The organism is Acinetobacter nosocomialis NIPH 2119 (assembly GCF_000368085.1).
GTDB classification, from domain to species: Bacteria; Pseudomonadota; Gammaproteobacteria; order Pseudomonadales; family Moraxellaceae; genus Acinetobacter; species Acinetobacter nosocomialis.
This window is the reverse complement of the sequence record NZ_KB849239.1, coordinates 381,227-438,897: the sequence shown is the minus strand read 5'-3', so window position 1 is coordinate 438,897 and position 57,671 is coordinate 381,227. Positions and strand designations below refer to the sequence as shown.

At 38.5% G+C, this 57,671-nt stretch carries 59 protein-coding genes (2 of these 59 running past the window's edge); 24 read left to right on the top strand and 35 right to left on the bottom strand.

Going from position 1 to position 57,671, the window contains the following annotated elements; all coding sequences use genetic code 11:
- Positions 1 to 56, top strand: partial view of a DUF6670 family protein gene (locus tag F984_RS06180; RefSeq protein ID WP_004707896.1) — the 3' end only. 1,048 nt of this gene lie to the left of the window's left edge; only the last 56 of its 1,104 coding nucleotides appear in the window; its start codon lies beyond the left edge, outside the window; the stop codon is at positions 54 to 56.
- A gap of 2 nt (positions 57 to 58) precedes the next feature.
- On the opposite strand, the gene tsaD is transcribed toward F984_RS06180, so the two are convergent.
- Entirely contained in the window at positions 59 to 1,069 is a 1,011-nt protein-coding gene (tsaD, locus tag F984_RS06175; protein WP_004707894.1) for a tRNA (adenosine(37)-N6)-threonylcarbamoyltransferase complex transferase subunit TsaD, read from the bottom strand.
- A gap of 145 nt (positions 1,070 to 1,214) precedes the next feature.
- Between tsaD and rpsU the strand changes: the two genes are divergently transcribed.
- Both rpsU and F984_RS06165 read left to right on the top strand, forming a co-directional pair.
- Positions 1,215 to 1,430 (top strand): 30S ribosomal protein S21, encoded by a 216-nt coding sequence (gene rpsU, locus F984_RS06170; protein WP_001136722.1) that lies wholly within the window; start codon positions 1,215 to 1,217, stop codon positions 1,428 to 1,430.
- Positions 1,431 to 1,456: 26 nt separating this feature from the next.
- On the top strand, positions 1,457 to 1,903 hold the full coding sequence (locus F984_RS06165; protein WP_004700591.1) for a GatB/YqeY domain-containing protein: 447 nt from the start codon (positions 1,457 to 1,459) through the stop codon (positions 1,901 to 1,903).
- Positions 1,904 to 2,002: 99 nt separating this feature from the next.
- On the opposite strand, the gene F984_RS06160 is transcribed toward F984_RS06165, so the two are convergent.
- From F984_RS06160 to F984_RS06105, 12 genes are all read right to left on the bottom strand, one after another.
- Positions 2,003 to 3,430 carry a M48 family metalloprotease gene (locus F984_RS06160; protein WP_080631601.1) on the bottom strand — a complete coding sequence of 476 codons (1,428 nt, stop codon included), beginning with the start codon at positions 3,428 to 3,430 and terminating at the stop codon, positions 2,003 to 2,005.
- Between the two features lie 144 nt (positions 3,431 to 3,574).
- Positions 3,575 to 4,540, bottom strand: coding sequence for a 2-hydroxyacid dehydrogenase (locus tag F984_RS06155; protein WP_004707888.1), 966 nt, complete (start codon positions 4,538 to 4,540; stop codon positions 3,575 to 3,577).
- 11 nt (positions 4,541 to 4,551) lie between these two features.
- Entirely contained in the window at positions 4,552 to 5,205 is a 654-nt protein-coding gene (locus F984_RS06150) for a hypothetical protein (RefSeq protein WP_004707887.1), read from the bottom strand.
- Positions 5,206 to 5,305: 100 nt separating this feature from the next.
- Entirely contained in the window at positions 5,306 to 7,195 is a 1,890-nt protein-coding gene (locus tag F984_RS06145; RefSeq protein WP_004707885.1) for a M48 family metalloprotease, read from the bottom strand.
- A 78-nt stretch (positions 7,196 to 7,273) separates the two neighbouring features.
- The gene (purF, locus tag F984_RS06140) at positions 7,274 to 8,815 is read right to left on the bottom strand and encodes an amidophosphoribosyltransferase (protein ID WP_004707883.1); all 1,542 of its coding nucleotides are present in this window, start codon (positions 8,813 to 8,815) and stop codon (positions 7,274 to 7,276) included.
- A gap of 25 nt (positions 8,816 to 8,840) precedes the next feature.
- Complete coding sequence (locus F984_RS06135; RefSeq protein WP_004707881.1) at positions 8,841 to 9,428, bottom strand: CvpA family protein; 588 nt, start codon at positions 9,426 to 9,428, stop codon at positions 8,841 to 8,843.
- 6 nt (positions 9,429 to 9,434) lie between these two features.
- A complete protein-coding gene (locus F984_RS06130) occupies positions 9,435 to 10,439 on the bottom strand; it encodes a quinone-dependent dihydroorotate dehydrogenase (protein ID WP_004707879.1) in 1,005 nt (334 codons plus the stop codon).
- An 89-nt stretch (positions 10,440 to 10,528) separates the two neighbouring features.
- Positions 10,529 to 11,008, bottom strand: a complete 480-nt coding sequence (gene gspM / locus F984_RS06125; RefSeq protein WP_004707877.1) for a type II secretion system protein GspM — start codon at positions 11,006 to 11,008, stop codon at positions 10,529 to 10,531.
- Positions 11,008 to 12,147, bottom strand: coding sequence for a type II secretion system protein GspL (gspL, locus tag F984_RS06120; protein WP_004707874.1), 1,140 nt, complete (start codon positions 12,145 to 12,147; stop codon positions 11,008 to 11,010). The genes gspM and gspL overlap by 1 nt, the downstream gene beginning before the upstream one ends.
- Before the next feature lie 22 nt (positions 12,148 to 12,169).
- Entirely contained in the window at positions 12,170 to 12,625 is a 456-nt protein-coding gene (locus F984_RS06115) for a SixA phosphatase family protein (protein WP_002049122.1), read from the bottom strand.
- 55 nt (positions 12,626 to 12,680) lie between these two features.
- Complete coding sequence (locus tag F984_RS06110) at positions 12,681 to 13,754, bottom strand: NAD(P)H-dependent glycerol-3-phosphate dehydrogenase (protein WP_004707872.1); 1,074 nt, start codon at positions 13,752 to 13,754, stop codon at positions 12,681 to 12,683.
- A 34-nt stretch (positions 13,755 to 13,788) separates the two neighbouring features.
- Positions 13,789 to 14,364: a nitroreductase family protein gene (locus tag F984_RS06105; RefSeq protein ID WP_004707870.1), complete on the bottom strand. Its 576-nt coding sequence runs from the start codon at positions 14,362 to 14,364 to the stop codon at positions 13,789 to 13,791.
- A gap of 203 nt (positions 14,365 to 14,567) precedes the next feature.
- Between F984_RS06105 and F984_RS06100 the strand changes: the two genes are divergently transcribed.
- Complete coding sequence (locus F984_RS06100; RefSeq protein WP_004707868.1) at positions 14,568 to 14,948, top strand: hypothetical protein; 381 nt, start codon at positions 14,568 to 14,570, stop codon at positions 14,946 to 14,948.
- 38 nt (positions 14,949 to 14,986) lie between these two features.
- Here the strand turns inward: F984_RS06100 and rhlB are convergent, their stop codons facing one another.
- Positions 14,987 to 16,138 carry an ATP-dependent RNA helicase RhlB gene (rhlB, locus tag F984_RS06095; RefSeq protein ID WP_002049290.1) on the bottom strand — a complete coding sequence of 384 codons (1,152 nt, stop codon included), beginning with the start codon at positions 16,136 to 16,138 and terminating at the stop codon, positions 14,987 to 14,989.
- Positions 16,139 to 16,247: 109 nt separating this feature from the next.
- Positions 16,248 to 16,460 carry a cold-shock protein gene (locus F984_RS06090; protein WP_000126912.1) on the bottom strand — a complete coding sequence of 71 codons (213 nt, stop codon included), beginning with the start codon at positions 16,458 to 16,460 and terminating at the stop codon, positions 16,248 to 16,250.
- 374 nt (positions 16,461 to 16,834) lie between these two features.
- Between F984_RS06090 and F984_RS06085 the strand changes: the two genes are divergently transcribed.
- The 5 genes from F984_RS06085 to F984_RS06065 all read left to right on the top strand — a co-directional run bounded on the left by F984_RS06085 (position 16,835) and on the right by F984_RS06065 (position 19,565).
- Entirely contained in the window at positions 16,835 to 17,080 is a 246-nt protein-coding gene (locus F984_RS06085) for a sulfurtransferase TusA family protein (RefSeq protein ID WP_004707866.1), read from the top strand.
- A gap of 133 nt (positions 17,081 to 17,213) precedes the next feature.
- On the top strand, positions 17,214 to 18,080 hold the full coding sequence (gene rpoH, locus F984_RS06080; RefSeq protein ID WP_002049311.1) for an RNA polymerase sigma factor RpoH: 867 nt from the start codon (positions 17,214 to 17,216) through the stop codon (positions 18,078 to 18,080).
- A gap of 109 nt (positions 18,081 to 18,189) precedes the next feature.
- Entirely contained in the window at positions 18,190 to 18,555 is a 366-nt protein-coding gene (locus F984_RS06075; protein ID WP_002049118.1) for a DUF423 domain-containing protein, read from the top strand.
- 13 nt (positions 18,556 to 18,568) lie between these two features.
- Positions 18,569 to 18,766 (top strand): sulfur carrier protein ThiS, encoded by a 198-nt coding sequence (gene thiS, locus F984_RS06070; protein ID WP_001167820.1) that lies wholly within the window; start codon positions 18,569 to 18,571, stop codon positions 18,764 to 18,766.
- A gap of 13 nt (positions 18,767 to 18,779) precedes the next feature.
- Entirely contained in the window at positions 18,780 to 19,565 is a 786-nt protein-coding gene (locus F984_RS06065; protein WP_001154366.1) for a thiazole synthase, read from the top strand.
- 217 nt (positions 19,566 to 19,782) lie between these two features.
- Here the strand turns inward: F984_RS06065 and yaaA are convergent, their stop codons facing one another.
- Complete coding sequence (yaaA, locus tag F984_RS06060) at positions 19,783 to 20,562, bottom strand: peroxide stress protein YaaA (RefSeq protein WP_004707862.1); 780 nt, start codon at positions 20,560 to 20,562, stop codon at positions 19,783 to 19,785.
- 125 nt (positions 20,563 to 20,687) lie between these two features.
- Between yaaA and F984_RS06055 the strand changes: the two genes are divergently transcribed.
- Together F984_RS06055 and F984_RS06050 are read left to right on the top strand one after the other, a co-directional pair.
- The gene (locus F984_RS06055; RefSeq protein WP_025469280.1) at positions 20,688 to 21,320 is read left to right on the top strand and encodes an alpha/beta hydrolase; all 633 of its coding nucleotides are present in this window, start codon (positions 20,688 to 20,690) and stop codon (positions 21,318 to 21,320) included.
- A gap of 194 nt (positions 21,321 to 21,514) precedes the next feature.
- Positions 21,515 to 22,471 (top strand): ribonuclease Z, encoded by a 957-nt coding sequence (locus F984_RS06050; RefSeq protein ID WP_004707858.1) that lies wholly within the window; start codon positions 21,515 to 21,517, stop codon positions 22,469 to 22,471.
- 94 nt (positions 22,472 to 22,565) lie between these two features.
- Here the strand turns inward: F984_RS06050 and F984_RS06045 are convergent, their stop codons facing one another.
- The 5 genes from F984_RS06045 to pheA all read right to left on the bottom strand — a co-directional run bounded on the left by F984_RS06045 (position 22,566) and on the right by pheA (position 29,814).
- A complete protein-coding gene (locus F984_RS06045) occupies positions 22,566 to 24,026 on the bottom strand; it encodes an aminoacyl-histidine dipeptidase (RefSeq protein WP_004707856.1) in 1,461 nt (486 codons plus the stop codon).
- A gap of 148 nt (positions 24,027 to 24,174) precedes the next feature.
- Complete coding sequence (locus tag F984_RS06040) at positions 24,175 to 25,605, bottom strand: formylglycine-generating enzyme family protein (RefSeq protein WP_004707854.1); 1,431 nt, start codon at positions 25,603 to 25,605, stop codon at positions 24,175 to 24,177.
- Positions 25,606 to 25,838: 233 nt separating this feature from the next.
- Positions 25,839 to 26,222, bottom strand: a complete 384-nt coding sequence (locus F984_RS06035; protein ID WP_002049301.1) for a hypothetical protein — start codon at positions 26,220 to 26,222, stop codon at positions 25,839 to 25,841.
- Positions 26,223 to 26,349: 127 nt separating this feature from the next.
- On the bottom strand, positions 26,350 to 28,596 hold the full coding sequence (locus F984_RS06030; RefSeq protein ID WP_004707851.1) for a bifunctional prephenate dehydrogenase/3-phosphoshikimate 1-carboxyvinyltransferase: 2,247 nt from the start codon (positions 28,594 to 28,596) through the stop codon (positions 26,350 to 26,352).
- Positions 28,597 to 28,704: 108 nt separating this feature from the next.
- The gene (pheA, locus tag F984_RS06025; protein WP_002049199.1) at positions 28,705 to 29,814 is read right to left on the bottom strand and encodes a prephenate dehydratase; all 1,110 of its coding nucleotides are present in this window, start codon (positions 29,812 to 29,814) and stop codon (positions 28,705 to 28,707) included.
- Positions 29,815 to 29,999: 185 nt separating this feature from the next.
- On the opposite strand from pheA, the gene F984_RS06020 reads away from it, so the two are divergent.
- The 3 genes from F984_RS06020 to F984_RS06010 all read left to right on the top strand — a co-directional run bounded on the left by F984_RS06020 (position 30,000) and on the right by F984_RS06010 (position 33,166).
- On the top strand, positions 30,000 to 30,944 hold the full coding sequence (locus F984_RS06020; protein WP_004707849.1) for an alpha/beta hydrolase: 945 nt from the start codon (positions 30,000 to 30,002) through the stop codon (positions 30,942 to 30,944).
- 223 nt (positions 30,945 to 31,167) lie between these two features.
- Positions 31,168 to 32,493, top strand: a complete 1,326-nt coding sequence (locus F984_RS06015) for an ISNCY family transposase (protein WP_016805832.1) — start codon at positions 31,168 to 31,170, stop codon at positions 32,491 to 32,493.
- Positions 32,494 to 32,653: 160 nt separating this feature from the next.
- Positions 32,654 to 33,166 (top strand): hypothetical protein, encoded by a 513-nt coding sequence (locus F984_RS06010; protein WP_004707845.1) that lies wholly within the window; start codon positions 32,654 to 32,656, stop codon positions 33,164 to 33,166.
- A gap of 56 nt (positions 33,167 to 33,222) precedes the next feature.
- Here F984_RS06010 and F984_RS06005 read toward each other — a convergent pair whose 3' ends face one another.
- Positions 33,223 to 34,368 (bottom strand): acyl-CoA dehydrogenase family protein, encoded by a 1,146-nt coding sequence (locus tag F984_RS06005; protein WP_004707843.1) that lies wholly within the window; start codon positions 34,366 to 34,368, stop codon positions 33,223 to 33,225.
- A 159-nt stretch (positions 34,369 to 34,527) separates the two neighbouring features.
- Positions 34,528 to 35,883 carry a dicarboxylate/amino acid:cation symporter gene (locus tag F984_RS06000; RefSeq protein WP_004707841.1) on the bottom strand — a complete coding sequence of 452 codons (1,356 nt, stop codon included), beginning with the start codon at positions 35,881 to 35,883 and terminating at the stop codon, positions 34,528 to 34,530.
- Positions 35,884 to 36,381: 498 nt separating this feature from the next.
- On the opposite strand from F984_RS06000, the gene F984_RS05995 reads away from it, so the two are divergent.
- Positions 36,382 to 37,386, top strand: a complete 1,005-nt coding sequence (locus F984_RS05995; protein ID WP_004707840.1) for a glycosyl transferase family protein — start codon at positions 36,382 to 36,384, stop codon at positions 37,384 to 37,386.
- Between the two features lie 211 nt (positions 37,387 to 37,597).
- On the opposite strand, the gene F984_RS05990 is transcribed toward F984_RS05995, so the two are convergent.
- Entirely contained in the window at positions 37,598 to 37,870 is a 273-nt protein-coding gene (locus F984_RS05990) for a YeaC family protein (RefSeq protein ID WP_003650690.1), read from the bottom strand.
- On the bottom strand, positions 37,867 to 38,775 hold the full coding sequence (locus F984_RS05985; RefSeq protein ID WP_004707838.1) for an NAD(+) kinase: 909 nt from the start codon (positions 38,773 to 38,775) through the stop codon (positions 37,867 to 37,869). The genes F984_RS05990 and F984_RS05985 overlap by 4 nt, the downstream gene beginning before the upstream one ends.
- A gap of 185 nt (positions 38,776 to 38,960) precedes the next feature.
- On the opposite strand from F984_RS05985, the gene mrcB reads away from it, so the two are divergent.
- Both mrcB and F984_RS05975 read left to right on the top strand, forming a co-directional pair.
- Positions 38,961 to 41,357, top strand: a complete 2,397-nt coding sequence (gene mrcB / locus F984_RS05980; protein ID WP_004707836.1) for a penicillin-binding protein 1B — start codon at positions 38,961 to 38,963, stop codon at positions 41,355 to 41,357.
- Between the two features lie 20 nt (positions 41,358 to 41,377).
- Positions 41,378 to 41,929 carry a tetratricopeptide repeat protein gene (locus F984_RS05975; protein ID WP_004707833.1) on the top strand — a complete coding sequence of 184 codons (552 nt, stop codon included), beginning with the start codon at positions 41,378 to 41,380 and terminating at the stop codon, positions 41,927 to 41,929.
- A gap of 22 nt (positions 41,930 to 41,951) precedes the next feature.
- Here F984_RS05975 and F984_RS05970 read toward each other — a convergent pair whose 3' ends face one another.
- Positions 41,952 to 42,854 carry an NUDIX domain-containing protein gene (locus F984_RS05970; RefSeq protein ID WP_004707831.1) on the bottom strand — a complete coding sequence of 301 codons (903 nt, stop codon included), beginning with the start codon at positions 42,852 to 42,854 and terminating at the stop codon, positions 41,952 to 41,954.
- Between the two features lie 136 nt (positions 42,855 to 42,990).
- Between F984_RS05970 and hemP the strand changes: the two genes are divergently transcribed.
- Positions 42,991 to 43,161 carry a hemin uptake protein HemP gene (gene hemP / locus F984_RS05965; protein ID WP_000993415.1) on the top strand — a complete coding sequence of 57 codons (171 nt, stop codon included), beginning with the start codon at positions 42,991 to 42,993 and terminating at the stop codon, positions 43,159 to 43,161.
- Between the two features lie 65 nt (positions 43,162 to 43,226).
- On the opposite strand, the gene F984_RS05960 is transcribed toward hemP, so the two are convergent.
- The 4 genes from F984_RS05960 to F984_RS05945 form a co-directional block, all read right to left on the bottom strand.
- The gene (locus F984_RS05960) at positions 43,227 to 44,585 is read right to left on the bottom strand and encodes a sensor histidine kinase (protein ID WP_004707829.1); all 1,359 of its coding nucleotides are present in this window, start codon (positions 44,583 to 44,585) and stop codon (positions 43,227 to 43,229) included.
- On the bottom strand, positions 44,582 to 45,244 hold the full coding sequence (locus F984_RS05955; protein WP_004707827.1) for a response regulator transcription factor: 663 nt from the start codon (positions 45,242 to 45,244) through the stop codon (positions 44,582 to 44,584). The genes F984_RS05960 and F984_RS05955 overlap by 4 nt, the downstream gene beginning before the upstream one ends.
- 104 nt (positions 45,245 to 45,348) lie before the next feature.
- Positions 45,349 to 45,699: a NirD/YgiW/YdeI family stress tolerance protein gene (locus F984_RS05950; protein WP_004707825.1), complete on the bottom strand. Its 351-nt coding sequence runs from the start codon at positions 45,697 to 45,699 to the stop codon at positions 45,349 to 45,351.
- 75 nt (positions 45,700 to 45,774) lie between these two features.
- Positions 45,775 to 47,532: a type IV pilus assembly ATPase TfpB gene (locus F984_RS05945; protein ID WP_004707823.1), complete on the bottom strand. Its 1,758-nt coding sequence runs from the start codon at positions 47,530 to 47,532 to the stop codon at positions 45,775 to 45,777.
- 288 nt (positions 47,533 to 47,820) lie between these two features.
- On the opposite strand from F984_RS05945, the gene F984_RS05940 reads away from it, so the two are divergent.
- A complete protein-coding gene (locus F984_RS05940; protein WP_004707821.1) occupies positions 47,821 to 49,089 on the top strand; it encodes an MgtC/SapB family protein in 1,269 nt (422 codons plus the stop codon).
- 10 nt (positions 49,090 to 49,099) lie between these two features.
- On the opposite strand, the gene tsaA is transcribed toward F984_RS05940, so the two are convergent.
- Complete coding sequence (gene tsaA, locus F984_RS05935; RefSeq protein WP_004707819.1) at positions 49,100 to 49,828, bottom strand: tRNA (N6-threonylcarbamoyladenosine(37)-N6)-methyltransferase TrmO; 729 nt, start codon at positions 49,826 to 49,828, stop codon at positions 49,100 to 49,102.
- A 104-nt stretch (positions 49,829 to 49,932) separates the two neighbouring features.
- On the opposite strand from tsaA, the gene F984_RS05930 reads away from it, so the two are divergent.
- Positions 49,933 to 50,712, top strand: a complete 780-nt coding sequence (locus tag F984_RS05930) for a ferredoxin--NADP reductase (RefSeq protein ID WP_002049093.1) — start codon at positions 49,933 to 49,935, stop codon at positions 50,710 to 50,712.
- Between the two features lie 52 nt (positions 50,713 to 50,764).
- Here F984_RS05930 and F984_RS05925 read toward each other — a convergent pair whose 3' ends face one another.
- On the bottom strand, positions 50,765 to 51,634 hold the full coding sequence (locus F984_RS05925) for a PhzF family phenazine biosynthesis protein (protein WP_004707816.1): 870 nt from the start codon (positions 51,632 to 51,634) through the stop codon (positions 50,765 to 50,767).
- A gap of 229 nt (positions 51,635 to 51,863) precedes the next feature.
- Between F984_RS05925 and F984_RS05920 the strand changes: the two genes are divergently transcribed.
- From F984_RS05920 to abeS, 4 genes are all read left to right on the top strand, one after another.
- Entirely contained in the window at positions 51,864 to 53,330 is a 1,467-nt protein-coding gene (locus tag F984_RS05920; protein ID WP_080631530.1) for an aminotransferase-like domain-containing protein, read from the top strand.
- 56 nt (positions 53,331 to 53,386) lie between these two features.
- Positions 53,387 to 54,757: a prephenate-dependent tRNA uridine(34) hydroxylase TrhP gene (gene trhP / locus F984_RS05915; protein WP_004707812.1), complete on the top strand. Its 1,371-nt coding sequence runs from the start codon at positions 53,387 to 53,389 to the stop codon at positions 54,755 to 54,757.
- Between the two features lie 2 nt (positions 54,758 to 54,759).
- A complete protein-coding gene (locus F984_RS05910; RefSeq protein WP_004707811.1) occupies positions 54,760 to 55,023 on the top strand; it encodes a YfhL family 4Fe-4S dicluster ferredoxin in 264 nt (87 codons plus the stop codon).
- Between the two features lie 234 nt (positions 55,024 to 55,257).
- On the top strand, positions 55,258 to 55,587 hold the full coding sequence (gene abeS, locus F984_RS05905) for a multidrug efflux SMR transporter AbeS (RefSeq protein WP_000121131.1): 330 nt from the start codon (positions 55,258 to 55,260) through the stop codon (positions 55,585 to 55,587).
- Between the two features lie 70 nt (positions 55,588 to 55,657).
- Here the strand turns inward: abeS and F984_RS05900 are convergent, their stop codons facing one another.
- The 3 genes in view from F984_RS05900 to F984_RS05890 are tightly spaced (at most 9 nt apart) and all read right to left on the bottom strand, a layout consistent with a single transcriptional unit that may run on beyond the window.
- Positions 55,658 to 56,434 (bottom strand): ABC transporter ATP-binding protein, encoded by a 777-nt coding sequence (locus F984_RS05900; RefSeq protein WP_000438610.1) that lies wholly within the window; start codon positions 56,432 to 56,434, stop codon positions 55,658 to 55,660.
- 9 nt (positions 56,435 to 56,443) lie between these two features.
- Positions 56,444 to 57,157 (bottom strand): ABC transporter permease, encoded by a 714-nt coding sequence (locus F984_RS05895; protein WP_000569982.1) that lies wholly within the window; start codon positions 57,155 to 57,157, stop codon positions 56,444 to 56,446.
- Positions 57,154 to 57,671: the 3' portion of an ABC transporter permease gene (locus F984_RS05890; RefSeq protein WP_000010370.1), read on the bottom strand. Its footprint extends 172 nt past the window's final position; the window shows 518 of its 690 coding nt (coding positions 173-690); the start codon falls outside the window, past its right edge — the gene reads right to left on this strand; its stop codon occupies positions 57,154 to 57,156. The genes F984_RS05895 and F984_RS05890 overlap by 4 nt, the downstream gene beginning before the upstream one ends.

Here is a 57,671-nt window from a genome sequence, read left to right as displayed (position 1 = left end):
GTGGTTATATCGAATATATAGATATTGAAAACCAACAAACCTTTGCAGATGAATAATTTTATTTAGGAATAGACAATTCTGTCATTGGCCAACGCGGTGTAGTCATGACAGCCAAGCCATCGTGTTGGCCCGCTTTTAAGCGCTGATAACCTGCAAAAGCAATCATTGCCCCATTATCAGTACATAAGGCAGGTTCAGCATAGTAAACTTGCGCTTTAATTTTGGCCAATGAAGTTTCCAACTGTTCGCGTAATCGTAAATTTGCACTCACCCCACCAGCAATCACTAAACGCTTAAGTCCAGTTTGCTTTAAAGCTTTTACCGATTTTTTTACTAAGGTGTCTACAATAGCTTCTTGGAATGAAGCAGCAATGTCAGCATCACGGTTTTCACCATTCAATTTTTTCAGTTGAACAGAAACTGCCGTTTTTAAGCCACTAAAAGAAAAATCTAGACCTTGATGAAGCATTGGACGTGGAAACTCAAATGCTAAAGGATCACCAGATAGTGCCAGTTTTGCGATATTTGGCCCACCCGGATATGGCAGATTCATCATTTTTGCAACTTTATCGAAAGCTTCACCGGCTGCGTCATCAATTGATTCACCCAATAACTCATATTGACCAATCGCATGAGCCGCCATCAATTGTGTATGTCCACCTGAAACAAGTAATGCTACAAATGGAAATTCAGGCGGTTGGCTTGAGAGCAATGGAGCTAACATGTGTCCTTCCATATGGTGAACACCGATGGCAGGCTTATTTAAAGAAAAAGCTAAAGTTCTTCCAAATAATGCGCCTGTCATTAATGCTCCCATTAAACCTGGGCCACGTGTATAAGCGACTGCATCAATTTCCTGTTTCTTAACACCACTTTGTTCAAGCAGCTGATTCATTAAAGGAATAAGCTTACGAACATGGTCACGAGAAGCTAACTCCGGAACCACACCACCATATTCGGCATGAAGTTTTATCTGGCTATAAAGAACCTGCCCCCGTAAGCCGAGTTCGCTATCATAAAGTGCCAACCCTGTTTCATCACAAGAAGTTTCCAAGCCTAAAACAATCATCAAAACTGCCTTTTATATGAGTCAAAATATTGCAATCGCTATTATAGACTTGTGATATGAGTTGTAAATGAGTAAAATACTGACCTTCACTTGTGATCCGGCGCAATGGTGTGCCTGATCTTATCCATAATCTAGAGGATTTTACATGCCACAAGTTAAGTTGAAAGAAGGCGAACCAGTTGACGTAGCTATCCGTCGTTTCAAACGTTCATGCGAAAAAGCTGGTGTTTTAGCTGACGTTCGTAAGCGCGAATTCTACGAAAAACCAACTCAAGAACGTAAGCGCAAAAAAGCTGCTGCAGTTAAACGCTACCAAAAGAAATTGGCTCGCGAATCTGTACGTACTACTCGCCTTTACTAATTAATTTGTGATTGACTGCTGAAATTATGACTACTTTAAAAGACCAAATTACTGATGCATTAAAAACTTCTATGCGTGCCAAAGATATGGCAACAGTGACGGTTTTGCGTAGTCTACAAGCAGCAATTAAGCAAATCGAAGTTGATGAGCGCATAGAGCTTGGCGACGCTCAGGTTCTTGCGGTCATTGAAAAGCAAATTAAACAACGTAAAGAATCGATCAAAGCCTTTGAAGGTGCTGGTCGTGATGATTTAGCTAGTAAAGAACAAGCCGAAGCTGAGATTATTTCCCAGTTTCTACCAGAAGCTATGACTGAGGAAGAGCTTGATTCTATCATTGAGCAAACGATTGCTGCTCAAGAAGCAACTAGCATGAAAGATATGGGTAAGGTGATGAATTCTCTACGTCCGATCATAGCCGGGCGTGCCGATCCTGCTCAAGTTTCAGCAAAAATTAAAGCTAAATTAGCTTAATCCCCTCCTCTCTTTATATACTCTTAGACTAAACTTTCATTTACTTGTCAGTTTAAGTATATCAGTGTGTTTGAAAAGCATAAGCTCAAACTACAAGCTCTAAATTTTCATTCGTCGCTCATCTTGCATTTGCTTTAATCGACCATCAATTTTAGCTGACATAGCTTGATTGCCTTTCGCTAGTCTTTGTGCATGTAGCATAGATTTAATCGCATTTTCTTCACTACCAGACCAATACTGTGCTTCTGCACGATATCGCAACACATTCACCGCTCTTAATGGTGACTCTTTATCTAAATTAGCGGCTTGCTGTAATAGTTGCCAGCCTTGAATATCTCTAGCATTTTTATTAATAAAACGCTGAACAAGTGTCTGTACTTGCGTATATTTGCCCTGACGCAACAACACCTCAGCCAACTTATAGCTAAACGCTTTATTTTCAGGCATAGTCATTTGCAATGGCGCAATCGAATTATAGGCCTGATCAAGTTTATTTTGACCCAAATAAATATCTGTTTGAATTAAAGAAACAAGTGGCTTACCACTAGATTTTACTTGATCTAAGGTTGTTTGAGCTTGGGCATAATCTCCTTGTTTAAGATAAAAAGCAGATAAAGCCAGTAACCCTGCGAGATTTTTTTGCGATGCCAGACTTTGCAATTGGTTTTCAGTCGCCTCTCCCGCAACCACCATGGTGTACCATTTTAAAATTTCAAAATCGACATCATATATTCGACTTTTAACTTTAGGCATCTGGTTTGCTCTTAAACGGGCCTCGCTCATACGTTCAGTCGTTAAAGGATGCGTAAGCCAAAAATCCGGCAGGAAACTTACATGACTTGTTGCTCTGTGCATCGTTTCAAAATAATCTGCCATACTTTGCGGGTTATAACCTGCAGCATACATATATTGCATTCCAATACGGTCAGCTTCACGCTCTTGATTACGACTATAAGTGAGCTGTTTATCCAGAAGTGCAGCTTGCGTACCCAACATGACTGCAGCTCCAGCATCCCCGCCTGCCTGAGCAGCCAAAGCCACACCTGCTAGCAAACCAGCCAAGCTTAAAAGAGTTTGTCCTTTAAAAGCCTCTTCTGAACGACTAAAGTGCCTTTGCGAAACGTGAGCAATCTCATGCGCCATCACTCCAGCAATCTCATCAATATTTCGAGCCGAGGAAATAAGACCTGTATTTAATGCAAATAAACCACCAGGAACAGCAAAGGCATTAATTTGTGGGTCTTTAATGACCACAAGCCCAATAGGTTGTCCAAGCTGTGTTTCAGCCAAGATATTAGAGAAAACTTGAAAAAACTGATCTTCCAACCATACATCCTGTATGACTGGCATTTGTTTATGCACTTCACGGAAAACTTTTTCACCGATAAATTTTTCTTTTTGTTGATCAAGTAATCCTATTCCACTACCAATATTCGGAATTTCAACCTGCCCAGAAGCTGGTTTTGAGTCAAAAGGATCAGCGTAAGAGGCATTTGTTATAAAAGCCAAACTTAAAATAACTGGCAAAAATTTCAAAAGTTCTTCTCTATTAAAAATTAAACTAACAAAAAAGCCCATTCATATAATGCTTGAGTTTCTTACATCATATGAGCAGGCTTTCACTATAACATTGAAAATAGACTATATTTGCAATGAAGTGTTATTCAATATTTATACGAAATTAGGGTTCACCAAATACCTTGGTGTTTTATCTTCTAATGCTTCTACTAAGTTTTTATAAGCTAAATTTGCCATTTTTTTGCGTGTTTCAGCTGTAGCAGACCCCACATGAGGCAAAGTAACAACATTTGGTAATTTAAAAAGTGCCGAATCTTGCAAAGGCTCTTTTTCATATACATCTAAGCCAGCAGCAAAAATAACTTCCTGCTGTAAAGCTTCAATAAGTGCCTGCTCATCAACCACTGAACCGCGCGCAATATTGATAAAGATAGCGTGCTTTTGCATCAGCTCAAATTGAGCTTTGCCCATTAAGGCTTTAGATTCTGCATTTAAATCAACTGCTGTGACTACAAAATCAGACTGTTGTAGCAACTCATCCAAACCTAGATATCGAGCATTCAATGGCTCGGCCAATTCAGGCTTTTCGCGTCGATTATGGTAAACAATATTCATGTTAAAACCATAAAAACCACGACGCGCAATTGCAGCACCAATATTACCAAGTCCAATAATACCAAGTGTTTTACCAAAAACATCCAGACCAAACTGCTGTGGCCCTACTGTTCTTTTCCATTCGCCTTGTTTAGTCCAGTGGTCTAAAAATGGTACTTTTCTAGCTGCGCTTAACAATAGAGTAAAGGCAAGATCCGCAGTAGTTTCTGTCAAAACATGAGGTGTGTTTGATAACCAGATTTTCTTTTGGTTCAAATAAGCAACATCATAATTATCATAACCAACAGTCACAGATGAAATAATTTTTAATTTTTGTGCTGGAGCAAGGTTACTTTCATTAAGTAAGCGTCCCGCGCCAATCATTCCATCAGCATCTACCACTTCTTGTCGTATCTGTTCATTGATATCACCCAGTTTAGGCTTTAATACGACAACATGATAATCCTGCTGCAACCGTGACAAAATCTCTTCATCAATTTGACTAAAAACTACAACCTTTTTCATGTATATCCCTACTACTCATTGTTATCTTGCATAAGTTGCCACAATCTTTTCTTAAGGAGAGGCTTATCTAACATTTCTTTTAAACTAGCTAAATGAATAAGATTTGCATGTTGAATATACGCACATTTACCTAAACACAAAATCTTTTTTTCTGCAGCTACAGCATCTAAGAAACCCTGAATATATGAACCCACACCGCGTTGATCTTGATATGCCGCTAAGGGAAAAGGCCATTTTAATTCAGCATAGTGACCCACTTTAGCCTTTTGTATATTTGTCCAAAGTTGTTTCTCTTCTTTTTCTAGTGCTGTCACATCAACAAAGATTACACACTTTTCAAGGCAATAAGCCTGCAACTCGAATGGAGCAATCGCCTCTTGCTCAACAGCAATCACAGGTTTTTCAATAACCCTTTCAGACTGCGGAACATCTCTAATTGCTATTGAAGGTTGCTCTACAACTTTAGGTGCTTCAGGCAACAAAGGCTTAGATGGCTTTTGTCCAAAAGCAGGAACATCTATTGTAGGTGTGATAATTGGTGTATGAGATTCAACAATCTGATCTCGCCATACAGCATGGGCATTATTTTTTTGGCACGCTTGTGTTCTAGGAATCCATATATCAATTCCTAAAGTTGCCAGTATATTTCTTTGCTGCCCAATCATGTTTAAATCAGTACCTCTAATCTACACACATTCTAACGGGCTTCTGACTTTTTTTCAGCGTTTTCTTTTAATGATCGCTAGTGGAAATCACATATGTCTCTTAAATAATCATAACGCTATTTTTCTTCTGCATTTGCTCTACAATTTCATCGGACTCAAAACCAAATCGCCAGTAGAGTAACTCCAGCACATCAAGTTCATCTTGAGTAATAATGCGGTCACTCCATAAACACATCTCAGCAATTGCCAAAATACTTAGACGGTCACGAAGTAAAAGGCCAGCAATGTCATTTAAAATTTCAGCCAAGTCTAAAGGCTCATCCGAAATTTCATCATAAATATGCATTTCATCTGGGTTAAGTAAAGAACGCAAAATACGCTCACGGACTTCCAACTGGTTTGGACTATTAATTTGCTGCACATGAAGTAACGCATCAATTAAACGAACTATTTGAGGTTTCACTTCTTCAAATGCTGTTGGCAAATGAAGTGGCATCAAGTTCAATTCATATTTGACCCGCTCTAATAGTAGCGCATCAAGCAGTCCGATCTCTCCATCTTCCTGAATAATAAGTGCTAGTTTTGTCAAAAATTGACGCGCAATACTTGCAGGCATATGGCCAATATTTTTACATGCGTCGTGAAATATCTGAATATGAATACGACCATCCAAATTAAGCAAAGCATCGACTATCGAATGACTTACAGGAGCTTCTTGCGGAATAAATTCTCGATATTGACGAATCATTAAAATCGCAACCATCACCTCACGTGAACCAGTGGCTGTTTGCAATGCACGCTGAATAAGTTCAGGGCGTTTTTTATTACGTCGGATATCACTACTTAAAGGCTTGATTGCATCATTTAATGCGAAGCTGATTGGAGAAAGACGTAATAATGGCAAAGGTTGTGGTGATGACCATGGAATATAGATTTCCGTCTCAGATTCTTCTAAAGAACGGAAAAGGCTAAATAAAGGCCTATTACGAAGTTTCTTTAAATTTTCTAATTGTAAATCTTGCAGTAAAGTGGGATTGAGTTCGTAAATACGCTCACGAATGCTCGGGTGAATATTCATCCAGCTTTGAGGGCTAAGTGAATTTGCAAAACACATATGTGCGATTGATTCAGAATAAGCACTATGAATTTGTGATCCTGAATGGTGAACATAAATACGTAATAATGTTTGGGTATTCGTACTATTTTTTAGCAACCGCATAGTTTTTTGGTCATTGCGAAATGTGCGGCCACTTAATGTTAAATATTTAATAAAGCGAGTGATTAAAACACCTAAACTTCCCGCTAACCAAATCACTCCACCAACAGCTACAAACACAGTCTCAAACTTATGCTTATAACCCGGACTGTAGCGCTTAAAACCTTGTTTTGCGAGCTTACTACCCCATTGACTGAAAGTCGTTAAACCGCTGTATAAAATTTTTAATTTAGTATTTTCTACAGCCTCACCAGATAAAATTTGGTTAAATTCATGACCCAGTAAACCATACAGCTCTAGTTCATCTAGATTCTGTAAAGCTCCCCAAGTCAAAATAATGACAATATCATTTGAGTGAAAACCAGCTGTTAATGCATTTACACCCACTTCATCAGGCAAAACATAAAGAGTTGGAACGTTAAGAGAAAATGTTTGCGCCAAATGTTCTGTAATTTTTAATGCCGCATGTTCTTCTGGTGTACTCTCGCCTTTTACCAAACGACGCGCTTTAAGCTGTTTAGCAAGGGAATGACCACCTTTACGTAAAATATAAAGCTCGGTCACCACCGACCAAACCATAATAAAAAGCAAAAGAGCAATAAAATAGGGACTTAAGGCATGCCACCAAATCGGTTGGCTATAATCAAAAAAATGAACAAGTAAACCTAAAATGAGATTTAAAATAAAAATAGTCAAAAGCACAGCGACCAAACACATAGTGATGGACCATGCCATATTTTTATTTTCGATTAAATAGTGGCTTACTTCTTTCAATGTAAATATTCCCAATTACATTGTTAAGTTTCATCATAAAAGAAAAAAGCGGGAAACACCCGCTTTTTTCGGCTATTTCTATTCTTCTTTAATACCCGTCAAATCTACTGACGCTGCATCAATATTGACATCAATATAACCATCTTTTTTCTTTTTCGCAGAATCATTACGCTTCTGTTCCAAATTATTCAGATAGTCTGCATCAATTCCACCAGTTACATAGATACCATCAAAAACAGAGCAATCAAACTCAGTCAATGTAGGGACCTTACTTGTACGTACAGCGTTCTTTAAGTCTTCCAAATCTTGGAATACTAAACGATCAGCACCAATAATTTCTTGAATTTCTTCTACACTGCGTTCTGAAGCAATAAGCTCAGTTTTAGCAGGCATATCGATACCATATACGTTTGGATACATCACTTTTGGTGCTGCTGAAGCAAAGTATACTTTTTTCGCACCTGAGTCACGCGCCATTTGAATAATCTCATTACACGTAGTACCACGTACAATAGAGTCATCAACCAATAGAACGTTCTTGCCTTTAAACTCTAACTCAACAGGGTTTAATTTCTGACGTACAGATTTTTTACGCTGTTGCTGACCCGGCATAATGAAGGTACGACCGATATAACGGTTTTTCATAAACCCTTCACGGAACTTCACACCAAGAATATTTGCAAGTTCTAATGCAGAAGTACGGCTTGTATCTGGAATTGGAATAACCACATCAATATCATGGTCTTCACCCCAGTCACGCAAAATCTTATGCGCTAATTTTTCACCCATTTTTAAGCGGGCTTTATAAACTGAAATACCATCAATAATTGCATCTGGGCGAGCAAAATAAACATATTCAAAAATACATGGGCGATATTTTGGATTAGCCGCACATTGTTTAGTGAATAACTGACCTTCAGCATTAATGAAAATTGCCTCACCTGGTGCGATATCACGTTCGATTTTAAAACCAAGAGCAGTAATCGCCACAGACTCAGATGCAATGATATATTCCATCTCACCTTGTTCAGTCATACGCGAACCATAAATCAATGGACGAATACCATTTGGATCGCGGAAACCAACCAAACCATGACCAGTGATCATAGCAACTACGCCATAAGCACCTTGGCAGCGCTCATGAACACGAGAAACCGTATGAAAAATATCTTCAGCTGTAGGATTTAACGTTCCTTTCTTTTGCAACTCATGTGCAAAAACGTTTAAAAGAACTTCTGAATCAGAATCAGTGTTCATGTGACGCAAATCTGTTTTAAACAGGTCATCATGAATTTCTTCTGCATTGGTCAAATTACCATTATGCGCAAGTGTAATACCGTAAGGTGAGTTCACATAAAATGGTTGAGCTTCAGCACTACTAGCAGAGCCCGCAGTTGGGTAGCGCACATGACCAATACCGTAATTACCAAGTAATGCTCTCATATGACGAGTATGAAAAACATCACGCACCATACCGTTATCCTTACGAAGGAAAAGACGGCCTTCATGGCAGGTTACTATTCCAGCTGCATCTTGCCCACGATGTTGCAACATCGTTAATGCATCAAACAACATTTGGTTCACTGGCGATTTACCGGCTATACCAACAACTCCACACATAGCAACCTCGCAGACAAGCTAGGAATTAATAAAAAGGATTCTTTGTTGAATGGTCGGGCCGGATTTCTGGTTCTTCCGGCTCGTCCATTGGTTTTGGAGAAGTGCGAGATACACCGCCTCCAGATGTTATCTGATGAAAAGCCTCACTTGCTGCCCCTTTAGAAAGCTCCGTGGCTAAAGGTGCGTAAGGCAATAAAAACTGGATAAATTTGGATTGCTTCCAATGAGGTGAACTTTCTACCCAAGGTCCAACACCTTGCATAGTAATAAGAACAACCAATAAACCCTTCAACGAACCAAAAGCACCACCTGCTAAACGATTTAATGGCCCCAATTTTAAACTTTTCAAGAGGCCATTTAAAAATGCGGTGACGATCCAAGTTAAAACAATAATAATGAGTGCAATAAATGCAAAAGCTGCAATCTTTTGAACCACCGGATCCTGACTTAAACCCGACATTGACGGAGCTAGAAGAACAGCATATTTTGCACCCATAATTAATGCAAAAATCCATCCTACCAAGTTCGCAAAGGCTTTTATAAATCCTTGTCGCAAACCGTTTAGCCCCCCAATGAGCAAAAGTATTAGAATGATGATATCAATAGTGTTCATGTTCAATTAGGTCATAGCTTCAACACATTGCTTTACAAGCGTTGGTCCCGTATAGATTAGACCACTATAAATTTGAACAAGTGTTGCTCCAGCTTGTTGTTTTGCTAAAGCTTGCTCACCAGACAAAATACCACCCACACCGATTAAAGGAATTTGTCCTTTCAATGATTGAGCAAATAAACGTAAACACTCTGTACTTTTTTCAAATACAGGTGCGCCTGACAAACCGCCTGACTCATTACCGTAAGGCAGGTTTTCCACCCCTTCTCTCGACAAAGTGGTATTGGTCACAATAAGACCATCAATTTTAAAATCTAATAATTGAGCAGAGATAAACTCAACATCTTCAGCTGTTAAATCCGGAGCAACTTTAAGTACTAGAGGAACATAATGGTTATATTGCTCAGCCAACTCAAGTTGACGCGCTTTTAAGGTTTGCAGTAATTCAGTTAACGCATCACCACTTTGTAAACTACGTAAGTTTTTAGTATTCGGTGATGAAATATTGACAGTAATATATGAAGCGTAGTTATAAACTTTCTCAAGACAAATTAAGTAATCATCAACTGCTTTTTCGACAGGCGTATCGGCATTTTTACCAATATTGATTCCTAAAATGCCTCTAAACTTTGAAGCTTTAACATTTTCAATAAGTTTATCAACACCATCATTATTAAAACCCATACGGTTAATAATGGCTTTAGCTTCAGGAATACGAAATAAACGTGGTTTCGGATTACCCGATTGCGGACGAGGTGTAATTGTACCAATTTCAATGAAACCGAAACCTAATCCAGCTAATGCATCAATATGAGCACCATTTTTATCTAGACCAGCTGCCAAACCTACCGGATTAGGAAACTCGATTCCCATACATGTAGTAGGTTTTGCTTCTACGGCCTGACGCATCATGCCTAGCTTATGCGCTTTATCAAGCATGGATAATGTTAATTCATGGGCACGCTCTGGTGCTAAACTAAACAACATCGGGCGAGCAAGTGAATATAACATACCAATCACAGTCTACTGATTTTAGGTACGCATATTATAGGCACAGGCAGCACAAAACACCATGCTTGACATAAGCATATTTTGATATGTTATTGAACTGTCGCTGTTAATTTAATCTGACCTTCGCTTGAAACCATTTCCATCTTCTGAATACTAAGACCCATCTGTGCAAGTTGTGTTAAAAAGTTAGCTAAAATTGCATAATTCTGATGCGTTACAACAATTTGTAACTGCTCTCCATTTTGCTGAGAAGTCACAGTTAAACCTTGCTGTTGAGCCACCCTTTGTATTTTTCCAGACTTATCAAGTTCAAGCTCATTTGCAGGCTTCATAGTAACTGCATTACTTTGCATCCACACCATCAGATCTTTTAAATCATTTAAGCGTTTTTGCTGTTGTTCTGCCAAGGAATGCATTTTCCAAAGTGAAGACCCAACAATAGCCACTACCACAAAAATTGTAGTAAAGACCACCATAACGCGTTCACGGACAGTTAAACGATCTAGGTATTGAACAACTTTTTCAATCCACTGATCAAAACGATTCTGCAATTGAGCTAACATTTTCATTATTGTATTTTCACCACCCCAATTGCCCCACCACCATTTGCTTGGACATTACCTAGCTCAGCTTTAAATCCTTGCTGATTTAATTGTTGTGTCAAAGCTTGTAAATCATCTGCCGATTTTGCTTTTAATGCCATCGTTAAAATTGAAGCATCATAATTAAGTTGCTGAGCCAAAATCTGTCTTTGCATTAAAATAGGTCCAACACGGCTTAACAAAGAAAGTGCTTGTGTATCACCTTGCTGACTCATTCTTAAATGACTTTCAAATTGACCTTTTATATTTTGTTCAGTCACACGACTAGATGGTCCAAACCAGTATTTATATTGTTCAATTGTCTGGTCAGCAGTTAGATTTGCTACTTTTTTCAATTTGACCCAACGCAATAAATCATAGCTAAACTGAACTACAATAATTGCTAAAATAACGGCAGCACATGCCTTCCAATAACCAGAAAAAGTACGCTCCTGACCTTTTGATTTTGGTAAAACATTAAAAGGATGCTGCTTAGTTTTATCTAATGGTTGAAATTGATAAACGAACTCAGAACGTTGTTCTGCACTTGAAGCGGCCTCTAAACTTTCCAGTTGCTCTGGTGTTAAACCACTATATTGATAATGTTTTTCAGCTGACTGAAATTCTAAAAAAAGACCCAAATCATCAATTGAATTACCCAACCATTTATTTTCACGCACCAAAAGTTGGTGATGAATATTACACAGAATAACTTGCTCGGTTTGCGGCTCTGGCAATATTAGAAAATCTGGTAGCAAGGAAACAAGTTTGGTTGGCAATAAAGCCAAAGAATGTTGCCATGTCTCAACCATTCCTTGAGCAACGCCCAAGACAATTAACTGATCGGCATGAAAATGGTGAACCACTTTCATATGATCAATCGGTAAAGTCACAAACTCTTCAAGTAGATATTTAACCCCATCAGCCCCCAGTTGTTTATAGTGGGACTTCGCCATAGTTTGCTGAAGCATTTGTGCATGACGACTCGGAAAAAAAACCGTAGCTTCTTTTCCCTGATGTATTTGCAAGTCTTGTATTAATTGATCGAGACTCGCAGCCTGCAACCAGCTCTCTCCGTTAGACCAATGCCATATTCCATTGGTTTCAGGCATCCATATATACAGCATGTTGGCGAAATAACCTTTTTAATTATATTGTGGGTATAAAACTATTTTTTTGTGTTGATAAACCATTTGCAATAACAGCTTGATCATAAATTCTAGCTTCAGCAAGCGCAAATGGATTGAAATTTTCATGAGTAAGTAACTCTGCAATATGACCTATTACATTCATATGGCAAACCACTACAATCGACTCATAAGGAATTTGAGACAACCATTCAACTGCTTCTTTTGCATCATCATCTGGCTTAATCTTATCGCATAACAGCACTGGCACATCTTTAAAATAAGTCTGGATATGCGCCAATGTTTCTTGAGCACGCAACAAAGGACTAACAACAAAAATATCCGGTTTTACAATGTCTTTTAAAAATGTTGCTGTTTGCTCAGCCTGTGCATGTCCACGCGCAGTAAGGGGACGTTTAATATCATTACCATTAACTGGTGGAGCAGCTTCCCCATGACGAACTAATGTCAGTTGCATAAAATTTCCTTGTTAATAATTCTGCATTATAACCACAATTTATGACATTTATTCGTCAGACTTCATGATGAGGTAAAACAAACTCCACATCACTACGATGACCATTTTTCATAAGAGAAAGTGCAATATTTAATGGTGGAGCACCTTCAAAAATGACTTCATATAAAGCATTGGTAATTGGCATATATACATCTAGTTCTTGTGCTTTACCACGCACTTGGACAATTGTATTAATACCTTCAGCAGTTTGCCCCAATTCTTTACTTGCTTGATCAAGTGTCTTGCCAGAACCTAATGCATATCCGATTTGATAATTACGGCTCAATGGACTATTACATGTCGCAAATAAATCACCCACACCAGACAAACCTAAAAATGTAAGCGGGTTTGCGCCCTGCTTTACCGCGAAACGGCTCATTTCAGCCAAAGCACGCGTTAAAATCATACTTTTGGTATTTTCACCAATTTTATATGCAGCCCCAATTCCCATCGCGACTGCATAAATATTCTTAAGTGCACCGCCCAACTCAACTCCATGCACATCATCGCTACCAAAAACACGGAATAACGCACTATGAAGCGCATGCTGCACGGCATAACGGACGAGATCAGAATCACTAGCAATCACTGTACCAGATGGCATACCTGCCATAATTTCTTTGGCAAGGTTTGGACCTGACAATACACCATAGGGAACTTCTGGTAGTTCTTCACGAATAATATCGCTCATAAAACTAAATGTTTTAGCTTCAACACCTTTGGTTAAAGATACAACTGCTTGTGCAGTAATATAAGGAGCAATTTGTTTTAAGACATCGCGGAAAGAATGGCTAGGAATTGCAACTAAAATAATATCTCGGTCACATACCGCTTGCTCAAGATCAGACACAGCACGTAGTGAAGATTCTAAAGTGAAGTCTGGTAAATAACGTTTATTAATATGGGTTTTATTAATTTCTTCTGCTGTTTCGGCATCACGAATCCAGATCATGGTATCGCAGCCATTACGAGCAGCTAAATTCGCCATGGCTGTACCAAAGCTACCGCCCCCTAAAACGGTAATACGTAGTGCCGTTTTTTTATCGACCGCAACAGGTTCCACCAAATCTGTAAACTTAAATTCAGCCATGCTTTATTATCCTATTTCTTACTTTTACAGACGCTTAAGCCTGCCAAACTTTTACGAATTCTTTACTTTCAATATCTGCACGCGGTGCAATTGCTTTAGCTGCTGTGCCAACGTAAATAATACCTGAAATTAAATCATGCGGTTGCAGACCTAAATGCTGTTTTAACCAAGTTGATTCAACAACAGCACCACTACGCCACATAGTTGAAAACCCCTGAGCTTGCAAAGACAACAAAAGATTTTGTACTGCCGCACCAGTACTTAAGATTTGCTCAAAATGTGGCACTTTTGGATGATCTTGTAACTGTGTAAGAGCTAAAATCAGTAGCGGAGCACGAAAAGGATGTTGCTTAACACGTTCCAGCTGAGCGGGGTCAGATTCTCCTAAATCAACCAATGCTTTTGCTAGAACCTCACCAAAAGCAGCACGTTGTTCACCAGAAATAACGACAAAGCGTGTTGGCTTAAGCCTATGATGATCTGGAGCAGTTAAAGCAGCCTGAAAAGCCAACTCTAATTGATCTGAGTTTGGAGCTGGCTCAACTAATTGGCCAATAGACTGACGCTGATGAATATTTTGGTGAATTATTTGTATTACTGAATCCGTCATTAATATTGATCTAACTCAAAAATTCGAAATAGATTAGCATAATCTACCGTTAATCCACCATGGAATCTAGCCTATAAACTTAGTGAACTTATAGTTTGACATTTTTTAATACAAAACTTCAAAACTCATACAACGTATTCAAAATCAAATAGAAAACTTATGTTCAAATAGCTATGTCTTTTAGCGATTAACTTAGGTGAATCATGAAAAAAATAATTTTAGCGAGCGCAATGAGCGGCGTTGTTCTATTACTTGGTGCTTGTGCTACCGCTCCTAAAAATACTTTAGCAATTCAAAAAGAAAATAATCAATTTGAAGTGACTGGTATTGGCAAAACTAATTTAATTGCAAAGAATAATGCAGTTACTGCCGCACAAAAAACGTGCTCTAAGAATACAACTCCTGTTATTGTTGATGAAAAAACCACTTATCATGGTGTATTAAAAGATGTAGTAAGTGAAAAGACGGGTCAAATGGTAGAAGCCGCTGCAGGTGTTATTGGTACTTTAACTGGTAAAAATGCATCTTTAGCAAAAGATGACGACTATCAAACCACTCTTACCTTCTATTGTAAAATTAATTAATTGAAAAAAATCCCAATCAATTGATTGGGATTTTTTTATTAGCAATACCCCTCTAATCGGGTAAGTGGTAGTTTTTTACCAATTGCTTTTTCAATTTCTGGTAAATAGAAAGCATCATCTTCAGACAAGAAACTAATACTTACACCTTGTGCACCTGCACGACCTGTACGCCCAATACGGTGAACATAGTCATCAGACTGCTCAGGTAAAGTGAAGTTGATAACATGCGACACGCCATCTACATGAATACCACGACCTGCAACATCCGTTGCAATCATGATGTTATGCTTCCCTTGCTTAAACTGCTCTAGCATTTTCAAACGCTTATCTTGAGCAATCTCACCAGATAGCATTCCTACTTTATATCCATCTTTTTTCAAATGGTCATAAAGACGGCGCACTTGATCACGGCGGTTGGCAAAGATCATGACTTTATCAATTGGTTCTTCGCGTAAAATATCTTGTAAAAGACGATATTTATCTTGTTTAGCTACAACATAAACACGTTGTTCTACATCGTTATTGGTCTTTTGTTCAGGCTCAATTTCAACTGTTACAGGCTCAAACAACCACTGTCTTGCTAAATTTAAGACGTCGTAACTAAAAGTCGCCGAGAACATCAGGGTTTGACGTTGTTCCTTACGTGGTGAATAACGAACAATACGTTTTACCGAAGGAATAAAGCCCATATCTAATAAACGGTCAGCTTCATCAATTACCAAAAATTCAATTTGATCGAGCCAGACTTCTTTTTGTTCTACAAAATCGATTAACCGTCCTGGTGTAGCAACCATGATATCGACAAAATTAGCATCAAGTTGCTTCTTCTGCTTATCAAAATCAACACCACCCAATAGGGTCACTAAATGTAAATTAGAGAATTTTGTGAGAAACTTTGCATCGCTTTCAATTTGCAAGGCCAACTCACGAGTAGGTGCCAAGATTAAAGCACGAGGTTCGCCACGGAAACGTTGTTCTTTAACCGGATTATTGAGTAAATCATTAATTACACTAATCAGAAAGGCAGCTGTCTTACCTGTTCCTGTCTGTGCTCGCCCAATTGCATCGTGCCCGGCTAATGTATATTTTAAAACCTTTTGCTGAATTGGGGTCATTTGAGTAAACCCTAAAGCATCAATCGCCTTTTTAAGTTGCGGATGTAAATTCAAGGTTTCAAAACCAGATGTCATAAATACGCGCTCTAACAAACAATCTCTCGAATGAGAAGATCATTATAAACAAAAACGCCCCAATTCAAAAATTGGAGCGTCCATGATTCATCAAAAAGATGAATTAGTCTTAGTCTAAAGGCTGAACGTTTTCAGCTTGAAAACCTTTTTGACCTTGTACAACGCTAAATTCTACACGTTGACCGTCACGTAGAGAACGGTGACCGTCACCTACGATTGCACGGAAGTGAACGAATACATCGTCGCCGCCGTTACGTTGAATAAAACCAAAGCCTTTAGTGTCATTAAACCACTTTACTACGCCTTGTTCACGAGCTGTCATAAGTCAATCCTCAGATGATGAAAAAAGGACCTTCCGGTGTTGCAAACAGCAGAGCAAACAAGGTTTTAAAATTTTTATAATCTTAAAGCTTGTAATCATTCTGTAAAACTATCAACAATTTCCGGTTACATCCATTTGTTATAGGTTATTAAAACAATTTAACTGTGTGGTAATTCCTAAAACGGTTCGAGCTTAACACGGGTTTATGACAATTAATAGAATTTTTTTCAAATATTTCCCCTATTTTTAGCTCTTTTTTTAAACAGCTTATTACAATAATTTTTATGTATTCCTTTAGCTCTTAATTTTTATAAAACACCTAGAGTTCGTAAAAAAATTTGTTAAAATATTTTTTTTAGTTGTTTTTAAAATGAATGAGCACTACTTCTTCTGCTGTAGCACCTATTGAAATTAATGCCCTTGGTCAACCATGTCCAATGCCTTTATTAATGTTAAAACGTGAACTTAAGAAAGTATCAGGAAAGCAGCTATTTTTATTGAAATCATCTGACCCGCATAGTGAAATTGATGTAACGCGTTACTGCACTTTACATCATTTTATGTGTCAAACCACGCAGATTTCAGAAAGAGAATTTCACTATTTAATTGAAACTCAATGATTCTTTGTTAAAATATAAGATTAGAAACTGCATAAAATTTTACATTTTTCTACCCAATTTTCCTTAATTATGAAGCCAATTCAAATTAAGATGAATTTATTGGTTAATCCATCCTATCCTATAAGGAGAACTCATGAGTGACAGCAGCAATCAATTGATGCCCCTGTCATTGTCTGCGCCCGGTGTAAACCTTGGTGCATATATCAGTACTGTCAATCAGATTCCTATTTTAACGGCCGAGCAAGAAAAAGAACTTGCTGAACGTTATTATTATGACCAAGATCTTGATGCCGCAAAAATGCTGGTAATGTCGCATTTACGTTTTGTCGTTCATATTGCGCGCAGCTATGCAGGTTATGGCCTCCCTCAAGGCGACCTTATTCAAGAAGGTAACTTAGGCTTAATGAAAGCCGTAAAACGTTTTGATCCAAATATGGGCGTACGTCTCGTATCTTTTGCCGTCCACTGGATTAAGGCAGAGATTCATGAATACGTTATTCGTAACTGGCGTATTGTAAAAATTGCAACAACTAAAGCTCAACGTAAACTTTTCTTTAACTTACGTAGTTTGAAAAAATCGAGTAAAAAATTAACACTCGAAGAAGCACAATCTATTGCTAACGACTTAAATGTAACTCCAGAACAAGTTTTGGAAATGGAAGGTCGTTTAACTGCTTATGATGCTGCTTTTGAAGCGCAAGGCGATGATGACGACGATACTCCACATACAGCACCTGCGTTGTATCTTGAAGATAACCGTTACGACCCTGCTCGTTTAGTTGAAAATGAAGACTGGGAAGAGCAAAGTACATCTGCTTTACATGATGCAATGGACCAGTTAGATGATCGTTCGCGTAATATTTTGCAGCGCCGTTGGTTAGATGATGATAAATCTACCCTACATGAGCTTGCTGCTGAATATAATGTATCAGCAGAACGTATTCGTCAGCTTGAAAAAAATGCGATGGAAAAAATTAAAGTCGCTATGTCAGCAAGCTAAAGTAAATAAAAAATAAAAGGGCGATCAGCCCTTTTGTTTTATCTGGCTATGTTTAGCCAACCTATTCTATGGTAACGTTGCCTTTCATTATTCAGTTGCGTTTTTTGTTATGTGGATTGCCATTTCAGCCCTTAATCTTGCTTTTGCAGTCATGTTGGGTGCTTTTGGAGCACATGGTCTTAAAGCTCACGCGAGCCCTGAACAAATTGCTTGGTGGCAGACTGCAACCGACTACTTTTTTTATCATGCACTTGGGCTATTAGCCCTTGGTATTCTAAGTAAGGTTCTTCCCCATTTCCCAATCAAGTTATCTTTCTTGCTTATTCAGATTGGCATTCTGTTCTTTTGTGGTTCGCTTTATATCATGGCATTAGGTTTACCACGCATATTAGGCGCAATTACGCCAATCGGTGGAGCCTTAATGATTGCTGGATGGCTAGTTTTGGCTTGGAATGCTTTCAAATACGCAAAATAATCGGAATGTGATCATGCAAATTTATTTAAATGGCGAATTAACGGACACGCCTAGCCAAAACCTTTTGCAACTCATTCAGGAGTTGGCACTTGAAGGAAAACGTTTTGCTGTTGAACACAATCAGCAAATCGTACCTAAAAGCAAATTAGAGCAAATTACGATTGCTCAACATGACCGTATCGAAATTATTCACGCTGTTGGCGGCGGCTAAGTCGGAGTTATCCATGCAAGACACCCCTCTCATTATTGGTTCACGTTCTTTTCAATCTCGTTTATTGGTAGGAACTGGCAAATATAAAGACTTAAATGAAACGGATTTAGCCATTCAAGCCAGTGGTGCAGAAATCGTAACTGTCGCAATCCGCCGTGTGAATATTGGACAAAATCCAGATCAACCGAATTTACTTTCAGTTATTCCACCAGAAAAATATACTATCTTGCCAAATACCGCAGGTTGTTTTGATGCTGACAGCGCAGTACGTACATGCATGTTAGCCCGAGAATTACTGGATGGTCATAACCTAGTAAAGCTTGAAGTGTTGGGTGATGAAAAAACCTTATATCCAAATGTAACCGAGACTTTAAAAGCCGCTCGTACTTTAATTGATGACGGTTTTGAGATTATGGTCTACACCTCGGATGACCCAATCATTGCGCAAGAACTTGAAAGTATGGGTTGTGTTGCGATTATGCCTTTAGGTAGTTTGATTGGTTCAGGTTTAGGTATTTTAAACCCGCACACTATTTCAATTATTAAAGAAAATGCGAAAGTACCAGTTTTAGTAGATGCAGGTGTTGGTACAGCAAGTGATGCAGCTATTGCGATGGAACTTGGTTGTGATGGCGTACTGATGAATACTGCCATTGCAGCTGCTCAAAATCCTATTTTGATGGCTTCTGCAATGAAAAAAGCTGTTGAAGCGGGTCGTGAAGCATTTTTAGCGGGTCGCATGCCACGTAAGCGTATGGCAAACGCAAGCTCGCCAGAAACAGGTTATTTCTTTAAATAATTATTAATTTTGCCTAAATTTTAAAGCACGGTAACAAAAGCTATCGTGCCGAGTGGCATGGATGCCACTGTTGAACAGGGGCCACATGGATGTGCCCTCTGTTCAACAAAGGTTTTTGTTACTTTTGACCTTTCAAAAGTAAAGCATAGCCAATATAGAGCTTAATAAATTAAACATGAGACCAAAGGTCGCATATCACGTAAAATTATTAATTTAATTAAGCCACTTGCTCATCGCGCTTAAATACCAACTCTTTTGCAGATGAGTTATCAGCATCAAAGTAGTAACCCTCAGTATTAAATGCTTTGATATCTTCAGCTTTATTTAATTGGTTTTCAATAATAAAACGAGCCATTAAACCGCGTGCTTTTTTCGCATAGAAACTAATGACTTTATATTTGCCATTTTTCTGGTCAAGGAAAACAGGCTTCACAATATCAGCCTTAATTTTCTTTTCATTGACAGACTTGTAATATTCATCCGAAGCTAGATTTACCAGCAATTCAGATTTAATTGCTGCCAAGTCTTCATTAATCTGGTTAGTGATGATGTCACCCCAAAATTCATACAAATTGTGACCGCGCGTATTTTTTAATTTAGTACCCATCTCTAAACGATAAGGCATCATTAAATCTAAAGGACGCAATAAACCATATAGACCAGAGAGCATACGCAAATGCTGCTGTGCAAAATCAATATCTTTGTCTTTTAAATGGTACGCATCTAAACCAGTATACACATCACCTTTAAATGCATAGATTGCTTGGCGAGCATTTGAGAAATTAAATTCGGGATTCCAATCTCTAAAACGGTCTGCATTAAGTGTGGCAATTTTTTCACTAACACTCATTAAAGTCGCAATTTCCGAAGCGGAAAGTTTGCGGCAAACATCAATTAATTGTGCTGAGTTTTCTAATAAGCGCGGCTGAGTAAACTCATCTGTAGGTAACGCTGTTTCATAATCTAAAGTTTTTGCAGGAGAAATTAAAGCAAGCATAGACAACCTGAAAAAATTATTCTTAATACCAACTATAACAGTAGATATTTTTTAATGCTAACTCGTGTTTTCAATGACGACTATCGGTAAAATAGGAATACGTATTGTTATTTATCGATTCTTATATGTCTGAGCAAATTTTCATTCAGGGTCCAGTAGGTAAAATTGAACTTTTTGTAGACCGCCCTGAAGGTGAAATCAAAGGCTTTGCGGTTGTTTGCCATCCGCACCCATTGCAAGGTGGAACTCCTCAACATAAAGTCCCTGCTCTTTTAACCCAAATCTTTAATGAATATGGTTGTATTGTTTACCGTCCTAGTTTCCGTGGTTTAGGTGGCAGTGAAGGTGTTCATGATGAAGGCCATGGCGAAACCGAAGATATTTTAGCTGTGATTGAACACGTTCGTAAGCTTCATGAAGGCTTACCATTCTATGCAGGCGGTTTTAGCTTCGGCTCACATGTTTTGGCAAAATGTCATGCGCAGCTTAGCCCTGAATTACAGCCTGTACAATTAATTTTGTGTGGTTTACCAACAGCTACTGTTGTGGGATTACGTCACTATAAAACCCCTGAAATTCAAGGTGATATTCTACTCATTCATGGTGAGCAAGATGATATTACTTTACTTTCAGATGCAATTGCATGGGCAAAACCGCAGAAGCATCCAATTACGATTTTACCGGGCGCTAACCACTTCTTTACAGGTTATTTAAAACAGCTTCGTCAAATCATTACACGCTTTATTATCATCAAATAAAGTGTATTTGATGGGGCATAACTTGAGAGTATGCCCATCATTTTCAAGTATGTCCTTATTGAAAATTATTCCAACTTAACCTAGAACGTGCCAAATATTTTTTACTCGGTCGCTATCATTTACTATAATTTTTATAAAATTCTAATAAGCGTCTATAATATAAATTACGCATTTGATTAAAAAATTCCAAGAATATGCTTCATTTTACCTTTTTAGGCACATCATCAGGTGTACCCACACTTTCCCGTAATGTTTCAGGATTAGCGGTTCGTAATAGCAAAAATAAGGACTGGATTTTAGTTGATGCCGGCGAAGGTACACAGCACCGCATTCAACAAGCTAAACTTTCCTTGCAAAACCTAGTTGCCATTTGTATTACACATGTTCACGGCGATCATTGTTATGGTCTAGTTGGTTTATTGGCAAGTGCAGGAATGAATGCTCGTAGCAAACCCTTAACCGTGATTGCTCCGAAAGAAATTCAGCAATGGTTTGAGATCACGGCCCAACTCACAGACTTACACTTACCCTATTCACTACAATTTATTGATGTGAATGATGCAATACAGCCACAACAGATTACTGATGAATTTATTGTTCAAGCACACCCTCTAAGCCATCGTGTTCCAAGTTTTGCTTTTAGTATTTATATTAAATCTATTCAGAAGAAGTTAGATACCCAAGCTCTCACACAGCTAGGCGTGCCTCAAGGCGATATGTGGGGCCAATTAAAGCGTGGCTACAATGTTGAATTTGTGGGACAAACTTTAAAAGCTCAAGACTTTATCAAAATTCAAAATCAACAAGTTCATGCAATTATAGGTGGTGATAATGACCAACCAGAGCTATTAGCTAACGCTTGCAAAGATGCTCAACTCCTTATTCACGAATCAACATACTTGCAAACGGTTTTAGATAAAGTCGGCAAAGGTCCAATGCATAGCTCAGCAAAAATGGTGGCTGAATTTGCAGAACAGCAATCTTTGGGTAATTTAATTCTGACGCATTTTAGCCCTAGACATCAGGATAAATCTGGCCAGCAAGCTATTTCCGAAGAAGTTCGCCAGTTTTATAAAGGTCATTTTTATTTAGCAAATGATTTTGATGAATTTACTTTAAATGAAACAGGACAACTTTTAAAAATCGAGTAAAAAATTATATTTATTGAGAGATCGAATTAACTATACATCATTTCCATGTAAAAGTTTAAGAAGCTCATAACTGAGCTTCTTATTTCTTAAAAAATTACTCTACAGATGCCAAAGCGGTTACCAGTAGCTTCCAGCATTTCTCTACAGTATCTACTTTTACTCGTTCACCTGGTGCATGCGCCCCTTGAATATCAGGCCCAAACGAAACCATCTGTAAATGTGGGTAATGTTCAGCAATAATCCCACATTCTAAACCCGCATGAATTACTTTTAGATTTGGTTCAATATTAAACGCATTTTGATAGGCTTGTTGTAAGCACTTTAGTGCGGCTGAGTCAGGATTTGGTGTCCAACCTGAAACTAATGGCGTGAGTATAGAGGCGATATTAAATTGACTAAAATGTGCCTGAATTTTTTCGGCAAAATCTTGAGCTTCTTGGTTCACCATTGAGCGAACCATTAAAACAGCTTTTCCGCCTTCTCTATTTAGTCTCACCACTCCAATGTTATTTGAAGTTTCAACCACATCTGGTAAAGCTTGACTCATACTTGCAACGCCATAAGGACTTGTTGCTAAAGCTTGTAACCACTCGTTTTGCTGTTGTTGAGTAATCACTTCTTTCACTTCAGCACCAGTGGGTTGAATACTTAATTGGAAATTGTCATCAATACCCTGTAGCTGTTTTTTCCATGCCGTTTGATATTCAGCAAGTAACTTTTCTAGATTTGATAACTGATTAGGCGAAATTGCAATAGTGGCGCGTGCTTCTCGCGGCAAAGCATTACGGGCCGTACCACCTGTAAACTCAATAAGATGCCCACTAAGTGAGCCTAAATATTGATTTAAAAAACGAGCCAAAATAACATTTGCATTGCCGCGTCCTAAATGGATATCTATGCCAGAGTGTCCGCCTTTAAGACCAGCCACCTGAATATTCACAATATTTAAATCTTTAGAAATTGGTTCATAGCTAAGCGGCTCCTCTACCTCAACATCAATACTACCAGCACACCCTAGATACAACTCCCCCCATTCTTCTGTATCAATATTAAATAACCATTTTCCTTTTAATATACCGGCTTCTAAAAGTCGTGCACCGCTCATACCTGCTTCTTCATCGACTGTTAAAAGAACTTCTATTGGTCCATGAGCAATATCATTTGAATCTAATACTGCCAACGACAAAGCTACCCCTATGCCATTGTCTGCACCTAAAGTAGTATCTTTGGCAATTAACCAGCCATCTTCGAGGACTGGACAAATCGGGTCTTTAAAGAAATCATGTACCGTGCCAGTGTTAGCTTGTGTGACCATATCTAAGTGGCCTTGAAGAATAACGCCAGATACATGTTCTTTACCCGTAGTTGCATCCTTTCGGATAATTAAATTACCAACTTCATCTACGTAAGTTTCTAAATTTCGACTTTCGGCCCAGTTTTTTAGATACTCACGAAGCTGTTGTTCATGCTTTGAGGGACGCGGAATCGTACAAAGTGTTTGAAAATGCTGCCAAACAATTTGAGGAGATAAGTTTGAAAAATCAAATGGCACCATATATTTATACTCTCACAAATATTCTTAATAAACTTAGGTTTATTCAAAGATAAGAATTTATCAGCGCAGTTTTAGCCTTTATTAAAATCGACGCTGATAAATTAAAAATGACTCTAAATGTAGAATAGATTAGATATAAAAATCAAAGCTAAATTTCACGAACCAAACGGAAACCCCACATGATTGAACGGGCTTGTGAAGTTACATAAGCATTACGATAGGCAGTTCGTACGTTATAAGTGTTATATATCCATGCTCCCCCACGTAAAACTGGGAAGTTACACTGCCCATTATTTTCCTCACCCCAACGACGATTTACACTAGGAGCATTTTCATAATTTGCATGCCAGCAATCATCGACCCATTCTCGGGCATTGGCACTCATATCATATAAACCGAAATTGTTTGGTAAAAACTTCCCTACTGGTGACGTAAAAGGATAACCATCTGTGCAATTAAATAAACTCCAACCACTGGTTTGTGGTAGTGCTACAACTGTTGCTGGATCTAATACATTTGCATATTTACAAGCTTGGTCAAGATTAAGGTCATCTCCCCAATAATAGGCTGTTGTCGTTCCAGCACGAGCCGCATATTCCCACTCAACCTCTGTTGGTAAACGGTAAGTCTGGCCCGTTTTTTTAGATAACCATTTCGCGAATGCTCTTCCATCTTCACGGCGTACACATACAACAGGATCCTGAGGTGTTTGATTCATACCCGAATTATTTGGATTTAAATCATCTCGATACCACATATTGAAAACACCATTTCGCGTTTCCCAATTACGGCATCCTTCGACTTCCCAGCCAGTTTCCTTTTGGAAAGCCTGAAACTCAGCAATTGTTGTTTCATAAGTTGACATTGCGAATGGTTTTTCGACTTGTACTAAATGTTGAGGTAATTCATATGGCCGAGATTGAGCAGGTACATTTTGTTGCTCTTGCTCATTTATATTTCCGCCCATTAAAAAACTACCAGCTGGAATAACCGTCATTTCTGGACAAAAACTGTCTGAACAATCTTTAAATTTAGATTTTGCTGCCGTTAATTGATTAATATTGATATTGGTTAATGAAGCTAATTTAATTTCAGGATTCATATTAGGAGGGTTATTTATTTGACGAATTAATAAATTAATTGTTCCTTTCCACTCACTTAACATTTCTCTAAGCATAGCAGGCCGCTCAATACTTACTCCAGTTCCATCATAGTCAGGAGCATTACATCTCGCTCTTAATACTGTCGACTCATCAGTAAGCTGAGCTAGTTTGGGAATAATTTGATTATCAAGAAAGACTCCTAAATTATTTGAACTCGCGATATTGGCTCTTAGTTCTGCCGCTGATTTTTGAGCAATTGTCGCATCACCGATAACTTTAGAATAGACACTATCACATTGATTTTCTTGCCATACCAAAGTTTGTTTAAGATTCTCCAAGGAAGTAATTGTTTCTTCTAACAACTTCTGATTCTTTGAATTTATGGTTACATCTTTATCATCATTATTACAAGCTGATAATAAGGAGATAATCAATATACCAAAGCCTTTTGAATAATTACTAGAAATTATGTTCATGTTAATTCTCTGTAAAATAATATAAATAAAAAGAGGAAATTGATTAGTTGTTTGTTAAAAAGCATTTTTAAATTAATAGAAATTTAGATCAAAATTCAAACAATATTATTTTTTTGTTTGTTAATTTTTATTAAATAATGTCACTACAAAAATAAATAATTCTTATCAATATTAATCAATCAAAAGGGTGAACAAATATGTTCACCCTTTCTTCACAAAATATGCTTAATTGGTCAAGACTTCCAAACAAATTCGGAGAAACTCTGATCGGCTTTCAAACTATTTTCAACAGCCTGCGCAAGCTGACGAATAATGCTTTGTGTTTCGATTTTTTCAAACCAGTCTTGTTCTTCATCTGGATTGGCAGAAATTTCACACATCAAGTGTCCATCATGGTCTGTTTTCTGGCAAGTAATAGACAACGGCAAAAGATGATTATCAATGCTTACTTCTACTTTTTCATGCTCATGTACAATATGCTGTGCATCAAAACCATAATGCCCCAATTGTTTAAATAATAAGGCCGCTACATATTCTTGAGTGATATGGCATTCATTTGGTGGATGATCAAGCACCCCATGTTCTGGGCAACTGGCAATAAATTGTAATTTTTTCATCCTTTGTCCTAACACTATTATCATTATCTGCACTTAGCATAAGCAATAAACAAACAGCAGCCAAGCCTTTAGCTCGCTGCTGCCGTTGCTATTGTGTTAGCAATTATAAAATGTATTAGGTCAAAAGTTATTGGCTAACTTCAATCGTTAAACCTGCACGATTCGCCAACTCAGTAAATGTTGGGAAACTTGTAGCAACAGTTTCAGTACCATGAATTGTAATCGGACCAGAAGTACGAAGACCTGCCATACTAAAACTCATAGCAATACGATGGTCATGATGCGATTCGATTTCACCGCCAGCAAAGATTGGTGACCAATCGCCAGATTTGCCTTTTCCTTCGATAATGATGCCATCTTCAGTTGGTGTGCAGTCAATACCCATGATTTTTAAACCATCTGCCATAACTTGAATACGGTCAGATTCTTTCACACGAAGCTCTGCCGCACCTGTAAGTACTGTTTGCCCTTCAGCACAAGCCGCTGCAATAAATAATGCTGGGAATTCATCAATTGCCAAAGGTACTTGATCTTCAGGCATATGAATACCTTTAAGGGTACGTGAACCTTTAATATGAATATCAGCAATAGGTTCGCCACCAGCAATACGTTCATTTTCAACAGTCAGGTCAGCACCCATCTGTTTTAAAATTTCAATTACACCTGTACGTGTTGGGTTAATGCCTACCGCTTCAAGCACAACGTCTGCGCCTTCAGTGATTGCAGCACCCACCATAAAGAAAGCAGCAGATGAAATATCAGATGGTACTTGAATATTAGTACCCACTAACTTACCGCCGCCCACCAGGGAAATTTTATTACCTTCAGTTTTAACATCATAACCAAATGCACGAAGCATACGCTCTGTATGGTCACGTGTTGGTTCCGGCTCAGTTACCGAAGTTTCACCTTCAGCCCATAAACCGGCAAGTAAAATACCGGACTTCACTTGAGCAGATGCCATAGGTAAATCGTATTGAATACCTTTTAATTGCTGACCACCAGTAATGCTTACAGGTGGTGTACCTTTCTCACCTGTTGTCTGGATTTGCGCACCCATTAAACGTAATGGCTTAGCAATACGCTCCATTGGACGTTTAGAAAGTGACGCATCACCTGTCATAACAGAATCAAACTTTTGGGCAGAAAGCATACCTGAAAGCAAACGCATGCTTGTTCCAGAGTTACCCATATACAACGCACTTGCTGGTGCTTTTAAGCCATACATACCCACGCCATGAATGATCACTTCACCATTTTTAGGGCCTTCAATGCTTACACCCATATCACGGAAAGCTTGTAAAGTTGCTAAAGCATCTTCACCTTCAAGGAAGCCAGTTACATGCGTAGTGCCTTCTGCAATAGCACCAAACATAATGGAGCGATGTGACACAGATTTGTCACCCGGTACGGTAAATTTACCTTTAAAAGTCTTATTTCCCGGTAAGATACTGAATTGCTGTGTCACCTTATTTTTCTCCATTAAAGGTTTTTTGGCTAACATATGATTGAAATGTTGACGTGCTGCCTGAGCATGGCCGAGTAAACCCATTAATGCATGAGAATCTTCGTTTTCAATCAATTTTCTAAGTACGGTAAGTTGCTTTTCGAAGCCATCTACAGCATTTAAGATAGCGGTTTTGTTGGCAAAGAAAATGTCATGCCACATTTGAGGATCACTTGCTGCAATTCGTGAAAAGTCACGGAAACCACCAGCTGCATAACGGAAAATATCCAAGTTATCTTCACGGTTTGCAAGTTGCTCAACTAGATTAAATGCCATTAAATGTGGTAAATGACTTGTATGTGCCAAAACCTCATCATGCTTGGCAACATCCATACAAATAACTTCAGCTTTAGCAGCTGACCAAAGTTGAATCAGTTTATCAACAGCCCATTCTGCACTTGTTGGTAACGGCGTTAAAATCACTTTATGATTTGCAAAGAGATCGACCTTACCTGCATGAACACCCGTGTGTTCACTACCTGCAATAGGATGCCCCGGTACAAAACCTGTTGGTAAATTTTCACCAAATACAGCTTTTGCTGCATCAACCACATTACCTTTTGTACTTCCCACATCGGTCACAATTGTGGTTTCTGACAAATAAGGCTTAATTTGCTCAAGCACTTTTTGTGTAGCACGTACAGGTAAGGCTAAAACAATTAAATCCGCCCCTCTCACGGCCTCTACAGGATCGGAAAATCCTTCTTGTATTAAACCAAGTGATTTTGCATCTTCTAAAGTTTTCTGTGAACGTGTAGATGCCACAATAGTTGTCGCCAACTTTTCGGCAACGATAACGCGAGCCAAACTCGACCCAATGAGTCCTAAACCAATAAATGCAACTTTTTTAAATAGGGGTTGTGACATAACTTCAACTTTGCTTTTGCTCAAAGTTATTTAAATCTTTGAGCAATTTGTTTTTTAAGCTTAATGACATATTCCTTTGGATATATGTCATTATTCCAACGTAAGTAATTAAAGAACAGCAGCAGGATAAGAACCTAAAATACGAAGCTCTTTTACCATTGGACGGATATCATTGATTGCAGCAGCAACGTTTTCTTGATCAATATGACCTTCTAAATCGATAAAGAATACATATGCCCATTTTTCAGGTAATGCTGGACGGGTCTCAATACTCGTTAAGCTAATATTATGTTTTGCAAATGGCGCTAAAATTTCTAATAAAGCACCTGCACGATCATGTGCTGAAATTAATAACGATGTTTTGTCATTGCCACTTTGTGGAATTTTTTCACGGCCAATCACTAAGAAACGAGTGGTATTTTCCGGATTATCTTCAATATTGCTATGCAAGATTTCAAGATTATACATACCTGCTGCAATATCAGATGCAATTGCTGCTGAGTGCCATTCGTTGCGAATACGGCGTGCAGCTTCTGCATTTGAGTTTAAGGCAACACGTTCAACACCTGGATAATGCGCGTCTAACCACTGACGGCATTGCGCCAAAGTTTGCTGGTGCGCATAAATCTGTTTAATGCTGTCTTTACGCGTATTTTCAGAAACCAAGAATTGATGATGAATACGCAATTCAACTTCACCAATCACATTTAAATTCGATGTTTTAAAGCAATCTAGTGTGTGGTTCACAATACCTTCAGATGAGTTTTCAACTGGAACTACACCATAATGTGCACTACCCGCTTCTACTTCACGGAACACTTCATCAATAGTTGGTAATGGACGTACAACTGCATCTTTACCAAAATGTTTAAGCACAGCAGATTGCGTAAAAGTACCTTCAGGTCCTAAGAATGCAATGCTTTGCGGAGCTTCTAAAGCAAGGCAAGCAGACATAATTTCACGGAACAGACGCGCCATGGTTACATCAGATAAAGGTCCCTGATTGCGTTCCATAACTTTGCGTAATACTTGTGCTTCACGTTCAGGACGATAAAACAAAGGATTCTCTTCGGAAGCAAATTTAGCTTTAGCAACAGCTTCAGCAAGGCTTGCGCGGCGATTTAATAACTCTTGAATCTGTTGATCTACGCTATCAATATCTTCGCGAATTTGTTCTAAACTAAGAGAAGTCGTTTTGTTTTGATCATCGTTGATCATTGGAATGCAGCCTCAGAAAAATCATCTTTTAAACGAGAGTATAACAATAGTCGGCTTTGATTTGTTAGGCAATATCGATGTACCGGCTTTTTTCGTTAATCACTCTCAAACCTGTCAATAAGATTACTTTATTTGATAATGATTTTCATTTATTATTTTACTTATAACATTTTCTTAACTTTATTATGCTTAAACCATTTTTCTTTTTATCTTGTAGTTTTCTCTTGGGAACTTTAATAAGTACGCCTGTTTTGGCTCAACCTTCAATAAAAGATCAATCAAAAATCGTTTTTCAAAATAATCAGGCACAATTCCAAATCAAATCTAAAAATACAGGTCATGAATATCTAATTCAAATTTATAAACCGCCTGTGGCCCCGCCCCAACATGGTTACCCTGTACTTTATATATTAGATGGAAATGCAACTTTCCCTAGTGCTGCCAATATTGCTCAGTCAATTGGAGCAGGTTCGACTAAATTAGGTTTAGATCCGCTCATGATTGTAGCTGTTGGTTATCCACATCAAAAAACCTTTGATGTGCAAAAGCGTGCTTATGATTACACACCAGAACCTTCTGCCCAATTTCAAGCACACGGTAAATATAAATATGGTGGTGCTGATCAGTTCATTGCCTTTTTAAATAACGAACTCAAACCTGAAATTGCAAAACAGTTTCCGGTTAACAGCCAGCAACAAAGCCTCTATGGGCACTCTTTTGGAGGCTTGTTTGTGCTTTATCATTTTTTTCAAAAGCCAAATGCATTTCAGCGTTACTTCGCTGCAAGTCCTTCTTTGTGGTTTGATCAAGGCATGTTATTTCAACAGTTAGAACATTGGCAAAGTCAAAAACTAAATCATTTCCCTTTACTCATGACCACAGTCGGTACACATGAACAAGGTGGCCCTCTTACTCAACTGAATAATACGCTTAATGAAGCAGACTTTTTTAAAGCTTTAGAAAATAAACGTTCAAACGAATTTAGTTATTGGCATTTTTATAACCCTGCCGAACAACACATAACAAATTTGTATGCGAGCTTACCTAAAGCACTTATGTTTGCTTCTTGTCAAAATTTAGAAAGCTGTAAATCTTTATTTGATAGACCATTACATCAGCCAGCCAAGTAAAAACATAATTACATTTAAAGCTGATTATTTCGTTGTTCTTAAAGATAGTCCTCTTAATGCATGGATTGGTTATACTGACCCAATATGTCATAACAACAGTAAAATAGAATGAATAATGTAAGCCCAAAATAGAAATGTCCGGTTTCTCCAAAGTAAAAATGTCCGCTTTTAGAATATGCACTTTTGCAATTTCCTTAGCGGACGGTTTGATATGTTGGTGTCTATGTCGGATAAAGAACTTAAACGATTGTCGGTCTTGCAGGAAATCTGTGATCAACGCATAACCCAGTCCCAAGCTGCTCAGCTACTTCATATTTCAGAGCGTCAGATCAGGCGTTTATTGCAAAAATACAAAGCTCAAGGCCCAGCTGCATTAGCCCATGCCGGTCGTGGTCAAATCAGCAATTCCAGGCTTCCTGAAGAGCTCAGACTCAAGTGCCTCAATATTGTTTCTGATCAACTGCATGGTTTCGGACCCACTTTAGCGCATGAAAAGCTCACCACCGTTCATGGCTTTGATATTTCAGTGGAAACACTGCGTTCCTGGATGATTGCAGCCGATTTATGGACTCCTCGTGCCAAGCGTCTGAAACGCCCGTATCAGCCTCGTTATAACCGGGACTGTTATGGTGAACTGATCCAAATCGATGGCTCACACCATGACTGGTTTGAAGGTCGAGCCCCTAAATGCTGTCTGCTGGTATTTATCGATGATGCCACAGGCAAATTACAGCATTTACGCTTCTGTAAGTCAGAATCAACCTTTGACTATATGATTTCAACACGTTTGTATGTTGAGCAGCATGGTAAGCCTTTAGCCTTCTACAGCGATAAACATTCAGTCTTCAGGGTGAATCAAAGCAGTAAGAAAGACACCAAGATTACCCAGTTTGGGCGCGTACTCAGCACCCTGAATATCGATATTATCTTCGCTAATTCACCACAGGCCAAAGGCCGTGTAGAACGAGCCAATAGAACGCTTCAGGACCGTCTGATCAAAGAAATGCGTCTGGAAGGCATCAGTTCGATTGCCGAAGCCAATGCCTGGCTACCCTGCTTCATTGAGCAGTTCAATCAGAAGTTTGCCAAGATGGCCTTTAATCCCAAGGATCTACACCGGACTGTCACTGAAACAGCCGAAGAATTAGATGATATTTTTACCTGGCGTGAACCCCGCAGAGTCACGAATAGCCTGACGATCACTTATGATAAGTGCGTATATCTCTTGGAAAACACGGAAGAAAACCAAAGATTGATTGGCAAGTATCTTGAGTTTCTGGAATACCCGAATAGTACAGTCGCGATTGAATATCAGGGAAGAAAAATCAATTACAGCATCTTCGATAAATTAAGTCAGCTCAACCAGCGAGAGATTGTTGAAAATAAACGTTTGGGTTCTGTATTAGCCCATATTCAACAGCAGCATGAAGAACTAGAACAACAAAATAAACGCAATCGTTCTCAAAAGATGCCAAGCAGACGTGCACAGAAAACAGTAATCAAAGAACGAAATCTGAATCCTGTGCTTGACTTGGAAATGTCGGTATAGGACATTTCTATTTGGTTTTAAGGTAGGACATTTCTACTTAGGAATAACAAATAAAATTATTGTTTTAAGCCTATTGGGTTTTACAACTTTTAGTTTAACGGCTTGCGGCGGTTGTCCAATAATTGCAGGTTGCAATGGTACTGATAATTCTCCGTACTATATGACAACTACCAGCAATCAAGTTCGTGGTATTCCAGTCCCAGCAAAAACTAAACTGACCTATCAGTCGCAAAATTTCAGACAGAAATTTGAGCAAACACATGCTTTAAAAGAAAAAAATTTATCAGGCATTGCATTACCAGAAAATACAGCAATCATTTGGGGAGGTATGCCAGTAGATATGTTTATACAATTTTCTAATTCCGAAATGAAAGGCTTCTCGGTCTATCCAGCACGAAGATTTAAAACAGAATTATCAAATGAGTTTTTACATTTATGGAAAAGCTGTGAAAGTGATTTAGACATTAACTTAAAGAATCCAAATGACTGGTCATTTAATCCTGAAAATATGGAAATAACGGGTTGTGGCATCAATCAAAAACGTAGCAAATATACCGAAGACTCTTTTCGTCAAGATGAAGCCGATGCATTTTTAATAAAGATCAATCAGGCCTTACACAAGTTACCCAAGCAACAAGACTATCCTGTCATTTATCGAACTAACAAGAACTAACAAATAAGTAATATAAAAAAGCCTACTCAAAGGTAGGCTTTTTTATATCCATTTACTTAAGCTTTACCAATTAAGCCACGCGCTACGATTTCTTTCATAATTTCGTTTGTACCACCGTAAATACGCTGAATACGAGCATCTACAAAGAAGCGTGAAATTGGATATTCAGTCATATAGCCATAACCACCAAAAAGTTGCAGCAAGTTGTCAGCTACTTTCATTTGCATATCTGTACTAAAACTTTTCAGTGCTGCAGCTGTTTCCACATCTAGCTTACCTTCTTGATATAGAGCAACGTTTCTCTCATAAAAAGCAGCAGTAGCAAGCTCATCAATTTTTGCTTGAGCTAAAACAAAACGCGTATTTTGGAATTGAGAAATAGGCTGGCCAAATGCATGACGTTCTTTTACATAAGCCGTTGCTAAATCAATTGCACCACGAATAGCTCCAATTGCGGTAGATGCAATAGCGGTACGTTCACGTGGTAACTCTTGCATTAAATAAGCAAAACCTTGTCCAGCTTGACCGAGTAACTGGTTTTTAGGAACCTTAACATTGTCAAAAAATAGCTCAGAAGTATCTTGAGAATGTAAACCGATTTTGTCGAGGTTGGTACCTTTCTTAAAGCCATCCAAATGTGTATCTGCCAATAATAACGATACCCCTTTCGCACGCGCTTGAGGATCGGTTTTTACTGCAAGCACCACAAGGTCAGCATGTTGACCATTTGAAATAAATGTTTTTGATCCATTTAGTAAATAATGGTCATCTTGCAAAATGGCGCTCGTACGCATTGATTGTAAGTCTGAACCAGCACCCGGTTCAGTCATACCAATTGCCCCCACTACTTCACCAGTTACCATTTTCGGCAACCAATATTGTTTTTGCTCTTCTGTACCAATATGTAAAATATAAGGTGCAGCAATTTCAGAGTGACATGAAATAGCAGTTGATAATGCACAAAAACCAGCTCGAGCAGACTCTTCAACTAACATTAATGAATAGTAAGTTGGAACCCCATAACCGCCATATTCTTCTGGGACATCCACACATAAAAAGCCATTTTCGCCCAGTTGATTCCACACTGAACGCGGCATAATTCCTTCACGTTCCCATTGGTCGTAATGTGGAGCAATATGTTCATTCATAAAACGTTTAAAATTATCACGGAATAATTCTAAATCTGCATCATATGCCAACATAATATTTTCCTTCGGCTTTATTGTTTTATCGAATCTCATTGCTGTGCATGCTAATCATTTTTTTAGTTACTGTCATGGCATAGCTGCTCATTTAAACTGTACTTTTCAGTCAGCCAATAAAAAAGGAAGCTTAGCCTCCTTTTTTATTACGATAAATGATTAGTGAGATGCCTCAGCAATTACACTTTTTTGCTCAAGCATTTTTCTATCTACTTCATCGGGATTATTCAGTGCATCATTTAGTTTATCTTTATCTAATGCACCAACCCATTTCGCAACCACAATCGTTGCTAAAGAGTTACCAACAAGGTTCGTTAAAGCACGTGCTTCTGACATGAAACGGTCAATACCTAAAATCAATGCCAAACCTGCAACTGGTATATGACCAACAGCAGATAAAGTTGCAGCCATAACAATAAAGCCAGAACCCGTTACACCCGCCGCCCCTTTAGATGAAATTAAAAGTACCAATAGCAAAGTAATTTGATGCTGGATATCAAGCTGTGTATTTGTTGCCTGAGCAATAAAAATTGCAGCCATCGTCAAATAAATTGAAGTACCATCGAGGTTAAATGAATAACCTGTTGGGATGACTAAACCAACCACAGACTTTTCACAACCTGCGATTTCAAGCTTACGTAGCATACGTGGTAGAACTGACTCAGAAGAAGATGTACCAAGTACAATTAAAAGTTCTTCACGAATCAAACGCACCATTTTAAGAATGCTAAATCCACTCAAACGGCTGATGGTTCCTAATACCAAGAAAATAAATAATAAACAGGTAATATAGAAACAGAGGATGAGCTGGCCCAACTGTACCAGTGAACCCACACCATATTTACCGATAGTAAACGCCATTGCCCCGAATGCACCTAATGGAGCAAGCTTCATGATCATATTTACAATGTTAAAGAACACATGAGCAATTTGATCAATTAACTTTAAAACTGGACGTCCTGCATCACCTAGCTTATGCAGTGCAAAGCCAAATAGAATGGCAAAAAGAAGGACCTGTAAGATTTCACCATTTGCAAATGCACCCACTACTGTATCTGGGATGATATGCATTAAGAAATCAACGGTAGATTGTGACTCACCAGAAGTGACGTATTTTTGGATACCTGAAGTGTCCAGAGTCGTAGGATCAATATTCATTCCTACGCCTGGCTTTGCAATGTTAATCACCACAAGGCCAATCAGAAGTGCGATTGTTGAAACGATCTCGAAGTATAACAACGCAACACCGCCAGTTTTACCCACTGACTTCATACTTTCCATACCAGCGATACCACTGACCACTGTACAGAAAATAACAGGTGCGATGATCATTTTAATCAAACGAATAAAAGCATCACCTAATGGCTTGAGTTGCTCACCTAAACCTGGAATATGGTGTTCAACACCATTCACTATTTGCGTTGTACTTGGTGAGAAATGCCCAACCAGAACACCCGCAATAATCGCAATAATCACTTGAAAATAAAGTGATTTATAAATCGGTTTTTTAGCCATAACTTTACTTCAATCTATATTTCCAAGTCCGTTGGAAATATCAAAATGAAACGTCTATTCTTTACGAATACACAGCCCTAACCTTTCACATAAACACCGCAAAAGGGAAACGGTTTTTTGGGAACAAAAAACCTTCCTACTACCTCAATGAAAACGAAATACAGTTTTCTAAAACAGGAGAATACCTGAAGTTTCCAACCACTTTGAGTAGCCAGAAATAACCTCTTACTTTTCCAATAAAAAGCTGAAGATATAGGAGAATCACATAAAATTATGATATGAGTGCTCAAAAAAGCACGTGAAAGTTTACTCGAATTAAATAGCAATTCGGTTAAAATTTTGGCTAATACGCACAAAAAACACTCATGCAGCCTTAAGACTTTAGTATGAGAAACACTTTTGATATTTTTTCAGCAGTTTTTTATGTCATATTGATAAGTCCTTGTAGACATTTCATTTTGAGCTGTCTCCCCCTTATTTTTACTGTTTTGAATTGCCATGAATACTAAACGTAATATCTATAAAGATGCTGAACATCCCTTTGCTCAATATGTCCGTATTTTAGGTAAGGGGAAAACCGGCTCTCGCTCACTAAGTTATGAAGAGGCCTATCAGGCTTTTACCATGATTTTAAAAGGTGAAGTTCTTGATGTTCAGTTGGGTGCTTTTTTAATGCTGCTACGTGTTAAAGAAGAGTCCATTGATGAGCTTGCAGGCTTTGTACAAGCCACCAAAGACCAACTTAATTTTCAACCTTTAGATGTGGACTTGGACTGGTCATCTTATGCAGGCAAGCGGAAACATTACCCTTGGTTTTTATTAGCAGCTCTTACTCTTGCTCACCACGGCTATAAAATCGTCATGCATGGCGCTTCTGGACATACGATTAACCGGGTCTATACCGAACAAGTTTTGCAATATTTAGATTATAAAATTTGCCATTCTGAACAAGAAGTCCGCACACAATTGGCCGAACAGAATTTTGCTTACTTACCATTAGATGTAATTTCACCTGTTTTAAGCGATTTAATTTCTTTGAGAAATGTGATGGGTTTACGCTCACCTATTCACACTTTGGCTCGTCTCATTAACCCATTTAATGCGAAAGCCACCTTACAAGCGATATTCCATCCCGCGTATAGAACCTCTCATCAACATAGTGCGCTTCGCTTAGGCTATCAAAATAGTGCAGTCATTAAAGGTGAAGGCGGTGAATTTGAACGAAACCCCGATGCTAAAACTCTCATTTGCGGTATTAAAAATGGTGAACTCTATGAGCATGAGTTGCCAAAGCTTACGCCTGAACGTAGTCCAATTGAAGAAGAGTTAGACTTAGCAACCTTTAAAGCGGTCTGGCTTGGAAAGCAAAATCATGAATATGGGGAAATGGCCGTAACAGAAACTATGGGTATTGCGTTATATACCATGGGCGTTGTTTCTAATTTTGAGGAAGCAATGCAAAAAGCAAAAGTGTTATGGGAAACACGTAATTCAAGCCAATAAAACTAATATAAGACCATACAGCCTTCTATAGCATGTTTTTCTTATATTGCTACATATAGGCAATACTTACTTTTCAAAGATGAAAAGTAACAAAAAGCTTTTGTTGAGCAAACAGTACTTCCATGTACTGTTGCTCAACTGGCGACATCCATGTCGCCGACGCGATAGCAAATGCTAACTAGGATTTATTCTTTTGTTTTAAAATACGGTTTTAAACAAAACGAATCGGTTTAAATTCAGGCTCATGCTTGTGATGATCATCTTCACAAACCTCACCCTCTTCTTTTGTACCACGGTCAATATAACCGCTACGCTGTTCTTCTGGTAAGTTCTTTAACTCCCAAGCAATCACAGCTTGCATACATGTTTCGCGCTGCTCTTTCGTTAAAACAACACCATTTGGCCATTTACCAATTTCTACTGCTGTTTTTAAACGCTCTACAATTTCAGGGTTTAAAACAGATAGCATTTGTTCAATATTCATGATTCATCTCTTTGAAAAGATTCAAAATCTTGGTTCCAACCCAGTTTGGTACGACAAGCCATATAGAAATCATAACCTGGTGGGTGTAATAAACTTAATTTAAATGGGTGTTTGCGGATGTGCAAACTGTCACCAATATTGAGCGATACACTATGTTGCCCATCTGCACTCACCATCGGTAATACCCGATTTTCGCGAATGACGATTTTAATTTCACTTTGCCCACCAACTACGATTGGGCGTGAAGATAATGTATGGGGGTGCATAGGGACTAATGCAATAGCATCCATACTCGGATGTAAAATTGGACCACCACCTGACAATGCATAAGCAGTTGATCCTGTCGGGGTCGAAACAATTAAACCATCACTATGCTGACGGTAAACATATTGACCATCAATATTAAGTTCAAAGTCGATCATATGTACCGACTTACCTGAGTGTAGTACAACGTCATTTAAAGCAATTGCATCATAAATGACTTCACCATTGGTCCGTACTTCCATTTCAAGCAAGAAACGGCGATCAAGTTGGAAATGACCTTGTAATACCTGATCAAGTTTAAAAATAGCTTCCGCAGGCTTAATATCGGTTAAAAATCCTAAACGCCCACGGTTAATTCCAATGACAGGTGTATTGTAGCGAACTAAAGCTCTAGCTGCATGAAGTAAAGAACCATCTCCACCTACTACAATCACCAGATCAGCAACTTCACCTAATAAGTGACGACTAACAACTTGTGCATGATCATAGGGCACTAATTCGGCAGTTTCCTGATCAAAAATGGGGTTTAGGCCTAAACTTAGCAAATGGTCATGAATTAAACATAGTGTTTCTACAACTGATGATTTATCCGGTCGACCAATTAACCCGACGTTTCTGAAGGACTTATGTGAAATTTGCACGAATGAGTAAGCTCCGCTGCGATTCTACGCTATCATAACATTAACCTGATTAATTTAAAAAAACATAACAACAAGATGCTGTAAAATTCAATCTAAGTTTTCCATTTATTCACAGTTTTATCATTGCAAATTGATGACAAGCTATCGCATCATTAACGTATTGTTTAGGGTTTTATCTCATTTATATGAAGTTTGAACGTGGTATCGGTTTCTTCGCGCTAATTTTTTCCATATTGGTGATTGGTGCTTTTATTGCTCTTAGTATCTATCTGATTCGTTTAGATAATATTATCCGTGAAAAATTTGAAGGACAGCGCTGGGACATTCCTGCCAAAGTGTTCGCTCGGCCTCTGGAAATTTATAATAATGCACCCATTACTCAAGCAAATTTTACCCAAGAATTAAAATTATTAGGTTACAAAACTTCAAGTAATTATGACAAGTCTGGAACCTTCGTTGCTCAAGGCAGCAACATGTATGTACATACACGCGGTTTTGACTATGGTGATAGCGTAGAACCGGAACAAGTTTTAGAACTTAGCTTTACAAACGACCAAGTTGCAGAGGTACGCAGTACAAAACCTTCTTCAACAGGTGTGGCTCGTTTAGAACCTTTACTGATTGGTGGGATCTATCCTCAGCATAATGAAGACCGTGTTCTGATCAAACTCAATAATGTTCCTAAACCACTCATTGAAGCTTTAATTTCTACAGAAGACCGTAATTTCTACCATCACCACGGTATTTCAATTCGTGGTACAGCACGTGCTTTAGTAAGTAATGTCACTGGAGGACGTCGCCAAGGTGGTTCAACCCTGACACAACAGTTAGTCAAAAATTTCTATCTAACCCCTGAACGTACATTAAAGCGTAAAGTTAATGAAGCATTAATGGCTTTACTTATTGAGCTTCATTACAGCAAAGATGAAATTTTAGAAGCTTATTTAAATGAAGTAAATTTAGGCCAAAATGGTAACTATTCAATTAATGGTTATGGCTTGGCTTCGCAGTTTTATTTTGGTTTACCACTTCGTGAACTTAATGTCGCGCAACAAGCTTATTTAGTCGGTTTAGTTCAAGGGCCATCTTTATATAACCCTTGGAAAAACCCTGAAGGAGCAAAAAATCGTCGCGATACAGTATTGAATAACATGCGTGTAATGGGTTATTTAACTCAAGCCGAATATGAAACTGAAATTGCACGTCCTTTAGGTGTTCTCAGCAAGCCAAGCTTAGGTCCTGCAAAATTCCCTGATTTCCTAGATATTGTGCGCCGTCAGTTACGTACCGAATATCAGGAAAGCGATTTAACTAATCAAGGATTACGTATTTTTACGACCTTGGACCCAATTGCACAAACTCAGGTTCAAGATGCATTTAAAGCATCTGTAGAACGTCTTACTCAAAGTAACCCTGCCCGCTTGAAAAACTTGCAAGGTGCGGTACTGATTGCACATCCTGAAAATGGTGAGTTGATTGCAGCCGTTGGCTCAACTCAAGATTTTACTGGCTTTAACCGTGCTTTAGATGCAAAACGTCAAGTCGGTTCTTTATTGAAGCCAGTTATTTATTTAAGTGCAATTGAGTCTGGACGTTATAACTGGGCAAGTAAGATCGAAGATGCTCCTATTAGCATTCCTGTAGATGGCGGTAAAAGCTGGACACCGAAAAACTATAGTGGCGGTGGTCATGGCGTTGTAAGTTTAAGTGAAGCCTTAGCAAACTCTTACAACCTATCTGCAGTTCGTCTAGGTCAAGAATTTGGGTTATCTACTTTTACCAACAACTTAAGAAAATTTGGTGTTGAATCACCAATTCCAGCCTACCCTTCTATTTTCCTTGGTGCAGTTAATATGTCACCAATGGAAGTACTCGGTATTTATGAAAACTTCGCTACAGGTGGTTTCAAATATCCAACTCGTGCGATTCGTTCTGTGGTAGATGCAAATGGCCGTTTACTTGATCGTTATGGTTTAAACGTACAACAAACCATTGACCCTTCGGTTGGCTATATCATGAACTATGGCCTACAACAGGTCATGTCATCAGGTACGGGCCGCGCAGCGTATAACAGCTTACCTCCTACTTTAAAATTGGCTGGTAAATCAGGTACAACTAACGATACACGTGACTCATGGTTTGCCGGTTATTCCGGGAACCATGTCGCTGTAGTATGGTTAGGTCTAGATGACAACAAAGTAACTGGCTTAACAGGTTCATCTGGTGCATTACCAGTGTGGATTAATGTGATGAAACAATTACGTCAAACACCAGTAAATCTACGTCAGCCAGACACGGTACAGTGGCAATGGATTGACCATGCAACAGGTGATTTATCAGCACAAGCTTGTGCTGGCGCGATGTATATCCCTATGCTGACACATACGGTTCCGCATCGTGCTACGCCATGTGGAGCACCGTATTATCAAGTTGATCCAACATACGCACCACAAAGTGATAACACAGCACCAGCTTCTCAACCGGATAATAGCGATAGCTATATTCGTGAGAGTGAAAGCCAGATGGAACAAGATCTGTCGAATAACACACGAGTGATTTCTAGTGGTAGTTATAACAACTAAGCATTAACAGGAAACAGGATATGTTAAAGAAAGGTGTTTTTTATATTGGTGCTGTACTTATGGTCGGCTGTACAACTTTACCGGATCATTCAGCTCCAAAAGAGAAAACACCACCTGTTACTGAGAAAAAGAATGCTGAGACACCATCTGGTGTAAAAATTACACCCTATGATCATCCAGATATTCAACGTAAAAGTTTACAGGTGATTGTTCCTCAGCAGAAAAAGCCCCAACGCTTTAATGATGATGGAAGCCAGTTACCAGCTTTTAAAACTTTAATGCAAAAAACTGAGCAAGCTTACAAAAACCAGCAATGGTCAGATGCAGAGCGCTACGCCCTTCAAGCCCAGCGTTTAGCTCCACAGGCTGCCGAGACTTATTTATTTCTTGCACTGACTGCAAATCATAAACAGCAATATGCTAATGCTGAGTCTCTTGCAAGACGTGGTTTAAGCTTTGCTCAGAGCCAAGCGATGAAAAAACAGCTTTGGCTAACCATTTTAAAAGCGGGTCAACAACGTAATAACCCAAAAACTGTTCAGGAAGCTCAGCAAGCATTAAAAGCGCTCTAGCTTTTAATGCTTTTATGTCTTTTTAAAAATTACGAATACCAGCCAAGCCATACGCATCATATTGCTGTGCTGTGGCTAAATCATCAGGACTCATGCCCCCTAAAGCAAAGACGGGAATCTGGCATTTGTCAATTAAGTCAGCAAAACGATCCCACCCTAATGCGCTAGCGTCAGGATGGGTCTCTGTTACTTTGACAGGGCTTACAAAAACAGCATCACAACCAATTTGCTGAGCATGCTGTAAAGAAACCGCATCGTGGCAAGCAGCAATAAAGCGTACTCCCACTTCTAAGTCGCCTTTATGCAAACTCATTAATTGCGACTGTTTAAGATGTACTGTTTTTATACGGCTTTTTAAATCAGGTTTTAGTTTGTGCCAAGTATCGACATTCACAATTAATTTTGAAAGCTGATTTGTATCTAAAAGAGCTAATTTTTCTAGATCATCCTCACTAACATTATCTTTTTCACTGCGCCAATACACTAAAGTTTTATCATTTTCGGGTAGTGTGAGCGTAGCGCTAATTTTAATAAAATGTGGCCAATACAATCTTTTAATAATATCTTTATTGGCTTTCGGGAAGTTTAAGTTAACTAGCTGATCACGCGTATACCATGTCCAAGGCTGATGAATAAGATTTAATAATTCATCAGGTACATAGCTATGGAACAAATGAAGGTTGACGATAATGTCATCATATTCATGGTGAATATAATCAAACTGATGCCAATCTTTTAAACCAATACCGACTTCTTCATAAATTTCACGGCGGCATGCTTCTTCAAGCGTTTCACCCTGCTCAACCTTTCCTCCTGGAAACTCATGCTTTCCACCTTGATGCTGCTGTTCACCACGCCATCCAACTAATATTTTTCCGCGATGAATTAAGATAGCTATTGCGACATCGACTATCGGTTTAGGCATTTTTCTACTCACTCAAATTTTTCCCAAGTGTAAGCAAATTTTATCAATTTATAAATTCTTTAAAATCTCATTGACAGATCTATTCGATAATGATTATCATTTAAATCGTTCAAGAATATACCACGGAGCACAACAAATGAACGCACCTTTTAGCTTATTTACTCGTAACACTGACTCAGCTCATGCCTTACCAATGCTGCATTCTAACAACCTATTTGCATTAGGTCGTGAAATTCGAATTATGCATGCTGGCGAGGAATACCGCCTACGCCTTACTCGTAATAACCGTCTCATTTTAACTAAATAAGAACTACCCTCGCGTTTCAATAATATTCGTGGGAAAACAAAAAATGGATAGCATGGGCAACCATGCTATTTTTGTATTTCATGATTAAAAGGCAATGTCACCTCAACTTTTAAACCACCTTGGTTTGCATGCATAAATTGCAGTTCCCCACCATGGAGTTGAATAATTTTTTTAGTAATTGATAGTCCTAATCCTGAGCCTTGTTGCTGCGTACCTAATACACGAAAAAAACGCTGTCCTAGACGTCTTAAAACTTCATCATCTACGCCATTTCCAGTGTCTTCTATAGAAATTTTTAATTGTTGCTGATCATGACTGAGCTCAACATGAATAAAACCCAACATAGGACTATAGCGAATCGCATTATCAAACAGATTTCTAAAAGCAATGAAAAGTAATTCTTCATTTGCAAATATTTTGGTTTCATTTGACAAAATATTTGTCTCAATCATCATTTGTTTGGCTTGTGCATCCATGCTTACAGTTTCAATTACTCGAGCCAATAGATGGTTTAAATCAATCACACTCTTAAAGAGTTCTGGTTGTTCTATTTCATTAGGTTCCAAACGAGCAAGAAGCAGTAAATTTTCAAGAATTTTGGTACTTCTTGAAACGTCTTCTTGGATGCGTTCAAAGTCTTGATCAAGCTCTGGAATATGCTGATATTTACGTTGTAAAACTTGCAGACGCATTTGTATGGCAGATAAAGGTGAACGTAATTCATGTGATGCATCTGCGGTAAATCGCTGTTCAGCAACGAGTGCCCTTTGGAGCCTTGCAAGTAACTGGTTTAATGCATCTATGACGGGTTGAATTTCTGTAATGACATCTGGGTCTTGAATCGGTTCTAAATTTGATGCGGTTTTTTGAGCAATACGTTTAGAGAGTAGATTGAGAGCCGCCAATTGTTGTTCGGTACGCCAACTTACAATGACCCATTGTAGTAGCCAGAACAAAACCATAAGACCACTATATCCAGCGAGTGCTTTGAGTACCTCTTCAACACGAGTACTCATGGGTTGAAAAACCTCAACTTGCAGCTCTGAATCTTTTTGTTGTGCGGCCAGACTACGCCATAATTGACCATCAAACCAAAAATATGAAAAACCTTTTGATAAATTACCTTGTTCGAAAAGTTCATGTTGGTAGGTATGAGAATGAGTAAGCAATTGACCAGAATTTAATAATTCATATTGAATATCAAACTCATCACTGAGCTCGTCAAATTGTCTCATAGAATGTTTAGAGAGATCAGAAACCAATAACGTATCTGAAATTTCATCCATGATTTCATCTTGCACTGACATGTTGTGATAAATCGAAAATATGGTAAGCAAGCTTAAAGCGAGCAGTCCCACTACGATACTGCTCCACATAGTGGTTTTAACCAGTTGAGACTGCAAAGAGGAGCGATTCGTTTTCATTTTAAATCTCCCATACGGTAGCCTAGTCCCCGTATGGTTTTAATACTGCTACTGCCGATTTTTTTTCGAAGTTGATAGATAAAAACCTCTATTGCATTACTTTCAATCTCGTCACCCCATGCATAGAGCGCTTCTTCTAATTGATCCCGAGTAACAATATGTTCAGGATGAACCATGAGCTTACGTAAAATTTGGAACTCTTTCGCTGTTAAATCAATGGAATTTCCGGCCAACGATACAACTTTTGCTTGAGTATCGAGATGTAAATCTCCCCATATTAAAATCGATTGCTGACTTAAAGTTTGATTACGTAATTGAGCACGGATTCGGGCAGATAACTCTTCTAGGCTAAAAGGTTTAATCAAGTAGTCATTTGCGCCTAAATCTAGTCCCTCTACCCGGTCATGAATGCTGTCACGCGCTGTAATAAAAATGACAGGTACATTTTTTTGTTTATAACGGATTGTTGTTAAGACTTTTTCACCTGCCAGTTGAGGTAAACCTCGATCAAGTAAAATACAATCATAGTCATGCTGTTCAATCGCAGTAAGGGCATAATCACCTCTTTCGACCCAATCGACTTGATAGCCATCTAACTCTAACCAAGATTGAATACTTTCCGCTTGAGAGCGATCATCTTCTGCAAGCAAAATTCTCATCTATTTTTCCTATTATATTCTGTCTTGATCTTGCCAAGCCTTTATTAAAAAAGCAAAGCCGCATCATCAGTGCGGCTATAAATATTATAAGTAAAGTCCAGTGCTTAAAACTGGATTTGTTCTACATCAATTTCTACATGTTTTGAGGGTTTAAAGTCTATATCTACTTCACCAACTAAACCAATATTAGTTGTTGGGGAAATAGGATGACCTTGCCAAAGCTCATCATCTACATTAATAGTGATAGTACCTGTTTTATCTCGGAACTGATATTTCTCATCTCCAATAGATTTCACGACTTGTCCATGTAGTTTTACAGGCGTATCGTCTTTTGCCGTTAATGCTTGCTTAACAGTAGTGACCGTTGCAGATATAGCCGCTGCTTGACTCATAGATATAGGAGCTAGCGCTATACCAGTAAACGCTGTCATCAAGATCACTTTAAATGCTTTCATAAAATCACCTATTTGATTACATCTTGGAATGACATCAGTAAAACAAGCATAAATGAGGTGAATCTTAAGAAAAGTTTAGTTTAATGGAACAACTCTTAATACCTCTTCTAAAGTGGTAAGCCCTTCAATGACTTTATGTGCTCCCGCAATTCTCAAAGGCTCTACACTTTCTTTTTTGGTTTGGCTTCGTAGTTCATTTAATGTCGCATGGCTGCTAATAAGATGCTTAAGCTCAAGACTAACTGGCATAAACTCATAAATACCAACTCGACCTTTATAGCCCGTATGTCGGCATTGTTCACACCCTACTGCTTGATAAACTTTTTCGGGCATTTCCATAATATAGTCAAATGTTAGGTGCTGCCATTCTTCCTCATTTATATGAGTTTCTTGTTTACAGTGTGGGCAAAGTCGTCGCACTAAACGCTGAGCCAATACCCCTAAAATAGTCGCTGCTGTTAAAAAAGGTTGCACACCCAAATCATGTAAACGAGTCAAACTAGACGGCGCATCATTGGTATGTAAAGTTGACAGTACCAAATGCCCTGTGAGTGCCGCCTGAATGGCCATATTCGCAGTGTCTTGGTCACGAATTTCCCCAATCATAATAATGTCTGGATCTTGACGCATAAGCGCACGTACTCCATCTGCAAAGCCTAACTCAATTGCATTATTGACCTGCATTTGGTTAAAACTAGGCTCTAGCATTTCTATCGGGTCTTCAATGGTACAGACATTAACCTGCTCGGTTGCAAGCTGCTTTAAAGAAGAATATAGCGTTGTGGTTTTACCAGAACCTGTTGGACCAGTAACCAAAATAATGCCGTGACTATTTTGTGTTATGCGTTGCCACTGTTGTAATAAAGACTGATCAAAACCCAATTGCTGAAAAGAACGTACCAATACATCTGGGTCAAAAATACGCATAACCAGTTTTTCACCAAACGCTGTTGGTAAGGTAGATAAACGGAGTTCGGTTTCTTGCCCTTTCGGTGTGCGTGTTTTTAACCGACCATCTTGCGGTTTACGTTTTTCCGCTACATTTAATCGCCCTAAAATTTTAATTCGGGAAATCACGGCAGTCAGTGTATTTGAGGGCATGTTATAAATGGTATGTAAAACGCCATCAATACGAAACCGAACTTTACCATTGTCTTTGCGTGGTTCCATGTGAATATCACTGGCGCTTTGTTCAAATGCAAACTGTAAAATCCAGTCGACCAATTTCACAATGTGTTGATCATTGGCATCAGGGTTTTGGCTATCACCAAGCTGTAAAAGTGCTTCTACTCCCTTGTTATCACGGTCATGCGCAGCATCTTTCTGAGCTGAATTTACCGCACGGCTAACCTGATAATATTCTCGTAAATAACGTTGCAACTGTTCGGGATTAAGCAATACCCGTTCAATTTTCTTCGGTGCCAGGCTTCTTTCCAAATTGTTTAACCAATCTGTTTTAAAAGGCTGGTCTGTACCAATCACAATTCGGTCTGCATGGACTTCTACAGCTAAAATATGGTTTCGAATTGCAAACTCTTGTGACATGACTTGAGTTAAAGCGCTTACATCTGCTTTTAAAGGATCAATCACAAATAATGGTAATTGCGCTCGATCGGCAAACCATTGGCACAGGCGGTTTAGACTTAAATGTGCTTGTACGTGCTGTTGGTCTTTTAAATTAAAATGTGCAATCCACTGTAATGGATGCCATTTCAATTGATCTTTTTGTCTATTTGTCGTTTGTACCAGTAATTTGTCCCGTTCAGTAATGCGGCCTTCTTGTAATAATTGTTCTAGGCACCAATGTGCGTCTATTTCTACATGTGCATTCATGTGTTATCCCCAATATATTTTTATAATATAGCAGAGATGTTTTAGTTTTAGCTGGTCTAGAAATCTTCAAATTTAGCTTTTAAATATCTTTTAACTTCAATTAATTAAACCAATTCTCAACTTAGATTTTTTTTGTGTCATAGATCATATTTATAAAGATATTTATTATGATAGTTTGATTAAAAAAGAGACTAGGCTCAATACAATAAAAAGCATAAACTGGAGATGAATATATGATTTAAAAATAACTGACATCTACATATAACAATAAACCCAAGAGGAAGTATTATGAATCTTCCAATGACAATGTCATTACAAACTGCATCATTTGAAGAATTTATCACTATCATTGCTGCTGCATTAGGCTGCGGGTTATTAATTGGTCTGGAGCGCGAAAGAAGTAAGTTAAAACACGAATATAAAACTTTCGCGGGTTTTCGATCTTTTGCAATTAGCTCCCTACTCGGAGCAATATGCTTTTTATTCGGTACTGAAATTGGAATTGTAGGTGCTCTACTTATAGGAGCGATCAGTATTGTCTCTCTTAAAAATCAGCCTAATGATCCTGGTGTCACCACAGAACTTGCCTTTATTATGACTTACTTCATCGGGGCGCTTTGTATTTGGAATATTTCGCTGGCTGCAGGACTTGCCGTCATCATAACGATTATCTTATTGGCAAAACAATCTATGCATGGCATAGCCAGTCAATGGATTACCGAATCAGAATTGCGCGACGGGATTTTTTTACTGGCATTACTTTTAATTGCCTTACCCTTAGTTCCCAATAAACCTTTTTGGGGCCCCGTTCTAAACCCACATGTCATTTTAAAATTACTGACGTTGATTTTATTTGTGCAAGCCCTCGCACATATTGCAAAGCGGCTTTTGTCTTCTAAAAATGCTTTATTACTCTCTTCTTTAGCATCAGGTTTTGTTTCAAGTACCGCCACTATCGCGAGTCTGGGCTTGGAAGTACGCTCTGGTCGTGCAAATGCCAAGACAAATGCAGGTGCAGCATTAATGTCATGTGTTTCCACATTGGTACAAACCTTAATTATTGTCGTCGGTATAAGTTTGGCATGGTTCAAATTCATTATATTTCCAACACTCATTGCATTGGCTTTTTTAGCAGTATGGGCCTTCATTTTATTACGCAAGGCAGAGCCAAGTGCGACTTCACCCGAGCTAGATTCCAGAATGTTTAGCTTAAAAGAAGCAATTATTATTGCAGGGACACTTACCCTCATTCAGGCAGGCGTTTATGGTCTAAGCCTATATTTAGGTAATGCAGGCTTAATCGCAGGGACCTTACTCGCATCTTTGTTTGAAATACATGCAGCTATTGCAGCAGTGATTGTACAAGGTGAGCCAAATAACGCTCATACCTCACTACTCATTGCTTTCATGAGCGGCTTTGCTGTTCATGCAATTGCCAAGAGCATTAACTCGGCTATTTCTGGTGGAATGCGTTATGCCCTTGCTTTTATTCCTGCCCAAATTTTGCATATGACAATATTTATTGGCTTGCTCTGGATGAACATACATTGGTTCTAAAACGGCTTTATTAGATAAGCGATTTATCTTTCGCTATATCAACAACTGTAATGACATTGCCATTCACTTTAAAATGAATATCAAAATTCGAAAATTTCATTTTATAGACTCGTTCAGGGTCTTCTTGATAGGCAGGTCTAGGATCTAACGTCAATACTTGTTCTAATTCATCAAGATATTGCGTATTAATTTTTTTATTCTTTAAAAGATATTGCTGGGTAGTGAGTGCAGTTTCCGACCATATGACCGACTTTCGTTCGGGTTCAGCCTGCGCATAACCACTTTGAGCATCAACAATGGCATCTGAATATTGAATATAAGGTTTAATATCTAAAATTGGCGTGCCATTTAATAAATCACTGCCTGTAACGTACACTCTTAATGACTTACCGACTTTTTCAATCTTTTTTAAACGTACTACAGATAAACCCACAGGCGCTGGACGATACATACTGCGTGTTGCAAACACACCAATTTTTTCATTGCCCCCTAAACGTGGCGGACGAACCTGAGGCCGAAACTTAGTTGCAGTCTCCTGATTTTTATTGTCATGAAACTGCCAAATGAGCCAAAGATGACTAAATTGCTCAATTCCCTCAAAAGCCAACAAGTCGTTATAAGGTTCTACCATCTCGATATAAGATTCGATATTAACCAAATTAGGCTGACGTGGAATACCAAATTTTTCTCGAAAAGGTGAGCACATGTGCCCGACTATTGGGAGGGTGACAGAATTCATCATCACTTTTTCTTATAAACACAATTAAATATATTCAGTTTATCGGGAATGAAATTAGATTAGAATAGCAATCTGTTTTCTTTTAATCGTGATCGAGACCTTTAATGGCTGCTTTTAACGTTGAACGCATTACTCATGTGCACCACTGGAATGACACTCTTTTCAGTTTTAAAACTACACGCGACACTAGCTTACGTTTTAAAAATGGTCAGTTCGTGATGATCGGACTTGAAGTGAATGGCAAACCGTTAATGCGTGCATATTCGATTGCAAGTGCAAACTACGAAGAAGAGTTAGAGTTCTTCTCGATTAAAGTACCAGATGGTCCTTTAACTTCAATTTTGCAAAAAGTACAAGTTGGTGACGAAATTTTAGTTTCTAAAAAACCAACAGGTACTTTAGTTCATGATGATCTTTTACCAGGTAAAAACTTGTATCTTTTATCTTCTGGTACTGGTCTTGCTCCATTCTTGTCAATTATTCGTGACCCAGAAACTTACGAACGCTTTGAAAAAGTAATTGTTGTTCATGGTACACGCTATATTTCTGAATTAGCTTATCAAGACCTGATCTTGAACGAATTACCAAACCATGAATTCTTTGAAGAGTTAGGTATTAAAGACAAACTTGTTTATTACCCTACTGTTACTCGTGAACCTTTCCACACACAAGGCCGTGTAACAACTGCAATTGAAACAGGCGCTTTATTTGAAAAAATCGGTTTACCACGTTTCAACCGTGAAACTGACCGTGCAATGCTTTGCGGTAGCCCTGCATTCTTAAAAGACGTTGCTGCGTTACTTGACCAACATGGTTTAGTTGAATCACCTCGTATGGGTGAAATGGGCGACTACGTGATTGAACGTGCGTTCGTAGAAAAATAAGATTTTTTAAATAAAAAACCGAGGTAAAGTCCTCGGTTTTTTATAGCTCTTTTTATAAGGTGATGCTGCCATCAATACAGGTAACAGCTGTTCCACCCACTAAAATTTTATCTTGATGCAATTCAAGCTTAAGTTGTCCATTGCGCCCTAAAGCACGACCTTGTGAAGAAAGCACAAGGTCATTTTGTGCTGGCAAAATACCATAGTAACGAATAAAAGACGCTACACTCCCATTACCACTACCACAAACTGGATCTTCGTTTACACCACATGAAGGTGCAAATGAACGGACCTCTATATGCTTTTCTACATCATCATTTTCATAAAAACCGAAAACTGTCGCACCCGTAACTTTCATTTCTAAATCATGTTCTTTTAGAGCAGCAAAGTCGGGTTGGCTATCTAAAACAGCCTTAGCATTTACAGCTTGTAATACAACCCAACGCGCACCTACATCTATCAATGCTGCATTCCATTGTGTATTAATTTTACATTTTAAAATTTCTGCCAATTTTTCAGTATGCATTGCATCGAGTGGAGTAATTTTAGGCTTAGGGAGTTCAAATGAAATATGCTTTGAATCACTTACAGTCAAAGTCACCAAACCTGCACCGCATTGCTGTACTAACTTACCTTCTTTAGCAGTCACTATACCCGCTTCAAGCAAAGCATAGGCGGTACCAATTGTGGGATGTCCTGCAAATGGCAACTCACTTTGTGGAGTAAAAATTCGAACCTGATAGTCAGCTTGTGAATCAGTGGCTGGAAATACAAATGTGGTTTCAGAAAGATTGGTCCAGTTCGCAATGGCTTGCATCTGCTCAGACGTTAAAGTACTGGCATCCATAATGACCGCAACAGGGTTTCCTTTAAATGCTTGTGAAGTAAAAACATCAACTTGTTTAAATGCAACAACAGACATAGACCACTCCTACTGATTTTATAATTAAAAAAATATGGCTTTAAATGCTCACCATTTTTTGATCTTACTAATTTATTTTTGATGGTCACAGTATCAGTTAATATGAAAAATAATAGACACAGTTTTTAAAATAAATCCTGCTTAAAAGGATCAATCTAAGCGAATAACAATATTTGAGATAAATACCAGATCACTATAAAGTGTATCCATTACTTTTACTTTTTAATAAATTGACATGTACAAATATAAAAAAGTGAGTGATGACCTCACCCTTCAAATCCAGAATGGTAGGCAGCCTGTAGGTTCTAGGCTGCCTTCAATTCGTGACTGTGCGCAACATTATCAGGTCAGTATTAACACCGTAAAAGAAGCTTATCGTCAGCTTGAAGACCAAGGTTTAATTTCAGTTCGCCCACAGTCTGGCTACTATGTTTGTCATGCGCCTTCAAACTTATTAGAACTCGAAGAGCGTTATGTCAGTGAAGAAAAAGTATCTCTTTCAGGAATTAGCTGTTTTCTCGCACAAATTGTTAAAAAACAGATGGAGCCTGACTATGCCAATTTAGCTCTAGCTTGCCCTACTGGAGAAAACTTCTATCCAATAGAAAGATTAAAACGTTTAACTACTCAAGTTTTACGGACACAGTCAGACATTTTTAAAAACTATACTTTGCCACCTGGTTCGTTACGGTTACGCACTCAAATTGCTAGGCGAAGCTTACAGCTTGGCATGTTTCTGTCCGCAGATGACGTTGTGCTGACTCATGGCACTATGGAGGCTTTAAGTCTTGCGATTATGGCAACTACTCAAGCGGGTGACAGCATAGCACTTGAAATACCTACTTTTCATAACCTGTACCCGCTTCTTCATAATTTAGGGCGAAAAATCGTAGAAGTGCCGACTTCGCCGCATACAGGGATGTGTCTAGATGCACTTGAAGAACTCTTAAAATCTAAAAGTGTACAAGCCATATTAACTATTCCGACAGGACATAATCCTCTTGGTTTTAGCATGCCTGAAAGCAATCGCCGGCGTTTAGCAGAGCTCGCCAATCAGTTCCAAATTCCGGTTATTGAAGATGCAATGTATGCTGAACTACAACTCACCGAGCCTCTCCTACCCAACATTAAGGCATTTGACCAAAATGGATGGGTCTTGGTCTGTGGTAGCTATACCAAAACTGTGGCACCTGACTATCGAATTGGTTGGCTAGAAGCTGGACGCTTTCGTAATATTGTGCAGCAAATTAAATTAACAACAACCGTTGCCGAACCAACTTTACTCACCGAAACTTTAGGACTTTTTTTAGAAAATGGTGGTTACGATCTGCATTTACGTCAGCTCAAAAAACGCTATCAACAACAAATCGATACCATCAACTCTTATATTTGTCGCTATTTTCCACTCGGTACTCGAGTTAGTCGTCCACAAGCTGGATTTATTTTATGGTTAGAGCTACCCGAATCTATTGATACATTAGAACTGTTTCATCAAGCAATGGATGAAAAGATCTTATGTATGCCAGGAATTTTATGTTCGGCTGATAAACGTTTTAGTCATTGTTTACGTATAGCAGCCTGTTTCGAATTAAATCCGAAAATGTTAAATGCTTTGATGCGCTTAGGAGAGTTAGCAAAAAATATGCTACCCGCGCAAAATGATATAACTCAAATTCCTACTAATTCAGTAGGTTGAATCAAAAATGCGGAGTTAATAAAATAAAACCATATATTTTTTATGCCTTTTATTTTATGAAAACCGAACTTCTCTCTCCCGCAGGTTCTCTTAAAAACATGCGCTATGCATTTGCTTATAGTGCAGATGCAGTATACGCAGGCCAACCTCGTTACAGCTTACGTGTACGTAATAATACTTTTGATCATGACAACTTAAAAATCGGAATTGATGAAGCCCACGCTTTGGGTAAGAAGTTTTATGTTGTGGTAAATATTCAGCCACATAACAGCAAATTAAAAAACTTTATACGCGATCTTGAGCCAATTGTGGCTATGCAGCCAGATGCTTTGATTATGTCTGATCCCGGCTTAATTATGATGGTACGTGAGCATTTTCCAGAAATGCAAATTCATCTATCGGTTCAAGCCAACGCTATTAACTGGGCCACTGTTAAATTTTGGAAAGACTACGGCCTAAGTCGTGTGATTTTATCGCGTGAATTATCTTTAGAAGAAATAGAAGAAATCCAGCAACATGTGCCAGATATTGAACTCGAGGTTTTTGTACATGGCGCTCTATGCATGGCCTACTCAGGCCGCTGTTTACTTTCTGGATATATGAACAAGCGTGATGCCAACCAAGGTGCTTGTACCAATGCTTGCCGTTGGGACTATAAACTGCATGAAGCCCAAGAAGATGCAAACGGCGATATAATTCCAGTTACTCAGCTCAATGAGTCAGAAAAGTCTTGCTGCTCATCAGCACAATCAGAAACAACCTCTGTCCAAACTTTACTCGTACAACGTAATAATGAAGAAATGTTTGCTGCCGAAGAAGATGAACACGGCACCTATTTTATGAACTCTAAAGATTTACGTGCGGTACAACATGTAGATCGTTTAACAAAAATGGGCATTGCCTCACTGAAAATTGAAGGCCGTACTAAATCCTATTTTTATTGTGCTCGCACTGCTCAAATTTATCGAAAAGCCATTGATGATGCATTAGCAGGTAAACCTTTTGACCCAAGTTTAATGACCCAACTCGAAGGTTTGGCAAACCGCGGTTACACTGAAGGCTTTTTAAGACGGCATGTACATAGCGAATATCAAAACTATACTGACGGATCATCACACTTTGACTATCAACAATTTTGTGGTGAAGTTTTAGAACGTCACGGCGATTATATTCGCATTGAGGTGAAAAACCGTTTTGTGTTTGGCGACTCACTTGAACTCATGACGCCTCAAGGCAATATCAGCTTTACCTTAACCGAAATGCGCGATTTAAAGGGCAATCCAATTACAGATGCTAAAGGTTCGGGACATTTTGTTGAGATTCCACTTTCACAAGATGTTGATGTTAGTTATGCCCTACTCATACGCAATTTGCCGCATGCGAAAGAAAGTATTACTGCCTCTACATTGGCTTATTCAGTGAGTTAAACATGGCCCTTTTGATTACGAATGACTGCATCAATTGTGATATGTGTTTACCCGAATGCCCCAATACAGCTATTTTTGAAGGAAGCAAAGTTTATGAAATTGATTCATCTCGTTGTACCGAGTGTGTAGGCTTTTACGATGCGCCAACATGTAAAGCGGTTTGCCCAATCGATTGTATAGAACCAGACCCTGCACATATTGAAAATAGAGAGCAATTATTAGAGAAATTTAAAGGTCTGAATTTAATCGGCTCATTCTCTTCTTAAAACCATTTAGAGGATCAAGTTAAAATCACTGATCCTCTTAAATGACCATGCAGATCAATGATTGAATAAACGAATAAATAGCTGAGACCACTTTGCTAGTGATAAAATCAATTTATCAGTTCAGTTTGGTTTACTGGTACTTTTGTACCAAAAAATTGAACAATCGTTAAAACTGGTCAAATCATTTCAACATTTCATATAGATTGATTAAAACCCTTTCTGGCGCAGCTTCCCATGTCTTATCTTTATTTAGCAATTGCGATTGCTTGTGAAGTTATTGCAACTTCAGCATTAAAAGCATCTCAAGGCTTTACTGTTCCCATTCCGTCTATTATTACGGTTGTGGGTTATGCAGTTGCTTTTTATTTATTATCTCTTACTCTCAAAACAATTCCGATCGGGATTGCCTATGCCATTTGGTCAGGCGCAGGTATTATTTTAATTTCTGCAATTGGCTGGATATTTTACAAACAGCATTTAGACTTAGCTGCCTGCATTGGTTTAGCTTTAATGATCGCGGGTATTGTGATTATTAATGTATTTTCTAAAAATACTCATCTATAAAATATAATTAAAAAGCAACCGAGTATGATGAGAATGTTAAAAAAGTTTCACCATACTCGGTATCAACAGCTTATTTTAAACTGCCCGTCAAAAATTGCTTTAAACGCTCACTTTTCGGGTTGTTAAGTACTTCATCAGGATGTCCCTGTTCCTCAATTTTCCCTTGATGCAAGAAAATCACCTGATTAGACACATGACGTGCAAAGCCCATTTCATGTGTGACTACAATCATAGTACGACCTTCTTCAGCCAAGCCTTGCATTACTTTTAGTACTTCACCTACCAACTCTGGATCAAGTGCGCTGGTTGGCTCATCAAATAACATCACTTCCGGTTCCATAGCTAAAGCACGAGCAATTGCTACACGTTGCTGCTGACCACCAGATAAAAATGCTGGATATTTACTCTCAACACTTTCAGGCAATCCAACTTTACGTAGATACTTGCGTGCACACTCTTCTGCTTCAGCACGTTTTACTCCAAGTACATGGATTGGCCCTTCAATGACATTTTCTAGCACTGTCATGTGTGACCATAAATTAAAGTGTTGAAACACCATCATGAGCTGGGTACGCATTTTTTGTAGCTGCTTTGGGTCAACTACTTTTAAATTGCCTTTTTTATCAAAGACTGTGCGTAGTTTTTCACCATTGAGCTTAATCGTGCCATTACTCGGTTGTTCTAAAAAGTTGATACAACGCAGCAAGGTACTTTTACCTGAACCAGATGAACCAATAATACTAATTACATCACCGGCATTTGCATCAAGTGATATTCCTTTAAGTACTTCATGATCGCCAAATGTTTTGTGTAAATCACGAATCACTAGTTTTGCAACCTGTTCCATTTATGTCTCCTAATGATTCGATGGCTTTAAAAATGCCAACCAACGTTTTTCCAACTTACGAAATATCCAAATCAAAATAAAAGCCAGCACTGCATATAACACCGCAGCAATGCCAAAAGCACTGAAAGTGTCATAGGTTGCTGCATTCACATCACGCGCAATTTTTAAAATGTCAGGAACTGTTGCTGTAAATGCAATGGTTGTGGCATGCAACATTAAAATGACTTCATTGCCATAAAACGGTAAAGCACGGCGTAACATCGACGGAATGATAATACGTGTGTAGAGTTTCCATTTTGACATACCAAAAGCTTGAGCAGCTTCAATCTCACCATGTGGAATAGAACGAATCGCTCCAGCGAAGATTTCAGTGGTATATGCACCAGTATTGAGCGCGAATGCCAAAATGGTGCAATTTATGCCCTCTCGAAAGAATGCATCGAGAGTTTGATGTTCATGGACATAATCAAAGCTATAAATACCCGAGTAAATAATTAACAGTTGGATGTACAGTGGTGTGCCACGAAAAACATAAGTAAACAACCAAACTGGACCACGCAACCAGATATTTTCTGATACTCGTGCAAGTGACAAAGGCACAGCAAGCACAAACCCAATACCAATAGAAAGCACCAATAACCAAGCAGTCATCGCGACACCGGTCATTTGTAGGCCATCAGTCCAAAGGTATGCTTTCCAATATTGTTGAAGGATTTCAATCATAATTGCCCCTTCCTCACACCAGCAGAATAATGACGTTCAAGCCACATTAAGATCAGGTTCGACACGGTAGTAATGACCAAATAAATAGCGGCAGCCACGATGCTGAAAAAGAACAGTTGCATGGTACTTCTACCCGCATCTTGCGTAATTTTTACAATGTCAGTCAGGCCAATAATGGAAACAAGCGCGGTCGCCTTAATCAAAACTTGCCAGTTGTTACCAATGCCGGGCAACGCAAAACGCATCATTTGAGGGAATAATACACGGTGAAAAACCTGCCACGGCGTCATCCCATAGGCCATTGCTGCTTCAATTTGTCCCCTCGGAACCGATTGAAATGCACCACGAAAGGTCTCGGTAAAATATGCACCATAAATGAACGCTAAGGTAATCACACCAGCCACAAATGGGTTGATATCAATCTGGTCCATTTGCAGTGCTTCAGTAATTTGGTTTAAACCCAACTGCAAGCTATAAAATAACAGCAGCATAATCACTAAGTCAGGTACACTAC

Coding starts and splice junctions, on each gene's coding strand:
- tsaD (WP_004707894.1), bottom strand. CDS start 1,069: ATGATTGTTTTAGGCTTGGAAACTTCTTGTGATGAAACAGGGTTGGCA.
- rpsU (WP_001136722.1), top strand. CDS start 1,215: ATGCCACAAGTTAAGTTGAAAGAAGGCGAACCAGTTGACGTAGCTATC.
- F984_RS06165 (WP_004700591.1), top strand. CDS start 1,457: ATGACTACTTTAAAAGACCAAATTACTGATGCATTAAAAACTTCTATG.
- F984_RS06155 (WP_004707888.1), bottom strand. CDS start 4,540: ATGAAAAAGGTTGTAGTTTTTAGTCAAATTGATGAAGAGATTTTGTCA.
- F984_RS06150 (WP_004707887.1), bottom strand. CDS start 5,205: ATGATTGGGCAGCAAAGAAATATACTGGCAACTTTAGGAATTGATATA.
- purF (WP_004707883.1), bottom strand. CDS start 8,815: ATGTGTGGAGTTGTTGGTATAGCCGGTAAATCGCCAGTGAACCAAATG.
- F984_RS06135 (WP_004707881.1), bottom strand. CDS start 9,428: ATGAACACTATTGATATCATCATTCTAATACTTTTGCTCATTGGGGGG.
- F984_RS06130 (WP_004707879.1), bottom strand. CDS start 10,439: ATGTTATATTCACTTGCTCGCCCGATGTTGTTTAGTTTAGCACCAGAG.
- gspM (WP_004707877.1), bottom strand. CDS start 11,008: ATGAAAATGTTAGCTCAATTGCAGAATCGTTTTGATCAGTGGATTGAA.
- gspL (WP_004707874.1), bottom strand. CDS start 12,147: ATGCTGTATATATGGATGCCTGAAACCAATGGAATATGGCATTGGTCT.
- F984_RS06115 (WP_002049122.1), bottom strand. CDS start 12,625: ATGCAACTGACATTAGTTCGTCATGGGGAAGCTGCTCCACCAGTTAAT.
- F984_RS06110 (WP_004707872.1), bottom strand. CDS start 13,754: ATGGCTGAATTTAAGTTTACAGATTTGGTGGAACCTGTTGCGGTCGAT.
- F984_RS06105 (WP_004707870.1), bottom strand. CDS start 14,364: ATGACGGATTCAGTAATACAAATAATTCACCAAAATATTCATCAGCGT.
- F984_RS06100 (WP_004707868.1), top strand. CDS start 14,568: ATGAAAAAAATAATTTTAGCGAGCGCAATGAGCGGCGTTGTTCTATTA.
- rhlB (WP_002049290.1), bottom strand. CDS start 16,138: ATGACATCTGGTTTTGAAACCTTGAATTTACATCCGCAACTTAAAAAG.
- F984_RS06090 (WP_000126912.1), bottom strand. CDS start 16,460: ATGACAGCTCGTGAACAAGGCGTAGTAAAGTGGTTTAATGACACTAAA.
- F984_RS06085 (WP_004707866.1), top strand. CDS start 16,835: ATGAGCACTACTTCTTCTGCTGTAGCACCTATTGAAATTAATGCCCTT.
- rpoH (WP_002049311.1), top strand. CDS start 17,214: ATGAGTGACAGCAGCAATCAATTGATGCCCCTGTCATTGTCTGCGCCC.
- F984_RS06075 (WP_002049118.1), top strand. CDS start 18,190: ATGTGGATTGCCATTTCAGCCCTTAATCTTGCTTTTGCAGTCATGTTG.
- thiS (WP_001167820.1), top strand. CDS start 18,569: ATGCAAATTTATTTAAATGGCGAATTAACGGACACGCCTAGCCAAAAC.
- F984_RS06065 (WP_001154366.1), top strand. CDS start 18,780: ATGCAAGACACCCCTCTCATTATTGGTTCACGTTCTTTTCAATCTCGT.
- yaaA (WP_004707862.1), bottom strand. CDS start 20,562: ATGCTTGCTTTAATTTCTCCTGCAAAAACTTTAGATTATGAAACAGCG.
- F984_RS06055 (WP_025469280.1), top strand. CDS start 20,688: ATGTCTGAGCAAATTTTCATTCAGGGTCCAGTAGGTAAAATTGAACTT.
- F984_RS06050 (WP_004707858.1), top strand. CDS start 21,515: ATGCTTCATTTTACCTTTTTAGGCACATCATCAGGTGTACCCACACTT.
- F984_RS06045 (WP_004707856.1), bottom strand. CDS start 24,026: ATGGTGCCATTTGATTTTTCAAACTTATCTCCTCAAATTGTTTGGCAG.
- F984_RS06040 (WP_004707854.1), bottom strand. CDS start 25,605: ATGAACATAATTTCTAGTAATTATTCAAAAGGCTTTGGTATATTGATT.
- F984_RS06035 (WP_002049301.1), bottom strand. CDS start 26,222: ATGAAAAAATTACAATTTATTGCCAGTTGCCCAGAACATGGGGTGCTT.
- F984_RS06030 (WP_004707851.1), bottom strand. CDS start 28,596: ATGTCACAACCCCTATTTAAAAAAGTTGCATTTATTGGTTTAGGACTC.
- pheA (WP_002049199.1), bottom strand. CDS start 29,814: ATGATCAACGATGATCAAAACAAAACGACTTCTCTTAGTTTAGAACAA.
- F984_RS06020 (WP_004707849.1), top strand. CDS start 30,000: ATGCTTAAACCATTTTTCTTTTTATCTTGTAGTTTTCTCTTGGGAACT.
- F984_RS06015 (WP_016805832.1), top strand. CDS start 31,168: ATGTCGGATAAAGAACTTAAACGATTGTCGGTCTTGCAGGAAATCTGT.
- F984_RS06010 (WP_004707845.1), top strand. CDS start 32,654: ATGACAACTACCAGCAATCAAGTTCGTGGTATTCCAGTCCCAGCAAAA.
- F984_RS06005 (WP_004707843.1), bottom strand. CDS start 34,368: ATGTTGGCATATGATGCAGATTTAGAATTATTCCGTGATAATTTTAAA.
- F984_RS06000 (WP_004707841.1), bottom strand. CDS start 35,883: ATGGCTAAAAAACCGATTTATAAATCACTTTATTTTCAAGTGATTATT.
- F984_RS05995 (WP_004707840.1), top strand. CDS start 36,382: ATGAATACTAAACGTAATATCTATAAAGATGCTGAACATCCCTTTGCT.
- F984_RS05990 (WP_003650690.1), bottom strand. CDS start 37,870: ATGAATATTGAACAAATGCTATCTGTTTTAAACCCTGAAATTGTAGAG.
- mrcB (WP_004707836.1), top strand. CDS start 38,961: ATGAAGTTTGAACGTGGTATCGGTTTCTTCGCGCTAATTTTTTCCATA.
- F984_RS05975 (WP_004707833.1), top strand. CDS start 41,378: ATGTTAAAGAAAGGTGTTTTTTATATTGGTGCTGTACTTATGGTCGGC.
- F984_RS05970 (WP_004707831.1), bottom strand. CDS start 42,854: ATGCCTAAACCGATAGTCGATGTCGCAATAGCTATCTTAATTCATCGC.
- hemP (WP_000993415.1), top strand. CDS start 42,991: ATGAACGCACCTTTTAGCTTATTTACTCGTAACACTGACTCAGCTCAT.
- F984_RS05960 (WP_004707829.1), bottom strand. CDS start 44,585: ATGAAAACGAATCGCTCCTCTTTGCAGTCTCAACTGGTTAAAACCACT.
- F984_RS05955 (WP_004707827.1), bottom strand. CDS start 45,244: ATGAGAATTTTGCTTGCAGAAGATGATCGCTCTCAAGCGGAAAGTATT.
- F984_RS05950 (WP_004707825.1), bottom strand. CDS start 45,699: ATGAAAGCATTTAAAGTGATCTTGATGACAGCGTTTACTGGTATAGCG.
- F984_RS05945 (WP_004707823.1), bottom strand. CDS start 47,532: ATGAATGCACATGTAGAAATAGACGCACATTGGTGCCTAGAACAATTA.
- F984_RS05940 (WP_004707821.1), top strand. CDS start 47,821: ATGAATCTTCCAATGACAATGTCATTACAAACTGCATCATTTGAAGAA.
- tsaA (WP_004707819.1), bottom strand. CDS start 49,828: ATGAATTCTGTCACCCTCCCAATAGTCGGGCACATGTGCTCACCTTTT.
- F984_RS05930 (WP_002049093.1), top strand. CDS start 49,933: ATGGCTGCTTTTAACGTTGAACGCATTACTCATGTGCACCACTGGAAT.
- F984_RS05925 (WP_004707816.1), bottom strand. CDS start 51,634: ATGTCTGTTGTTGCATTTAAACAAGTTGATGTTTTTACTTCACAAGCA.
- trhP (WP_004707812.1), top strand. CDS start 53,387: ATGAAAACCGAACTTCTCTCTCCCGCAGGTTCTCTTAAAAACATGCGC.
- F984_RS05910 (WP_004707811.1), top strand. CDS start 54,760: ATGGCCCTTTTGATTACGAATGACTGCATCAATTGTGATATGTGTTTA.
- abeS (WP_000121131.1), top strand. CDS start 55,258: ATGTCTTATCTTTATTTAGCAATTGCGATTGCTTGTGAAGTTATTGCA.
- F984_RS05900 (WP_000438610.1), bottom strand. CDS start 56,434: ATGGAACAGGTTGCAAAACTAGTGATTCGTGATTTACACAAAACATTT.
- F984_RS05895 (WP_000569982.1), bottom strand. CDS start 57,157: ATGATTGAAATCCTTCAACAATATTGGAAAGCATACCTTTGGACTGAT.